General features: G+C 53.8%; 59 protein-coding genes and 2 tRNA genes (1 of these 61 cut by a window edge). 37 read left to right on the plus strand and 24 right to left on the minus strand.

All coding sequences use genetic code 11. The features are described from left to right. Positions 1-58 precede the first annotated feature (58 nt). The 3 genes from mnmL (at position 59) to mtgA (ending at position 4,465) form a co-directional block, all read left to right on the plus strand. Positions 59-985, plus strand: a complete 927-nt coding sequence (gene mnmL / locus KCR01S_RS07235) for a tRNA modification radical SAM protein MnmL/YtqA (RefSeq protein WP_112202601.1) — start codon at positions 59-61, stop codon at positions 983-985. Positions 986-1,179: 194 nt separating this feature from the next. Continuing rightward, positions 1,180-3,519, plus strand: coding sequence for an aerobic respiration two-component sensor histidine kinase ArcB (arcB, locus tag KCR01S_RS07240; RefSeq protein WP_061281618.1), 2,340 nt, complete (start codon positions 1,180-1,182; stop codon positions 3,517-3,519). 232 nt (positions 3,520-3,751) lie between these two features. Next, positions 3,752-4,465 (plus strand): monofunctional biosynthetic peptidoglycan transglycosylase, encoded by a 714-nt coding sequence (gene mtgA, locus KCR01S_RS07245; protein WP_373880251.1) that lies wholly within the window; start codon positions 3,752-3,754, stop codon positions 4,463-4,465. A 71-nt stretch (positions 4,466-4,536) separates the two neighbouring features. On the opposite strand, the gene npr is transcribed toward mtgA, so the two are convergent. Genes npr through KCR01S_RS07300 form a run of 11 tightly spaced genes read right to left on the minus strand, consistent with a single transcriptional unit; the run spans position 4,537 to position 12,412 of the window. Beyond that, entirely contained in the window at positions 4,537-4,809 is a 273-nt protein-coding gene (gene npr / locus KCR01S_RS07250) for a PTS phosphocarrier protein NPr (protein WP_052283608.1), read from the minus strand. Continuing rightward, entirely contained in the window at positions 4,806-5,660 is an 855-nt protein-coding gene (gene rapZ / locus KCR01S_RS07255) for an RNase adapter RapZ (protein WP_052283607.1), read from the minus strand. The genes npr and rapZ overlap by 4 nt, the downstream gene beginning before the upstream one ends. Before the next feature lie 33 nt (positions 5,661-5,693). Beyond that, positions 5,694-6,182, minus strand: a complete 489-nt coding sequence (gene ptsN, locus KCR01S_RS07260) for a PTS IIA-like nitrogen regulatory protein PtsN (RefSeq protein ID WP_061281622.1) — start codon at positions 6,180-6,182, stop codon at positions 5,694-5,696. Between the two features lie 57 nt (positions 6,183-6,239). Then, complete coding sequence (gene hpf, locus KCR01S_RS07265; protein WP_052283605.1) at positions 6,240-6,527, minus strand: ribosome hibernation promoting factor; 288 nt, start codon at positions 6,525-6,527, stop codon at positions 6,240-6,242. A 22-nt stretch (positions 6,528-6,549) separates the two neighbouring features. Continuing rightward, complete coding sequence (gene rpoN, locus KCR01S_RS07270; protein ID WP_061281624.1) at positions 6,550-7,983, minus strand: RNA polymerase factor sigma-54; 1,434 nt, start codon at positions 7,981-7,983, stop codon at positions 6,550-6,552. A 44-nt stretch (positions 7,984-8,027) separates the two neighbouring features. After that, positions 8,028-8,753, minus strand: coding sequence for an LPS export ABC transporter ATP-binding protein (lptB, locus tag KCR01S_RS07275; RefSeq protein WP_035891167.1), 726 nt, complete (start codon positions 8,751-8,753; stop codon positions 8,028-8,030). 6 nt (positions 8,754-8,759) lie between these two features. Then, entirely contained in the window at positions 8,760-9,314 is a 555-nt protein-coding gene (gene lptA / locus KCR01S_RS07280) for a lipopolysaccharide ABC transporter substrate-binding protein LptA (protein WP_061281627.1), read from the minus strand. Next, on the minus strand, positions 9,283-9,858 hold the full coding sequence (gene lptC, locus KCR01S_RS07285; RefSeq protein WP_061281629.1) for an LPS export ABC transporter periplasmic protein LptC: 576 nt from the start codon (positions 9,856-9,858) through the stop codon (positions 9,283-9,285). The genes lptA and lptC overlap by 32 nt, the downstream gene beginning before the upstream one ends. Continuing rightward, entirely contained in the window at positions 9,855-10,421 is a 567-nt protein-coding gene (kdsC, locus tag KCR01S_RS07290) for a 3-deoxy-manno-octulosonate-8-phosphatase KdsC (protein WP_061281630.1), read from the minus strand. The genes lptC and kdsC overlap by 4 nt, the downstream gene beginning before the upstream one ends. Before the next feature lie 15 nt (positions 10,422-10,436). Further along, the gene (gene kdsD, locus KCR01S_RS07295; RefSeq protein WP_061281632.1) at positions 10,437-11,423 is read right to left on the minus strand and encodes an arabinose-5-phosphate isomerase KdsD; all 987 of its coding nucleotides are present in this window, start codon (positions 11,421-11,423) and stop codon (positions 10,437-10,439) included. A gap of 14 nt (positions 11,424-11,437) precedes the next feature. After that, the gene (locus tag KCR01S_RS07300; protein WP_061281633.1) at positions 11,438-12,412 is read right to left on the minus strand and encodes a calcium/sodium antiporter; all 975 of its coding nucleotides are present in this window, start codon (positions 12,410-12,412) and stop codon (positions 11,438-11,440) included. A gap of 188 nt (positions 12,413-12,600) precedes the next feature. Between KCR01S_RS07300 and mlaF the strand changes: the two genes are divergently transcribed. From mlaF to murA, 7 genes are all read left to right on the plus strand, one after another. Beyond that, on the plus strand, positions 12,601-13,413 hold the full coding sequence (mlaF, locus tag KCR01S_RS07305; RefSeq protein WP_061281635.1) for a phospholipid ABC transporter ATP-binding protein MlaF: 813 nt from the start codon (positions 12,601-12,603) through the stop codon (positions 13,411-13,413). Between the two features lie 7 nt (positions 13,414-13,420). Beyond that, the gene (gene mlaE, locus KCR01S_RS07310; protein WP_052283629.1) at positions 13,421-14,203 is read left to right on the plus strand and encodes a lipid asymmetry maintenance ABC transporter permease subunit MlaE; all 783 of its coding nucleotides are present in this window, start codon (positions 13,421-13,423) and stop codon (positions 14,201-14,203) included. A gap of 4 nt (positions 14,204-14,207) precedes the next feature. Then, positions 14,208-14,762 carry an outer membrane lipid asymmetry maintenance protein MlaD gene (gene mlaD, locus KCR01S_RS07315; RefSeq protein WP_061281637.1) on the plus strand — a complete coding sequence of 185 codons (555 nt, stop codon included), beginning with the start codon at positions 14,208-14,210 and terminating at the stop codon, positions 14,760-14,762. Between the two features lie 18 nt (positions 14,763-14,780). Continuing rightward, positions 14,781-15,416 (plus strand): phospholipid-binding protein MlaC, encoded by a 636-nt coding sequence (mlaC, locus tag KCR01S_RS07320; protein ID WP_061281639.1) that lies wholly within the window; start codon positions 14,781-14,783, stop codon positions 15,414-15,416. Next, entirely contained in the window at positions 15,416-15,706 is a 291-nt protein-coding gene (gene mlaB / locus KCR01S_RS07325; protein ID WP_061281642.1) for a lipid asymmetry maintenance protein MlaB, read from the plus strand. The genes mlaC and mlaB overlap by 1 nt, the downstream gene beginning before the upstream one ends. A 137-nt stretch (positions 15,707-15,843) precedes the next feature. Next, positions 15,844-16,098, plus strand: a complete 255-nt coding sequence (gene ibaG, locus KCR01S_RS07330) for a BolA family iron metabolism protein IbaG (RefSeq protein ID WP_052283633.1) — start codon at positions 15,844-15,846, stop codon at positions 16,096-16,098. Positions 16,099-16,163: 65 nt separating this feature from the next. Next, positions 16,164-17,423 carry a UDP-N-acetylglucosamine 1-carboxyvinyltransferase gene (murA, locus tag KCR01S_RS07335; RefSeq protein ID WP_061281644.1) on the plus strand — a complete coding sequence of 420 codons (1,260 nt, stop codon included), beginning with the start codon at positions 16,164-16,166 and terminating at the stop codon, positions 17,421-17,423. A 42-nt stretch (positions 17,424-17,465) separates the two neighbouring features. Here the strand turns inward: murA and sfsB are convergent, their stop codons facing one another. After that, positions 17,466-17,738, minus strand: a complete 273-nt coding sequence (sfsB, locus tag KCR01S_RS07340) for a DNA-binding transcriptional regulator SfsB (RefSeq protein WP_061281645.1) — start codon at positions 17,736-17,738, stop codon at positions 17,466-17,468. A gap of 189 nt (positions 17,739-17,927) precedes the next feature. Further along, the gene (ispB, locus tag KCR01S_RS07345; RefSeq protein ID WP_061281648.1) at positions 17,928-18,899 is read right to left on the minus strand and encodes an octaprenyl diphosphate synthase; all 972 of its coding nucleotides are present in this window, start codon (positions 18,897-18,899) and stop codon (positions 17,928-17,930) included. A gap of 256 nt (positions 18,900-19,155) precedes the next feature. Between ispB and rplU the strand changes: the two genes are divergently transcribed. From rplU to cgtA, 4 genes are all read left to right on the plus strand, one after another. Then, entirely contained in the window at positions 19,156-19,467 is a 312-nt protein-coding gene (rplU, locus tag KCR01S_RS07350) for a 50S ribosomal protein L21 (RefSeq protein ID WP_003025032.1), read from the plus strand. Between the two features lie 19 nt (positions 19,468-19,486). Continuing rightward, positions 19,487-19,744, plus strand: a complete 258-nt coding sequence (gene rpmA, locus KCR01S_RS07355; protein ID WP_052283637.1) for a 50S ribosomal protein L27 — start codon at positions 19,487-19,489, stop codon at positions 19,742-19,744. A gap of 94 nt (positions 19,745-19,838) precedes the next feature. Then, the gene (locus KCR01S_RS07360; RefSeq protein ID WP_061281650.1) at positions 19,839-20,804 is read left to right on the plus strand and encodes a DMT family transporter; all 966 of its coding nucleotides are present in this window, start codon (positions 19,839-19,841) and stop codon (positions 20,802-20,804) included. Positions 20,805-20,819: 15 nt separating this feature from the next. Then, complete coding sequence (gene cgtA / locus KCR01S_RS07365) at positions 20,820-22,001, plus strand: Obg family GTPase CgtA (protein WP_061281652.1); 1,182 nt, start codon at positions 20,820-20,822, stop codon at positions 21,999-22,001. Between the two features lie 111 nt (positions 22,002-22,112). On the opposite strand, the gene dacB is transcribed toward cgtA, so the two are convergent. Then, entirely contained in the window at positions 22,113-23,546 is a 1,434-nt protein-coding gene (gene dacB, locus KCR01S_RS07370) for a serine-type D-Ala-D-Ala carboxypeptidase (RefSeq protein WP_061281655.1), read from the minus strand. A gap of 246 nt (positions 23,547-23,792) precedes the next feature. On the opposite strand from dacB, the gene greA reads away from it, so the two are divergent. Then, the gene (gene greA / locus KCR01S_RS07375; RefSeq protein ID WP_061281658.1) at positions 23,793-24,269 is read left to right on the plus strand and encodes a transcription elongation factor GreA; all 477 of its coding nucleotides are present in this window, start codon (positions 23,793-23,795) and stop codon (positions 24,267-24,269) included. Positions 24,270-24,423: 154 nt separating this feature from the next. Here the strand turns inward: greA and yhbY are convergent, their stop codons facing one another. Further along, positions 24,424-24,717: a ribosome assembly RNA-binding protein YhbY gene (yhbY, locus tag KCR01S_RS07380; protein ID WP_035891263.1), complete on the minus strand. Its 294-nt coding sequence runs from the start codon at positions 24,715-24,717 to the stop codon at positions 24,424-24,426. A gap of 125 nt (positions 24,718-24,842) precedes the next feature. Here yhbY and rlmE point away from each other — a divergent pair, with 125 nt between their 5' ends. The 6 genes from rlmE to KCR01S_RS07410 all read left to right on the plus strand — a co-directional run bounded on the left by rlmE (position 24,843) and on the right by KCR01S_RS07410 (position 30,473). Beyond that, on the plus strand, positions 24,843-25,472 hold the full coding sequence (gene rlmE, locus KCR01S_RS07385) for a 23S rRNA (uridine(2552)-2'-O)-methyltransferase RlmE (protein ID WP_061281660.1): 630 nt from the start codon (positions 24,843-24,845) through the stop codon (positions 25,470-25,472). A gap of 98 nt (positions 25,473-25,570) precedes the next feature. Beyond that, the gene (ftsH, locus tag KCR01S_RS07390) at positions 25,571-27,505 is read left to right on the plus strand and encodes an ATP-dependent zinc metalloprotease FtsH (RefSeq protein WP_061281661.1); all 1,935 of its coding nucleotides are present in this window, start codon (positions 25,571-25,573) and stop codon (positions 27,503-27,505) included. A 131-nt stretch (positions 27,506-27,636) separates the two neighbouring features. Next, complete coding sequence (folP, locus tag KCR01S_RS07395) at positions 27,637-28,485, plus strand: dihydropteroate synthase (protein WP_061281663.1); 849 nt, start codon at positions 27,637-27,639, stop codon at positions 28,483-28,485. Further along, complete coding sequence (gene glmM / locus KCR01S_RS07400) at positions 28,478-29,815, plus strand: phosphoglucosamine mutase (RefSeq protein WP_061281665.1); 1,338 nt, start codon at positions 28,478-28,480, stop codon at positions 29,813-29,815. Before folP ends, glmM begins: the two co-directional genes overlap by 8 nt. Positions 29,816-30,040: 225 nt before the next feature. Next, positions 30,041-30,373 (plus strand): preprotein translocase subunit SecG, encoded by a 333-nt coding sequence (gene secG, locus KCR01S_RS07405; RefSeq protein ID WP_061281668.1) that lies wholly within the window; start codon positions 30,041-30,043, stop codon positions 30,371-30,373. A 13-nt stretch (positions 30,374-30,386) separates the two neighbouring features. Then, positions 30,387-30,473: transfer RNA gene (locus KCR01S_RS07410), tRNA-Leu, on the plus strand. A gap of 100 nt (positions 30,474-30,573) precedes the next feature. On the opposite strand, the gene KCR01S_RS07415 is transcribed toward KCR01S_RS07410, so the two are convergent. Next, a complete protein-coding gene (locus KCR01S_RS07415; RefSeq protein WP_061281671.1) occupies positions 30,574-31,110 on the minus strand; it encodes a carboxymuconolactone decarboxylase family protein in 537 nt (178 codons plus the stop codon). 116 nt (positions 31,111-31,226) lie between these two features. On the opposite strand from KCR01S_RS07415, the gene KCR01S_RS07420 reads away from it, so the two are divergent. Next, a complete protein-coding gene (locus KCR01S_RS07420) occupies positions 31,227-32,132 on the plus strand; it encodes an AraC family transcriptional regulator (protein WP_061281674.1) in 906 nt (301 codons plus the stop codon). A gap of 77 nt (positions 32,133-32,209) precedes the next feature. Here the strand turns inward: KCR01S_RS07420 and argG are convergent, their stop codons facing one another. Continuing rightward, complete coding sequence (gene argG / locus KCR01S_RS07425) at positions 32,210-33,553, minus strand: argininosuccinate synthase (protein ID WP_061281675.1); 1,344 nt, start codon at positions 33,551-33,553, stop codon at positions 32,210-32,212. Positions 33,554-33,888: 335 nt separating this feature from the next. Here argG and KCR01S_RS07430 point away from each other — a divergent pair. The 12 genes from KCR01S_RS07430 to mtr all read left to right on the plus strand — a co-directional run bounded on the left by KCR01S_RS07430 (position 33,889) and on the right by mtr (position 47,758). Further along, positions 33,889-33,965, plus strand: a tRNA-Met gene (locus KCR01S_RS07430). A gap of 208 nt (positions 33,966-34,173) precedes the next feature. Beyond that, positions 34,174-34,626 carry a ribosome maturation factor RimP gene (gene rimP / locus KCR01S_RS07435; RefSeq protein ID WP_061281677.1) on the plus strand — a complete coding sequence of 151 codons (453 nt, stop codon included), beginning with the start codon at positions 34,174-34,176 and terminating at the stop codon, positions 34,624-34,626. Positions 34,627-34,654: 28 nt separating this feature from the next. Beyond that, entirely contained in the window at positions 34,655-36,142 is a 1,488-nt protein-coding gene (gene nusA / locus KCR01S_RS07440; protein ID WP_061281679.1) for a transcription termination factor NusA, read from the plus strand. A 24-nt stretch (positions 36,143-36,166) separates the two neighbouring features. After that, a complete protein-coding gene (gene infB, locus KCR01S_RS07445; RefSeq protein ID WP_061281681.1) occupies positions 36,167-38,857 on the plus strand; it encodes a translation initiation factor IF-2 in 2,691 nt (896 codons plus the stop codon). Between the two features lie 139 nt (positions 38,858-38,996). Next, positions 38,997-39,398 carry a 30S ribosome-binding factor RbfA gene (rbfA, locus tag KCR01S_RS07450; RefSeq protein WP_052283653.1) on the plus strand — a complete coding sequence of 134 codons (402 nt, stop codon included), beginning with the start codon at positions 38,997-38,999 and terminating at the stop codon, positions 39,396-39,398. Continuing rightward, the gene (gene truB / locus KCR01S_RS07455; protein WP_061281683.1) at positions 39,398-40,348 is read left to right on the plus strand and encodes a tRNA pseudouridine(55) synthase TruB; all 951 of its coding nucleotides are present in this window, start codon (positions 39,398-39,400) and stop codon (positions 40,346-40,348) included. The genes rbfA and truB overlap by 1 nt, the downstream gene beginning before the upstream one ends. A gap of 146 nt (positions 40,349-40,494) precedes the next feature. Further along, positions 40,495-40,764, plus strand: a complete 270-nt coding sequence (gene rpsO / locus KCR01S_RS07460) for a 30S ribosomal protein S15 (RefSeq protein WP_035891092.1) — start codon at positions 40,495-40,497, stop codon at positions 40,762-40,764. Between the two features lie 347 nt (positions 40,765-41,111). Next, on the plus strand, positions 41,112-43,241 hold the full coding sequence (gene pnp / locus KCR01S_RS07465) for a polyribonucleotide nucleotidyltransferase (RefSeq protein ID WP_052283655.1): 2,130 nt from the start codon (positions 41,112-41,114) through the stop codon (positions 43,239-43,241). Positions 43,242-43,352: 111 nt separating this feature from the next. Then, positions 43,353-44,237: a lipoprotein NlpI gene (nlpI, locus tag KCR01S_RS07470; RefSeq protein ID WP_052283656.1), complete on the plus strand. Its 885-nt coding sequence runs from the start codon at positions 43,353-43,355 to the stop codon at positions 44,235-44,237. Positions 44,238-44,342: 105 nt separating this feature from the next. Next, complete coding sequence (yrbN, locus tag KCR01S_RS25105; protein WP_085954934.1) at positions 44,343-44,423, plus strand: protein YrbN; 81 nt, start codon at positions 44,343-44,345, stop codon at positions 44,421-44,423. Continuing rightward, complete coding sequence (locus KCR01S_RS07475; protein ID WP_061281687.1) at positions 44,416-46,368, plus strand: DEAD/DEAH family ATP-dependent RNA helicase; 1,953 nt, start codon at positions 44,416-44,418, stop codon at positions 46,366-46,368. Before yrbN ends, KCR01S_RS07475 begins: the two co-directional genes overlap by 8 nt. A gap of 145 nt (positions 46,369-46,513) precedes the next feature. Then, positions 46,514-47,758 (plus strand): tryptophan permease, encoded by a 1,245-nt coding sequence (gene mtr / locus KCR01S_RS07480; RefSeq protein ID WP_061281689.1) that lies wholly within the window; start codon positions 46,514-46,516, stop codon positions 47,756-47,758. A 71-nt stretch (positions 47,759-47,829) separates the two neighbouring features. Here the strand turns inward: mtr and KCR01S_RS07485 are convergent, their stop codons facing one another. From KCR01S_RS07485 to ubiU, 3 genes are all read right to left on the minus strand, one after another. Then, the gene (locus KCR01S_RS07485) at positions 47,830-48,837 is read right to left on the minus strand and encodes a luciferase-like monooxygenase (RefSeq protein ID WP_052283659.1); all 1,008 of its coding nucleotides are present in this window, start codon (positions 48,835-48,837) and stop codon (positions 47,830-47,832) included. A 199-nt stretch (positions 48,838-49,036) separates the two neighbouring features. After that, positions 49,037-49,915 carry a U32 family peptidase gene (locus tag KCR01S_RS07490; protein ID WP_061281691.1) on the minus strand — a complete coding sequence of 293 codons (879 nt, stop codon included), beginning with the start codon at positions 49,913-49,915 and terminating at the stop codon, positions 49,037-49,039. 8 nt (positions 49,916-49,923) lie between these two features. Next, positions 49,924-50,919 carry a ubiquinone anaerobic biosynthesis protein UbiU gene (gene ubiU / locus KCR01S_RS07495; RefSeq protein WP_061281693.1) on the minus strand — a complete coding sequence of 332 codons (996 nt, stop codon included), beginning with the start codon at positions 50,917-50,919 and terminating at the stop codon, positions 49,924-49,926. Positions 50,920-51,139: 220 nt separating this feature from the next. Here ubiU and ubiT point away from each other — a divergent pair, with 220 nt between their 5' ends. Together ubiT and KCR01S_RS07505 are read left to right on the plus strand one after the other, a co-directional pair. Further along, positions 51,140-51,664 (plus strand): ubiquinone anaerobic biosynthesis accessory factor UbiT, encoded by a 525-nt coding sequence (gene ubiT, locus KCR01S_RS07500; RefSeq protein WP_061281695.1) that lies wholly within the window; start codon positions 51,140-51,142, stop codon positions 51,662-51,664. Further along, entirely contained in the window at positions 51,658-52,161 is a 504-nt protein-coding gene (locus KCR01S_RS07505) for a GNAT family N-acetyltransferase (RefSeq protein WP_061281697.1), read from the plus strand. Before ubiT ends, KCR01S_RS07505 begins: the two co-directional genes overlap by 7 nt. On the opposite strand, the gene KCR01S_RS07510 is transcribed toward KCR01S_RS07505, so the two are convergent. Further along, a complete protein-coding gene (locus KCR01S_RS07510) occupies positions 52,148-52,432 on the minus strand; it encodes a GIY-YIG nuclease family protein (RefSeq protein ID WP_061281699.1) in 285 nt (94 codons plus the stop codon). The genes KCR01S_RS07505 and KCR01S_RS07510 overlap by 14 nt on opposite strands. Positions 52,433-52,486: 54 nt before the next feature. Between KCR01S_RS07510 and KCR01S_RS07515 the strand changes: the two genes are divergently transcribed. Next, on the plus strand, positions 52,487-52,912 hold the full coding sequence (locus tag KCR01S_RS07515; RefSeq protein WP_061281701.1) for a YhbP family protein: 426 nt from the start codon (positions 52,487-52,489) through the stop codon (positions 52,910-52,912). Here the strand turns inward: KCR01S_RS07515 and KCR01S_RS07520 are convergent. The 3 genes from KCR01S_RS07520 to KCR01S_RS07530 all read right to left on the minus strand — a co-directional run. Next, complete coding sequence (locus tag KCR01S_RS07520; RefSeq protein WP_061281703.1) at positions 52,909-54,354, minus strand: Cu(+)/Ag(+) sensor histidine kinase; 1,446 nt, start codon at positions 54,352-54,354, stop codon at positions 52,909-52,911. The two genes, KCR01S_RS07515 and KCR01S_RS07520, sit on opposite strands and share 4 nt — an antisense overlap. Then, a complete protein-coding gene (locus KCR01S_RS07525; protein ID WP_061281705.1) occupies positions 54,344-55,027 on the minus strand; it encodes a copper/silver response regulator transcription factor in 684 nt (227 codons plus the stop codon). The genes KCR01S_RS07520 and KCR01S_RS07525 overlap by 11 nt, the downstream gene beginning before the upstream one ends. 103 nt (positions 55,028-55,130) lie before the next feature. After that, positions 55,131-55,779, minus strand: the 3' portion of a protein-coding gene (locus tag KCR01S_RS07530) for an ABC transporter substrate-binding protein (RefSeq protein WP_061281710.1). The gene runs 638 nt beyond the window's last position; 649 of the gene's 1,287 nt are visible here — the last part of the coding sequence; its start codon lies off the right edge, out of view; the stop codon is at positions 55,131-55,133.

The following is a 55,779-nucleotide window of genomic DNA, read 5'->3' on the forward strand; positions in this document are numbered from 1 at the left end:
CCGATCGAGACTAAAAATGGCAGGCTTGGCCCCTTTCTTCAGGCCGGTCTATCAGATTATGCAGTTACAAAAATTAGTCAATATGTTTGGTGGCGATCTTACGCGTCGATATGGCGAAAAGGTTCATAAACTGACGCTGCATGGTGGATTTAGCTGCCCAAACCGCGATGGCACCATCGGGCGCGGGGGCTGCACATTCTGTAACGTGGCCTCTTTCGCTGATGAAGCGCAGCAGCACAAATCGATCGCTGACCAACTGGCGCATCAGGCGCAGTTGGTGAACCGCGCCAAACGCTATCTGGCCTATTTCCAGGCTTATACCAGTACCTTTGCCGAAGTGCAGGTGCTGCGTTCGATGTATCAACAGGCGGTCAGCCAGGCCAATATCGTTGGCTTGTGCGTGGGGACGCGCCCGGACTGCGTGCCAGAAGCTGTGCTCGACCTGCTCAGCGAATACCATGAGCAGGGCTACGAGGTATGGCTGGAGCTGGGCCTGCAAACTGCGCATGATAAAACTCTGCATCGTATTAATCGCGGCCATGATTTCGCCTGTTACCAGCAAACCACACGTCTGGCGCGTGAGCGCGGTCTGAAGGTGTGCAGCCATCTTATTGTCGGTCTGCCGGGTGAAGGGCAGGGAGAGTGTCTGGAGACGCTTAAACAGGTGGTGGAGACAGGCGTCGACGGTATTAAACTGCATCCGCTGCATATCGTGACTGGCAGCATTATGGCGAAGGCCTGGCAAGCCGGGCGTTTGAATGGAATCGAACTGGACGATTATACGATCACCGCCGGTGAGATGATTCGCCATACGCCGCCGGAGGTGATATATCACCGTATCTCCGCCAGCGCTCGTCGCCCAACGCTGCTGGCACCGCTGTGGTGTGAAAATCGCTGGACTGGGATGGTCGAGCTGGATAAGTACCTCAATGAGCACGGCGTGCAGGGATCGGCATTGGGTACGCCGTGGGTACAGCCCACTTGAGGCTTTTTGGGGTGTTGATGTCGCCCCATCATTAGCACCGGGTTTTCCCGGTGCGGTAGGCCAGCACCAGACCGTCGCCCTCATTCCCTGCTTTTAACCCATTTCACAGATAATCCTCGCATTTTTCGTACAACCTACCGCGCCGCGCCCAGAATTGGGTATTATTGAGCGATGTCGTTGTTAAGGAACTCCTCATGAAGCAAATCCGTATGCTGGCGCAGTATTACGTCGACCTGATGATGAAGTTGGGTCTGGTACGTTTTTCCCTGCTGCTGGCGCTGGCGCTGGTGGTATTGGCCATCGTCGTACAAATGGCGGTGACCATGGTGCTGCATGGTCAGGTTGAAAGCATTGACGTTATTCGCTCCATCTTCTTTGGCCTGCTGATCACCCCGTGGGCGGTCTATTTCCTTTCGGTCGTTGTGGAGCAGCTTGAGGAGTCGCGACAGCGATTGTCCCGCCTGGTCGAGAAGCTGGAAGAGATGCGCGAGCGCGACCTGAAGCTGAACGTCCAGCTTAAGGACAATATTTCACAGCTCAATCAGGAAATTAGCGATCGTGAAAAAGCCGAGGCTGAACGTCAGGTCACGCTGGAACAGCTGAAGGTCGAGATGCAGGAGCGCGAAGAGACGCAGATCCGCCTCGAACAACAGTCCTCCTTCCTGCGCTCTTTCCTTGATGCTTCACCGGATTTGGTTTTCTATCGTAATGAAGATAAAGAGTTTTCCGGCTGTAACCGCGCCATGGAACTGTTGACCGGCAAAAGCGAGAAACAGCTGATTCACCTGCACCCTGAAGAGGTTTACACCCCGGAGGCGGCGGCTAAAGTGATTGAAACCGATGAGAAAGTTTTCCGTCACAATGTCTCGCTGACCTACGAACAGTGGCTTGATTATCCGGACGGGCGTAAAGCCTGTTTTGAGATCCGCAAAGTGCCGTACTACGACCGCGTGGGTAAACGCCACGGTCTCATGGGCTTTGGCCGTGATATCACCGAACGTAAGCGCTATCAGGATGCGCTGGAACGCGCCAGCCGCGACAAAACGACGTTCATTTCTACCATCAGCCATGAACTGCGTACGCCGTTGAACGGTATCGTTGGGCTGAGCCGTATTCTGCTCGACACGCATTTGACCGCCGAGCAGGAGAAATACCTGAAAACCATCCACGTTTCGGCGGTGACGCTGGGTAATATCTTCAACGATATTATCGATATGGACAAAATGGAACGGCGTAAAGTGCAGCTGGATAACCAGCCCGTTGACTTTACCGGCTTCCTGGCCGACCTGGAAAACCTCTCCGGCCTGCAGGCGCAGCAGAAAGGGCTACGCTTCGTGATGGAGCCGACGTTGCCGCTGCCGCATAAAGTGATCACCGATGGGACCCGTCTACGCCAGATCCTGTGGAATCTGATCAGCAATGCCGTGAAGTTCACCCAGCAGGGCAACGTGGTAGTTCGCGTGCGCTACGATGCGGGCGATATGCTGCACTTTGAGGTTGAGGATTCCGGTATCGGTATTCCGCAAGAAGAGCAGGATAAAATATTCGCCATGTATTACCAGGTGAAAGACAGCCAGGGGGGTAAACCGGCCACCGGTACCGGGATTGGCCTTGCCGTTTCGCGTCGTTTGGCGAAAAGCATGGGCGGCGATATTGAGGTTTCCAGCCAACCGGGGCACGGTTCGGTCTTTACCCTGACGGTGCATGCGCCGGCCGTGGCGGAAGAAGTGGAAGACGCTTTTGAAGAAGATGAGATGCCGTTGCCTGCGCTGCATGTGCTGCTGGTGGAAGATATCGAGCTGAACGTGATTGTTGCCCGTTCGGTACTCGAGAAGCTGGGCAATAGCGTGGATGTGGCGATGACTGGCAAAGAAGCGCTGGAGAAGTTCACGCCGGGCGAATATGACCTGGTACTGCTGGATATCCAGCTACCGGACATGACCGGCCTGGATATTTCCCGCGAGCTGACGCGTAAATACCACGCTGACGATTTGCCACCGCTGGTAGCGCTGACGGCTAACGTACTGAAAGATAAAAAAGAGTATATGGATGCCGGCATGGATGACGTGCTGAGCAAGCCACTTTCGGTACCGGCCCTGACGGCGATGATCAAGAAATTCTGGGATACCGTGGAAGACGAAGAGGAGAGTGCCGTGACCCCTGTTGAGAGTGGTAAATCGCAGCAGCTGCTGGATATTCCGATGCTGGAACAGTACATCGAACTGGTGGGACCGAAGCTGATTACCGACGGTCTGACCGTGTTCGAGAAGATGATGCCGGGCTATCTGGCGGTGCTGGAATCTAACCTCACCGCCCGGGATAAGAAAGGTATTGTTGAGGAAGGGCATAAAATCAAAGGCGCTGCGGGTTCTATTGGTTTACGCCATTTGCAGCAGCTCGGGCAGCAGATCCAATCGCCAGATTTACCAGCATGGTCAGATAATGTTGGTGAATGGGTTGAGGAGATGAAGTCTGAGTGGCAACACGATGTCGCGGTACTGAAGGCCTGGGTAGCGGCGGCTGGAAAAAAATGACCCCGGCTTGACCGGGGTGCGCGAATACTGCGCCAACACCAGGGAACTGGTGGTTGCGTCAGATACTTGACATGATTTTGATTTTTTTGACACAACCTGAATTACGATTGCACGCTCAATAAGATAGCAAATCTTAAAATGATTGTTACGTGAATCAGTAAAATGTGTGAACCATAGCGTCTTAATCAGAAATATTAATCAGTGTCAGAGGGTTAGCGTGAGGAAGATGGCTTTGAGAAGAGTAGCGTGGCTAAAACGTCTGTTAGGGCGTCTGTTGTTGCTGCTGGTGCTTTTCTGGGGCGGCGGCATTGCGTTGTTTAGTTTTATGCCGGTTCCATTTTCCGCAGTGATGGTTGAACGTCAGGTGGGGGCGTGGCTAACGGGAAACTTTAGCTACGTTGCTCATTCGGATTGGGTCAGCATGGATGAGATGTCGCCGTGGATGGGGCTGGCGGTGATTGCCGCGGAAGATCAGAAATTCCCGGATCACTGGGGTTTTGATGTCTCTGCTATCGAGAAAGCGCTGGCCCACAATGAACGTAACGAAAACCGAATTCGCGGAGCCTCAACGCTGTCGCAGCAAACGGCGAAAAACCTGTTTCTGTGGGATGGACGCAGCTGGGTTCGTAAGGGACTGGAAGCCGGTTTGACGCTGGGTATTGAAACCGTGTGGAGCAAGAAGCGTATTCTGACCGTCTATCTGAACATTGCCGAGTTTGGCGACGGTGTATTTGGCGTAGAGGCCGCATCTCAGCGTTACTTTCATAAGCCCGCCAGCAGAATGACGATGGCGGAAGCCGCACTTTTAGCCGCCGTTCTGCCGAACCCCATTCGTTTCAAAGCCAGTGCGCCGTCAGGCTACGTGCGCAGTCGTCAGGCGTGGATATTACGCCAGATGAGGCAGTTGGGAGGGGAGGGGTTTATGCGGGAGAATAAGCTGTATTAGCCTGAATGAGCCTGATGCGTGAGGCGCAATCAGGCTTGTCGTTGAATGGCGGCGCAAGCGCACCATGCAAACTAGTCTTCGTCGAACCCGGCGTTAAACAGCGCAATGACTGCCGCCAGCGCTTCCACTTCCTGGGGACCGGTGGCTTCGACTTCAATCTGGCGTCCTTTGGCGGAGTCCAGCATCAGCAGCGCAATCACGCTGTTGGCTTCAGCTTCAGTGCCCTCATCATTACGCAGCAGCACTTCTGCGTCGAAATCCTGCATCAGTTCAAACAGTTTCATGGCCGGGCGCGCATGCATGCCCAGCTTATTGGTGATTTCAACGGTCTGCTTTACGGTCATGATTTACGTTTTTCCAGCGTCCGATGACGAGACTGTACGTTCTTACCGCGCGAGCGGAAGTAGTCAGCCAGCTGTTCGGCAACATAAACCGAACGGTGCTTACCGCCGGTACAACCAATGGCCACCGTTAAATAGCTACGGTTGTTGGTTTCCAGCATAGGTAACCATAGCTCAAGATAGCTACGCGTCTGGTAAATAAAGTTGTGGACTTCGGTGTGGCGGTCGAGGAACGCGGCCACCGGTTTGTCGAGCCCGGTCATTGGACGCAGCTTCGGATCCCAGTGTGGGTTGGGCAGGAAGCGCACATCAAAGACGTAATCGGCATCGATCGGAATACCGTGCTTGAAGCCGAAGGACTCGAACACCATCGTCAGCTCGCGCTCGCGTTTGCCCAGTAGACGGGTACGCAGCATTTCTGCCAGCTCATGAACGGACATTTCGGAGGTGTCGACAATAAGATCGGCACGGGAACGCAGCGGTTCCAGCAGGTTGCTTTCTTCATCGATGGCGCTTTCCAGCGACAGATTCTTGCTCGAAAGCGGGTGTAAACGACGGGTGTCGCTATAGCGGCGAATCAGCGTGTTGCGGTCAGCATCAAGGAACAGCAGCTGCGGCGAGAAGTTCTCCGGCAGATTTTCCATCGCTCGTTCGAAAATTTCCGGTGATTCCGGCATGTTACGAACGTCGATGCTGACTGCCGCCGAAATCTCACGATCGGCAAGCGTTTTCGCCAGTTCAGGCAGCAGCACAACCGGGAGGTTATCGACGCAGTAAAACCCCATGTCTTCCAGCGCGCGCAGGGCAACAGACTTTCCCGAGCCAGAGCGGCCGCTGACGATCATCAGTACCATGTACCGTTTCTCCTCAGTACGATGTGATGTCCATTATTCATCATCGTGGGTTTCCGTATCGGTGATGATTTGATAAAGCTCTTCGTCGCTCTGTGCAGAGCGCAGGCGGCGACAAATGGTTTTATCCGCCAGACGTTTTGCCACCAAAGAGAGCGTGTGCAGGTGGGTTTTCGTCTGATCGGCTGGCACCAGCAGGGCAAACAGCAAATCAACGGGCTGATTGTCGATAGCGTCAAAGGCAATCGGCGTTTCCAGTTGCACAAAGACACCTACCGCGCGCAGCGTATCCTCTTCCAGTTTACCGTGAGGAATCGCGATGCCATTGCCGATGCCGGTACTGCCCATCTTCTCACGGGTCAGGATGGCTTCGAACACCACCTGCGGAGGCAGGCTAAGCTGTTTCGCCGCCAGCTCGCTGATGATTTCCAGCGCACGTTTTTTACTCTGACAGTGCACGGCACTGCGGGTACATTCCTGGTTAAGGACATTGCTCAGTTGAAGAGCTGAATCATTATTTGTCATAATTTCACCTAAGCACCGCCCGATATGCGGGGGCATACCGGGCGATCGCTCGGACAATCAGTGTTGTTTTAGTTTATCTTTGTGTTTGTTCAACTGTCTCGACAGTTTGTCGATCAAGCCGTCGATGGCGGCGTACATATCTTTCCCTTCCGCGCTGGCGTGAAGCTCGCCGCCGTTAACATGCAATGTTGCATCCGAGATGTGCGTCAATTTCTCCACTTTTAACACAATATAGACCTGATTGATCCTTTCGAAATACTGTTCAAGCTTGACGAATTTGGTATTCACAAATTCGCGCATCGCTTCGGTAATTTCGACGTTGTGTCCAGTGATGTTGAGCTGCATAGTGTCTTCCTTATCAGTAGAGTCAGACCAGTTGTTTACGCTGGTTTGACGGCGGGATGGATAAAGACTCTCGGTACTTTGCAACGGTACGCCGTGCCACCATGATACCCTGTTCAGAGAGCATGGTGGTCAGTTTACTGTCGCTCAGTGGTTTCGCGGGATTTTCCGCGGCAATTAATTTCTTCACCAACGCGCGAATCGCCGTGGAAGAGGCTTCGCCACCGCCTTCGGTACTCACGTGACTGGAGAAGAAATACTTAAGCTCAAAAATGCCCCGTGGGCTATGCAAATACTTTTGCGTGGTGACACGCGAAATCGTGGACTCGTGCATCTCGACGGTCTGGGCGATATCGGCCAGCACCATCGGTTTCATATGTTCTTCGCCGAGATCGAAAAAGGCCTGCTGCTGTTCAACGATGCAGCGGCTGACGCGCAGAAGCGTGTCGTTACGGCTCTCAAGGCTTTTAATCAACCATTTTGCATCCTGCAGATTGCTGCGGATAAACTGGCTGTCGGCATCGTTGCGGGCGTTATTGCACATGCCCGCGTAATGCTGGTTGATCTGCAAACGTGGAATGCTGTCAGCATTAAGCTCAACCATCCAGCGACCGCTGACTTTACGCACCAGAACGTCCGGGATGACGTACTCCGGCTCGCCGGTTTGGATCGACTGCCCTGGGCGCGGATCTAGCGATTGAATCAGATCAACGGCTTCTTTTAGCACGTCTTCTTTCAGCCGCGTGACGCGCATGAGCGAGCGGAAGTCGTGGTTGGCGAGGAGATCGAGGTGTTCGGCGATGATCAGCCGCGCTTCAGTGATTCGCGGGGTGTCAGGAGCAAACTGGGAAAGCTGGATCAGCAGGCAGTCGCGCAGATCTTTCGCAGCGACGCCGACGGGATCGAAACGTTGAATACGCTTAAGCACCGCTTCGACTTCATCAAGGCCGATGTCGTCGTTACCCATGCCCTCGCGAATATCTTCCAGCGTCACGGTGAGATAGCCGGTGTCATCGACAGCATCCACGATCGACGTGGCAATGGCGCGGTCGGTATCAGTAAACGGCGTCAGTTCGACCTGCCACATCAGATAGTCCTGTAAGGACTGGGTGGTTTCACCCTGATAGACCGGTAACTCATCATCCTGATAATCAACGCCGGTGCCTGATGGCGTGCCGGCGGTGTAAATTTCATCCCAGCTGGCGTCAAGCGGCAGCTCTTCGGGCATTTCCGCTTTTTCCAGCGCGTCCACGCTGTCCAGCGTTTCGGTATCAGCGGCTTCCTGGGTTTCTACTTCCTCGTGAAGATCGGTTTGCTCAAGCAGGGGGTTACTTTCCAGCGCCTGCTGGAGTTCCTGCTGAAGTTCCAGCGTCGACAGTTGCAACAGACGGATCGCCTGCTGTAGCTGCGGCGTCATGGCAAGCTGTTGGCTGAGCCTTAATTGCAAACCTTGCTTCATGTTCAGATCGAATCTCTCCCGCTAACGTCGTTATCCATACCCTATCAGAGTCTGAAGTCTTCCCCAAGATACACGCGTTTAACATGTTCGTCTTGTAGGATCTCCTGAGGTGTACCGTGGGCAATCAGATGCCCCTGGCTGACGATATAGGCGCGTTCACACACCGCAAGGGTTTCACGTACGTTGTGGTCGGTGATAAGGACACCAAGACCGCTGTCGCGCAGGTGTTCAATAATGCGTTTGATATCGATAACGGAGATGGGGTCTACGCCGGCAAACGGTTCATCCAGAAGGATAAATTTAGGGTTGGCCGCCAGCGCACGGGCAATTTCTACACGACGGCGTTCGCCGCCGGAGAGTGCCTGGCCCAGGCTGTCACGCAGGTGCTCGATGTGGAATTCTTCCATCAGCTCTTTCGCGCGATCTTCACGCTGTTCGTTGCTCAGATCGTCACGGATCTGCAGCACCGCCATCAGGTTGTCGTACACGCTCAGGCGACGGAAAATAGAGGCTTCCTGCGGCAGATAGCCGATCCCGCGACGTGCGCGGGCGTGCAGCGGCAGCAGGCTGATATCTTCATCGTCGATGATAATATTGCCGGCATCGCGCGGAACGATCCCGACCACCATGTAGAAGGTGGTGGTTTTACCCGCGCCGTTTGGCCCGAGCAGACCCACAATCTCACCGGAATTCACGGTCAGACTGACATCTTCCACGACGCGACGGCCTTTGTAGGCCTTCGCCAGGTTTTTTGCAGTTAATGTCGCCATAACGAATTAGTTACTCTTCTTCTCGGCCGGGGCCTGGCTTTTGGATTTATCCTGAATCTGTGACGGAACCAGAACGGTGGTCACGCGTTTGCCTTTATCGCTAAACGCCTGCATTTTCTGCTCTTTCACCAGATAGGTAATCTTGTCGCCTTTAATATTACTATCCAACTGCTCAAGATAGGCGTTGCCGGTCAGCACCACGAAATCATTCTGCAGTTCATAATGCATTTTTGACGCACGGCCTTTCACCGGTTTGCCGTTGTCCTGCATCTGATAGAAGGTTGCAGGATTACCGTAGCCGTCGATCACTTCTTTGCCTTTTTGATCCGCCGGGCGGGTGACCACGACTTTGTCGGCATTAATTTTGATCGTGCCCTGGGTTACGACGACGTTACCGGTGAAGGTCACGATGTTGCCCTGCATGTCCAGCGACTGCTGATCGGATTCGATATGAATCGGCTGATCGGTATCCCCGGTGAGCGCCATTGCCGGCAGGCTAGCAGCCAGCAAGGAACCGGCGAGCGCCAGCTTAAGGCTGAGTTTGTTTGTTCTGAATTTCATAAGAGGTTCTAACCTTTTCAATCAGCTCGGCGGTTTTGCTGCGTAAATTGCCGCGCATTTTCAGGCCGCTGGAATTAAATGATGTTCCGTATAACGTCACGAGGTCGTCAGAGGCAACGTCCTGAGTAATCAGGTTCACCTGGGCATTATCCGTCGTAATCTTACGCAGTTGTGCATCTTCTGTCAGCGCGTTGATTTCAACGTGCCCGTAGAGGTACAGCATGCGATCGTTGGTCAGTTTGGCTTTATCGGCTTTTATCGACCAGGTTGGCACTTTATTGGTGTCAAAAGTGGTGAGCACCGGACGGGTAAACCACGACAGCCCCTGATCGGAAAAATACTCCACGTGCTCGGCGATTAACCGATAGCTGAGTGAACCTTCCGGACTGTATACCACGGTATCGGTATGTTCACTTTGATAGGTCGGGTCATTGGCGTTCACCGCAAACTGGCTCGGGTCGTCTTTATCAGCAAGATTCAGGCCGATAAGGACCAGCGCCGCCAGGGCGAGTAGAATGATAACCCAACGTCTGGTTTTACTCATATCGATTGCCCTTTGGCTTCGTCCAGCTTACCTTGCGCCAGCAGCAACAGGTCGCACACTTCACGGACTGCACCGCGGCCGCCAGCAATACGCGTCACATAATTTGCGCGCGGCAGCAGCAGCGGGTGCGCATCGGCAACGGCAACGCTTAAGCCAATTTCGGCCATCACCGGCCAGTCAATCAAGTCGTCGCCAACGTAGGCGACTTCATGCGGCTGTAGGTTCAGCTTCGCCAACAGTTCACGGTAGGCGATGAGCTTATCCGACTGCCCCTGGTAAAGATGGGTGATGCCAAGCGTTGCACAGCGGTCTTCTAACAGTTTAGCTTTTCGCCCAGTAATAATCGCCACGTCGATACCTGAGGTGAGGGCGCAGCGAATTCCATAGCCATCGCGCACGTTGAAGGCTTTCAGCTCTTCGCCGTTGTTACCCATGTAGATAAGGCCGTCCGAGAGCACCCCATCAACGTCGAGGATCAGCAGGCGAATCTTTTCCGCCTGGGCAATAAATTGTGGGCTCACCGGGCCGTAACAGGTGGCTACCGGGGCAACAGCTTGACTCATTCTTTATATCCTTGATTACACTACGCCTGCGCGCAGTAGGTCGTGCATATGTATCACACCTAGCAGATGGTCGCCATCGGCAACCAGTACGCAGGTGATATGACGTGACTGCATCAGGTTCAGGGCGTCTACCGCCAGCATCTCCGGACGAATGCGAATACCGCCCGGCGTCATCACGTCGGCAATCCCCAACGTGCGGACGTCAACGCCATTATCGAAAATACGTCGCAGGTCACCGTCGGTGAAAATGCCTTTAATCTGCATATTGTCATCGCAGATGGCGGTCATACCCAGATTTTTGCGGGTAATTTCCAGGAGGGCATCGCGCAGCGAAGCGTCAATGCTGACGTGCGGAATTTCATCACCCGTATGCATGATATCGTTAACGCGCAGCAGCAGCTTGCGACCAAGTGCGCCGCCGGGGTGCGACAGCGCAAAATCTTCTGCCGTAAAACCACGGGCTTTCAATAGCGCAACGGCCAGTGCATCGCCCATCACCAGCGCAGCGGTCGTGCTGGAGGTTGGCGCCAGCCCTAGCGGACAAGCTTCGCGCGGAACCTTCACGCACAGGTGAATATCAGCCGCACGCCCCATGCTGCTGTCGGGTTTACTGGTCATGCAGATAAGCGGCACGCGCAGGCGTTTTAACACCGGGATCAGCGCCAGAATCTCATTGGACTCGCCGGAGTTGGACAGTGCAATGACGACGTCTTGCGGCGTCACCATGCCTAAATCCCCATGCGCGGCTTCGCCGGGATGAACGAAGAAGGCTGAGGTCCCGGTACTGGCAAAGGTCGCCGCCATTTTGCGGCCGATATGCCCGGACTTGCCCATCCCCATCACCACGACTTTCCCGCTGCAGTAGAAAATCTTCTCGCAGGCGTCGGTAAAATCCTGATTAATGTATTGATCGAGCTGTTCCAGCCCTTCCCGTTCAATCTCCAGAACTTCTTTTCCCGCCTGCAGGAAATCGAAATTTGGCTGCAAATCTATTTGCGACATAGTGTTATCCCGATTCATTCGATGAAAAGCGGCGTGCCCCAGTAGAGCAATGCCAGCCATACAACAAACCCGCTGATGAGCAGTAAGCCTGCACGACGACCTATCTGACGGCGGCGCCAGCACAGTAGGGCAAAAACAACGCTGACCAATACCATCACGCCATAGTCCCGGCTAAACGCGAGCGGGTTAAACGCTCCTGGTGCGATTAGGGCAGGGATCCCCAACACGATGGCGATATTAAAGAAATTTGAACCGATGATATTGCCGACCGCAATATCATTTTCGCCTTTTCGTACCCCGGCAATCGCGGTGGCCAGCTCCGGCAGGCTGGTGCCCAGTGCGACGATTGTCAGGCCGATAGTCAATTCACTCATGGCGAAATAGTTCGCCATCACGGTGGCATTATCGATAACCATCCGGGTTGCCATTGGCATGATGATTAAAGCCACGCCAAGCCATAAGCAGGCGACCGGAAGCGAACCGTCGCGCGGCAGCTCGGCCAGCTGCTCCTGCGTAAATTTGTCATTACCCTGACGTTCGGCCAGGCGGGCTATTTTAATGATAAACAACAGCCACAGAACGGTCAGTATGATTAAAAAAATGCCGTCGAGGAGGGACAGCTCGCCATCATACAACACATACCCCGCCAGCAGGCTCACTACCAACATTAGCGGTATTTCGCGGCGCAGGATATCAGAATGCACGGTAAACGGGTGGAACAGCGCGGTGAGTCCGAGGATCAGCAGAATATTGACGATATTGGATCCGATGCCGGTACCGATGGCAACATCGACTTGCCCGTGCAGCGCGGCGGCGGCGGAGACGATTATTTCCGGCAGCGATGTGCCTATACTGACAATAGTCATGCCAATAATCAGCGGTGGGATCCCTAGAGCACGGCAAAGAATTGACGCGGAATACACCAGGCGGTCAGCGCTGTATACCACCAGAAGTAAACCAATAATTAACAGAGCCGTAGCTAAGAGCATCTAAAGTCCTTTATTCGGGTATAATCGTCGGTCCGCACATCTGGACGTAACGAATTCCTAATTTTGACTTTATGCGCAGGAAAAGTAAAACAAATGCCAGATTTCGTTAACCAGAGCGGTTAGGATTCTGTAAGAATGCGGGGGCAAGCAGGAGTTTGCCCTACTTAAGGACCTGGAAAGGTAAGCCTATGAGCCAAAATCTAGCGAATCTGGTCGATATGCGTGACGTCACGTTTTCGCGTGGCAATCGCGTTATTTTCGACAACATATCGCTTTCGGTACCCCGCGGAAAAATCACCGCGATAATGGGGCCGTCGGGGATTGGCAAGACCACGCTGCTGCGCCTGATAGGCGGGCAGATTCCCCCGGACAGCGGAGAGATCCTCTTTGACGGTGAAAACGTGCCGCAAATGTCGCGCTCCCGTCTTTATACCGTGCGTAAGCGCATGAGTATGCTGTTTCAGTCGGGGGCATTGTTCACCGATCTGAATGTGTTTGATAACGTTGCCTACCCGATACGTGAGCACACTCATTTACCGGCTCCGCTGCTGAAAAGCACGGTGATGATGAAGCTCGAAGCCGTGGGGCTGCGCGGCGCGGCGAAGCTGATGCCGTCAGAGCTATCCGGTGGGATGGCGCGGCGCGCGGCGTTGGCGCGTGCGATTGCGCTGGAGCCGGATCTCATCATGTTCGATGAACCGTTTGTTGGTCAGGACCCTATCACCATGGGCGTGCTGGTTAAGCTGATTTCCGAACTCAACAGCGCGCTGGGTGTCACCTGTATTGTGGTATCGCACGATGTACCGGAAGTGCTGAGCATTGCGGATTTCGCGTACATCATGGCAGACCAGAAAATCATTGCTCACGGTAGCGCAGCGTCGCTGCAGGAAAATGCCGATCCTCGGGTACGACAGTTCCTCGATGGTATCGCCGATGGCCCGGTGCCATTCCGTTTTCCTGCGGGCGACTATCGCCGCGACCTCATCGGCACAGGGAGCTAAACGACTCATGTTGTTAAATGCACTGGCAGCGCTTGGACATCGCGGAATTAAGACTATCGCGACGTTTGGGCGGGCTGGGTTAATGTTATTCAATGCCGTTGTTGGTAAGCCAGAGTTTCGCAAGCATGCGCCGCTGCTGGTTCGCCAACTGTACAACGTCGGCGTACTCTCATTGGTCATCATTATCGTGTCGGGCGTGTTTATCGGCATGGTATTGGGGCTGCAAGGTTATCTGGTGCTGACCACCTATAGCGCTGAGACCAGTCTCGGTATGCTGGTCGCACTGTCGCTGCTACGTGAACTGGGGCCAGTAGTGGCCGCGCTGCTCTTCGCCGGACGCGCTGGCTCGGCGCTGACGGCCGAAATCGGTCTGATGCGGGCCACCGAGCAGCTCTCCAGCATGGAGATGATGGCGGTGGATCCGCTGCGTCGGGTGATCTCTCCTCGCTTCTGGGCTGGCGTTATCTCCCTGCCGCTGCTGACGATTATCTTCGTTGCGGTGGGCATCTGGGGCGGCTCGCTGGTGGGCGTAAGCTGGAAAGGTATCGACGCCGGGTTCTTCTGGTCGGCGATGCAAAATGCGGTGGACTGGCGTCTTGATCTGGTGAACTGCCTGATTAAGAGCGTTGTTTTCGCCATCACGGTGACATGGATTGCGTTATTTAACGGTTACGATGCGATCCCCACTTCTGCCGGAATCAGCCGGGCGACCACCCGTACCGTGGTGCATGCGTCGCTGGCGGTTCTTGGGCTGGACTTTGTGCTGACGGCACTGATGTTTGGGAATTGAGTGAATGCAAACGAAAAAGAGTGAAATCTGGGTCGGTATTTTTCTGTTGGTTGCCCTGCTGGCGGCGCTGTTTGTGTGCCTGAAAGCAGCGGATGTGTCGTCAATTAAGTCAGAGCCAACCTACCGCGTTTACGCCACCTTCGATAATATCGGTGGTCTGAAAAGCCGTTCTCCGGTGCGTATCGGCGGCGTGGTGATTGGGCGTGTGGCTGACATCAGCCTCGACCCGAAGACCTACTTGCCGCGCGTCGCTATCGATATTGAAGACACCTATAACCATATTCCGGATACCAGCTCGCTGGCCATCAGGACCTCCGGTTTACTGGGTGAACAGTATCTGGCGCTGAACGTCGGCTTTGAAGACCCTGAGCTGGGAACGTCTATCCTTAAAGATGGCAGCACTATTCAGGACACCAAGTCGGCGATGGTGCTCGAAGACTTGATCGGTCAATTCCTTTACAACAGTAAAGGCAGCGACAATCAGAATTCAGGCGATGCGAAGGATTCAACCGACGGACATACTGATACGGCGGCGCCTGCTACTGGCACGACGAATTAATCTCAGGAGATACTCGACATGTTTAAACGTTTTTTGATGGTCGCTATGCTGGTGATTGCCCCATTAACGGCAGCCACGGCGGCAGACCAAACTAACCCTTATAAACTGATGAACGAAGCGGCACAGAAAACCTTCGACCGTCTGAAGACCGAGCAACCTAAGATTCGTTCCAACCCGAATTATCTGCGCGATATCGTCGATCAGGAACTGCTGCCGTATGTTCAGGTGAAATATGCCGGTGCGCTGGTTCTGGGCCGTTACTATAAAGATGCTACCCCGGCGCAGCGTGAAGCTTACTTCACTGCCTTCCGTGAATACCTGAAACAGGCTTACGGCCAGGCGCTGGCGATGTATCACGGCCAGACTTATCAGGTGGCGCCAGAGCAGGCTCTGGGCGACGCGACCATCGTACCTATCCGCGTGACCATCAATGATCCAAATGGTCGTCCGCCGGTACGCCTGGACTTCCAGTGGCGTAAAAATACCCAGACGGGTAACTGGCAGGCTTATGACATGATTGCTGAAGGCGTGAGCATGATCACCACCAAGCAAAACGAATGGAGCGATCTGCTGCGCACCAAGGGGATTGATGGCCTGACCGCACAGCTGAAATCTATCTCAGCGCAGCCAATTACTCTGGAACAGAAAAAATAATGGCCGAACAGTTAAGCTGGACGCGCGAGGGTGAACGCCTGTCGCTGCACGGTGAACTGGATCAGGATTTTCTGGTGCCCCTATGGGACGCCAGGAACGATGCCACGCAGGGTGTATCGGTTATTGACCTCAGTGGTCTGAGCCGCGTAGATACCGCTGGTTTGGCGCTGCTGGTGCATCTGGTTGAGCTGATTCGTTCTCAGGGGCGTACGGCGAATCTGGAGGGCGTGAGCGAAAAAGTGGCCACGCTGAAAGGGTTGTATAATCTGCCGGAAGATATGATCCCTTAAAAATTTCAGTGCGTTATTGCTTCTAATATTCTTAAAGCCCCATCGATCTCAACGATGGGGCTTTTTGCTTGTTTAAGACTGCGCCACTTTCCTCTAAGATGTGGGGCTGTTTTCACTCTCTAATGAAATGCGAACCTATGGAAAATAATGAAATTCAGACCGTGCTGATGAATGCACTCTCCCTTCAGGAAGTTCTCGTTTCTGGTGATGGCAGTCACTTCCAGGTGATTGTTGTGGGTGAGATGTTTGATGGCATGAGCCGGGTTAAGAAGCAGCAGACTGTCTACGCCCCGCTGATGGAGTACATTGCGGACAACCGCATTCATGCCCTGTCGATCAAAGCGTATACCCCGCAGGAGTGGGCGCGCGATCGCAAACTCAACGGTTTTTGAGCCAGGGGGAAAGTGGAATCACTTTCCCGGTGGCGAACGTGAATACTTAACAGAGATTAGATTTGATGGATAAATTTCGTGTGCAGGGGCCGACCCGCCTGGAAGGTGAGGTCACCATTAGCGGTGCTAAGAATGCTGCCCTGCCGATTCTTTTTGCCGCTTTGCTGGCAGAAGAGCCGGTTGAGATTCAAAACGTACCAAAGCTGAAAGACGTCGATACTTCCATGAAGCTGCTGACTCAGCTGGGTGCGAAGGTTGAGCGTAATGGTTCGGTATGGATTGACGCAGGCCCGGTAGACGTATTCTGTGCGCCATACGACCTGGTGAAAACCATGCGTGCCTCTATCTGGGCCCTGGGGCCTCTGGTTGCACGTTTTGGCCAGGGTCAGGTTTCTCTTCCGGGTGGTTGTACCATCGGCGCGCGTCCCGTTGATCTGCACATTTCCGGCCTTGAGCAGCTCGGTGCAGAAATAAAGCTGGAAGAAGGCTACGTCAAAGCATCCGTCAACGGCCGCCTGAAAGGCGCGCACATCGTGATGGATATGGTCAGCGTTGGCGCGACCGTGACCATCATGACTGCCGCGACCCTGGCTGAAGGCACCACCATCATTGAAAACGCCGCGCGTGAGCCGGAAATCGTCGATACGGCGAACTTCCTTAACGCGATGGGGGCGAAAGTCACGGGGCAGGGTACCGACCGTATTACCATCGAAGGCGTAAAACGTCTGGGTGGCGGTGTGTATCGCGTGCTGCCAGACCGTATCGAAACCGGCACCTTCCTGGTGGCGGCAGCGATTTCGGGTGGCAAAATCGTCTGCCGTAATGCGCAGCCGGATACGCTGGATGCCGTACTGGCGAAGCTGCGTGAAGCCGGTGCTGACGTTGAAGTGGGCGAAGACTGGATTAGCCTCGATATGCACGGTAAACGCCCGAAAGCGGTGAACGTGCGTACCGCGCCACATCCTGCATTCCCGACGGATATGCAGGCTCAGTTCACGTTGCTGAACATGGTAGCGGAAGGGACGGGGGTGATCACTGAAACGGTCTTTGAAAACCGCTTCATGCACATTCCTGAGCTTATTCGTATGGGCGCTCGCGCTGAAATCGAAAGCAACACCGCGATTTGTCACGGCGTCGAACAGCTCTCCGGTGCTCAGGTGATGGCAACTGACCTGCGCGCTTCTGCAAGCCTCGTTCTGGCCGGCTGTATCGCTCAGGGCACCACGATCGTTGACCGCATCTATCACATCGACCGTGGCTATGAGCGCATTGAAGACAAGCTGAGCGCGTTAGGCGCAAATATCGAGCGTATCAAAGGCGAGTAATCGCATACGCCAGCAAACGCTCTCAGGCTCGTCCTGAGGGCGTTATTTTCCCTGCTTAGGCTGACGCATCATCTGCGTTCTGTCGATAAACTCATGAGTGACCGGGTCGTGATAGCGCGATGGCCAGATCACCCACGGTTCAGTCTCCAGTACTTTCGCAATAATCACTTCACCTTTCGGCCATGGGCGCGAGAGCACATTAGCTAACGTCGATGAACTCAGGCCATTCTTACGCGATTCTGCGGCCATTGATGTGCCTTTTTTACGCAATCCCGCGATGATATCTGCTGGATGCCAGTCGGTAAACGTATCCATACTTCCTCCGTGAAAGCGGTGTTTAAATCGCCATATTGAGCGAAGTCTGTACTGTATCGCGCTTTTCGACAGGATTCTAAAAAGTTCTTGTAAGTGGTGTTAAATTCAGAAAAAGATAATATTTGGGGCGGAATTAAGACGGTTTAAGACTTTTTGAGAATTTTCCCGCGCAAAGCGCGGGAAATGGGATTAACGATCGCGCTGAACGGCGATGTGGGCGAGAGCAATGAGCGCGTCACGCCATTGGCTATCAGGCAGCGGTGCCAGGGCGGCAATCGCTTTATCGGCTTCTTCTTCAGCACGCTGACGCGTCCATTCCAAAGAACCGCAGGCGGCCATGGCAGCCAGAACAGGTTCAAGCAGATGACGGCCATTACCCTGTTCAATTGCTCCACGAATCAACAGCGCCTGTTCCGGCGTGCCGTTTCGCATGGCGTGCAGCAGGGGCAGAGTGGGCTTGCCTTCGTTGAGATCGTCGCCGACGTTTTTACCCAGCGTTTCGCCATCGGCGCTGTAGTCGAGTAAATCGTCAATCAGCTGGAAAGCGGTACCGAGGTAGCGACCATAGTCCTGTAACCCTTTTTCCTGTTCTGGGGTACAGTCAGCAAGCAGGCCAGAGCATTGGGCTGCGGCTTCAAACAGGCGCGCCGTTTTGCTGTAAATCACGCGCATGTAGTTTTCTTCGGTAATATCTGGGTCGTTGACGTTCATTAACTGGAGCACTTCGCCTTCGGCGATGACGTTCACCGCTTCAGACATCACTTCCAGGACCTTCAGCGAGCCGAGGCTGGTCATCATCTGGAAGGCGCGCGTGTAGATAAAGTCGCCAACCAGTACGCTTGCCGCATTACCAAAGGCAGCATTGGCTGTGGCTTTGCCGCGACGCATGTCGGATTCGTCGACGACATCGTCGTGCAGCAGCGTTGCCGTGTGAATAAATTCGATCAGCGCGGCGATGTTGACGTGGGCATTTCCCTGATAGCCAACGGCGCGAGCGGCTAGCACCGCGATCATCGGACGAATTCGTTTTCCACCGCCGCTGACGATGTAATAACCTAGCTGATTGATTAACTGGACGTCCGAGTTGAGCTGCTCAAGAATCGTCGCATTAACACCCGCCATATCCTGCGCGGTTAACTCATTGATTTGTTGTAAATTCATCGCAAAAGCCGGGCTTGATGTCCTGTTTACCACTTATCCATACGGGATAACGAAGGTTTTACGTTAGCGTTGTGCCTACGATTGTACTGAAAAAACGCCTCAGATAAACGTTGTCGTGCCTGTTGTCTTTTTTTTCTGCATCTATTGATGGTAGCACTTGTCAAAGGCTCACGTTTTGCGTAATATTCGCGCCCTATTGTGAATATTTATAGCGCACTCTGAATCACACAAAGTTGTGCGCGGAAGCGGAGTTTATATGTACGCGGTTTTCCAAAGTGGTGGTAAACAACACCGAGTTAGCGAAGGTCAGACCGTTCGCCTGGAAAAGCTGGACATCGCAACTGGCGAATCTGTTGAATTCGCTGAAGTTCTGATGATCGCAAACGGTGAAGAAGTCAAAATCGGCGTTCCTTTCGTTGATGGCGGCGTAATCAAAGCTGAAGTTGTTGCTCACGGTCGTGGCGAGAAAGTTAAAATCGTTAAGTTTCGTCGTCGTAAACACTATCGTAAGCAGCAAGGCCATCGTCAGTGGTTCACTGATGTGAAAATCACTGGCATCAGCGCTTAAGTTAAGGGGAGCAGATTAAATGGCACATAAAAAGGCTGGTGGCTCGACTCGTAACGGTCGCGACTCAGAAGCTAAACGTCTGGGCGTAAAACGCTTCGGCGGCGAATCCGTTCTGGCTGGTAGCATCATCGTTCGTCAACGTGGTACTCAGTTCCACGCTGGTTCTAACGTAGGCTGCGGCAAAGACCACACTCTGTTTGCTAAAGCAGACGGTAAAGTGAAATTCGAAGTGAAAGGCCCGAAAAACCGTCGTTTTATCAGCATTGTTGCTGAATAAGTTTTTCGCGTCCCGGTAACGGATGAAAGCCCCGCAACGTGTTGCGGGGCTTTTTACATTCGACGCCAGGAAAACTCGGGACAGGGAATCCGGTATGAAGCAGCAGGCGGGTATTGGCATTCTTTTGGCGCTCACAACGGCAATTTGCTGGGGAGCCTTACCGATTGCCATGAAGCAGGTTCTGGAAGTGATGGAACCGCCTACCATTGTGTTCTACCGCTTTTTGATGGCGAGCTGCGGCCTGGGCCTCATCTTGTCATGGAAGCGCAAACTTCCTCCACTACGGATTTTCCGCGACCCACGCTGGCTGGTGCTGTTGCTGATCGCCACCGGGGGCCTGTTTGGCAACTTCATTCTGTTTAGCTCATCGCTACAGTATGTCAGCCCAACGGCGTCGCAGGTGATTGGCCAACTCTCGCCTGTCGGCATGATGGTTGCTAGCGTCTTGATCCTCAAAGAGAAGATGCGCGGCACGCAGATAATCGGCGCGATCATGCTGATCTGTGGCCTGCTGATGTTTTTCAACACCAGCTTGATAGAAATTTTTACCCGTCTGACTGACTATACCTGGGGCGTTATCTTCGGGGTCGGGGCGGCGATGGTCTGGGTGAGCTATGGCGTCGCGCAAAAGGTGTTATTGCGGCGGATGGCCTCACAGCAGATCCTCTTTTTATTGTACACTTTATGTACGATTGCACTGCTGCCGTTAGCAAAGCCTGAGGTTATCGGGCAACTGAGCGACTGGCAGCTAGCCTGCCTGATCTTTTGTGGTCTGAACACATTGGTTGGTTATGGGGCGTTGGCGGAAGCCATGGCACGCTGGCAGGCGGCACAGGTAAGCGCATTAGTGACGCTTACTCCCTTGTTTACACTGTTATTTTCAGATCTTTTATCAATGGCCTGGCCCGATTTCTTCGCCCGACCGATGTTGAACCTTTTAGGTTACCTCGGTGCGTTTATCGTGGTTGCGGGCGCGATGTATTCCGCCATTGGTCATCGCCTTTGGGGGCGATGGCGTAAGCGTGAAGCGGTTGTGCCGTTGCCCCGCGCAGGCGAATGATTTACGGAGAGTAAAATGAAGTTTGTTGATGAAGCAACGATCCTGGTCGTAGCAGGTGATGGCGGTAATGGTTGCGTTAGCTTCCGCCGTGAAAAATATATTCCACGCGGTGGCCCGGATGGTGGCGACGGTGGCGATGGCGGCGACGTCTGGATGGAAGCCGACGAGAACCTGAACACGCTGATCGACTACCGTTTTGAAAAATCTTTCCGCGCAGAGCGCGGTCAGAACGGTGCGAGCCGCGACTGTACCGGTAAGCGCGGTAAAGACGTCACCATCAAGGTGCCGGTCGGTACCCGCGTTATCGATCAGGGCACTGGCGAAACCATGGGTGATATGACCAAACACGGTCAGCGTCTGATGGTGGCCAAGGGTGGCTGGCACGGCCTGGGTAACACTCGTTTTAAATCTTCCGTTAACCGTACTCCGCGTCAGAAGACGATGGGTACGCCGGGTGATAAACGCGATCTGCAACTGGAGCTGATGCTGTTGGCTGACGTAGGGATGCTGGGGATGCCGAATGCCGGTAAATCCACCTTCATTCGTTCCGTCTCTGCCGCGAAGCCAAAAGTTGCGGACTATCCGTTTACGACGCTGGTGCCAAGCCTTGGCGTGGTCCGTGTCGATAACGAGAAGAGCTTCGTGGTTGCTGATATTCCGGGTCTGATTGAAGGCGCATCTGAAGGCGCAGGCCTCGGTATCCGCTTCCTGAAGCACCTTGAGCGTTGCCGCGTACTGCTGCACATCATCGATATCGACCCTATTGACGGTTCCGATCCGGCCGAAAACGCGCGCATCATCATTGGTGAGCTGGAAAAATACAGCGAGAAGCTGGCCAGTAAGCCACGTTGGTTGGTGTTCAACAAAATCGACCTGATGGACAAAGCTGAAGCCGAAGCGAAAGCACAGGCGATTGCCGAGGCCATGGGTTGGGAAGGTAAACACTACCTGATCTCTGCGGCGAGCCAGATTGGCGTTAAAGACCTGTGCTGGGACGTGATGAACTTCATCATTGAAAACCCACTCGTGCAGGCTGAAGAAGCCAAGCAGCCAGAAAAAGTTGAATTCATGTGGGATGATTACCACCGTCAGCAGCTTGACGAAGTGGCTGCTGAAGCTGAAGAAGACGACGAAGACTGGGATGACGATTGGGACGAAGACGACGAAGAAGGCGTTGAGTTCATCTACAAACGTTAATCTCATCGCCGGATGGTGCTTGCGCTTATCCGGCCTACAAAATTCAACGGGCCGCATTTGCGGCCCGTTTTTTTATCTCTCTTCCCAGCGCCGCTACGCGGCAAAACGGCATCAGTTATTCTGATAAATATCTTTATACAACCGGCTTTCAAAGCGGACTAACGGAATGCGTCGGTTACGCTGATCGGCCGGCGAAACCGCATAGCCTGATAAGTACTGCACAAACGCCATTCTTTGCCCGCTGGCGGTAGTGATAAAACCAGCGAGGTTGTAGACGCCCTGCAGCGAGCCTGTTTTTGCGGATACTTTCCCGTCAACGCCCGCTTGATGAAGGCCCGCACGATACTGTAAAGACCCATCGTGTCCGGCAAGCGGTAACATGGAGATGAAATCCAGCTCATTATCATGCTGAGCGATGTATTGCAGCGCCTGCATCATAGTAGCGGGGGCAATCAGGTTATGTCGTGACAGCCCGGAACCGTCGGCAATAATGGTATTGCCTAAGTCTACGCCAGCCTGCTGACGCAGAATCTGACGTACTGCATCAGAACCCGCCCGCCAGGTACCCGGCACGCCGAAACGCGCATGGCCAATCATGCGGAACACGGTATCGGCAATCATGTTGTCCGATTTTTTTAGCATGATCTTCAGCAAATCGTGAAGCTGTGCGGACTGTTTGCTGGCAATGACCGTGCCCGGTTCGTTCACCTGCGTTTGGCGCAGCAGAGTGCCGGAATAGGTGATGCCCGCCTGCCTGAGTTCGTCTTTAATAATGGCGCCAGCGTAGCTGGCGCCATCCTGAATAGCGAACGCCAGCGGCAGTGGTTCAGCACGCTGCGGTAGGCAACCGGTCAGCGTAAAACGATTGAGATCGCCCGGCACCACGTCCAGTTCGCAGTACTGTGCGTCCGGGGAGCCTTTTGCCAGCGTACGTACCTGGCTGAACATGGTCACTGGATAGTACGAAGCAATGCGGATAAAGGCCATATCATTGGCTTTTTGCGCACTGTAGAGCGAAATGGAGAAGCAGTTACGGTCGATAATTGCCGCCGCCGGTGGGGCGCTGAAGCACTGCGTCATATCGTTCCACGGCCAGCCCGGCGCTTTATCATGGCTGGCAAATATGGAGGTATCGATGAGTATATTACCCTCGATTTTTTGCACGCCGGATTTTTTCAGCGTCGCCACCATATTGCGAATATCCTGACGTTTTAGCGTCGGATCGCCGCCAAATCGTGCAATAAGGTCGCCTTTCAGCGTACCGTCATCCACACTGCCTTTGGTCTCAAGCGTGGTGGTAAAGCGGAAGTCAGGGCCAAGCTGTAACAGCGCCGCTAGCGCGGTCAGCACCTTTTGGGTACTGGCCGGGAGCGCCATCTGCTGCCCGTGATAATCAATGAGCGGCGCCGGTGCGCCCACTTTCTGCACCAAAAGCGCGAGGTTGGCCCCGGCAGGAAGTTGATTGATGTATTCATCAACATTCGCGGCCTGAACGCTAAACGCTATACTGGTAGTCAATCCGATGATAAATCTGGAAAATCGCATAATCTCGCGCTAACAACCTGGAAACAAGCCGTCATACTACGGCGCAAAGCCCTGTAAAGTAAACGATGACCCGTAGTGAACTTCAGGGTAAAATACGTATCAAATTAAAAATTACTGCTGACCTGGGGCTTTGCACCCGGGTCGGTTTTCTTTTGCTTCTGGCCTGGCGTTAATAGCGATACAGGCGGGCTTAACAGCCGGGGCGGTGTCAACCGCTCCCTACAGGAATGTTTAAGAGGTATAACGATGCAAGCTATTCCGATGACCCTTCGTGGTGCAGAAAAACTGCGTGAAGAACTGGATTTTCTCAAGTCCGTACGTCGCCCGGAAATCATCGCGTCCATCGCTGAAGCACGCGAGCACGGGGACCTGAAAGAAAATGCTGAGTACCATGCTGCCCGTGAGCAGCAGGGCTTCTGCGAAGGTCGTATCAAGGATATCGAAGCGAAGCTGTCGAATGCGCAGGTTATCGATATCACCAAAATGCCAAATAACGGCCGCGTGATCTTTGGTGCTACCGTGAAGGTGTTGAACCTGGATAACGACGAAGAACAGACCTACCGTATCGTGGGTGATGACGAAGCTGACTTCAAACAGAATCTGATTTCTGTGAACTCCCCGATTGCTCGCGGTCTTATCGGTAAAGAGCAGGATGACGTTGTCGTTATCCGCACGCCGGGCGGCGAAGTAGAGTTTGAAATCGTCAAAGTGGATTATCTGTAAGATTTGTTCGACACTCAAAATGTTGATTGAGTGTAAAGATAAGAAAAAGGCCGCATAGCGGCCTTTTATCAAGCTTGAGAGCGTGGCATGTTGCTAGCCCTCGTGAAGAAAATCCCTCATTTAACACAATGTTGTGTCAGAAATTAGGATATTCTTAACGTGGCAACGAGATTTTGCGTTCTTTACCAGGGCGATAAAGCACCAGCATTTTACCGATGACCTGTACGTTACAGGCGCCGGTTTCGCGCACGATAGCGTCCACGATCAAGGTTTTGGTTTCGCGATCTTCCGAGGCGACTTTCACCTTGATAAGTTCATGGTGCTCTAACGCTTGTTCAATCTCGGCCAGTACCCCTTCGGTCAAACCATTATTGCCAAGCATAACTACTGGCTTGAGCGGATGTGCAAGACCTTTCAGGTGCTGTTTTTGTTTAGTACTCAGATTCATCGTATATTTTTGCTTACGTTGGGATTGAAAACGGGTCATTCTACCGCCATCTCCCTTATATCGCCAAATGATGCGTAGAAATTTACGCCATAGGCTACGATGAACTGTCCCGATGGGAAGGTTAAATGACAGGTAAAAAGCGTTCTGCCAGTTCCAGCCGCTGGCTTCAGGAACACTTTAGCGATAAATATGTTCAAGAGGCACAGAAAAAGGGGTTACGTTCCCGTGCCTGGTTTAAACTTGATGAAATACAGCAAAGTGACAAACTTTTTAAACCGGGGATGACGGTAGTTGACCTCGGTGCTGCCCCAGGAGGCTGGTCACAGTATGTGGTCACGCAGATTGGTGGCAAAGGCCGCATCATTGCTTGCGATCTTTTACCTATGGATCCAATCGTTGGTGTGGACTTCCTTCAGGGCGATTTTCGTGATGAACTCGTGATGAAGGCATTACTGGAACGAGTTGGTGACAGTAAAGTACAAGTTGTCATGTCAGATATGGCACCAAACATGAGCGGAACGCCGGCGGTTGACATCCCCCGGGCCATGTATCTGGTGGAACTGGCGCTTGAAATGGCTCGTGATGTGTTAGCGCCGGGCGGAAATTTTGTAGTGAAAGTGTTCCAGGGCGAAGGTTTCGATGAGTATCTAAGGGAAATTCGCTCCCTGTTTACGAAGGTCAAAGTTCGTAAGCCGGACTCTTCGCGTGCGCGTTCACGCGAAGTGTACATTGTAGCGACCGGGCGAAAACCATAACCGACGATTTCAGATGAAAGTTTGAAAGAAACCGGATATAGCGTATCCTGACGCTGTTTTTAACACAGTTGTAATAAGAGGTTAATCCCTTGAGTGACATGGCGAAAAACCTAATACTCTGGCTGGTCATTGCCGTCGTGCTGATGTCAGTATTCCAGAGCTTTGGGCCCAGCGAATCGAACAGCCACAAGGTGGATTATTCTACCTTCCTGCAAGAGGTCAATAACGATCAGGTTCGCGAAGCGCGTATCAACGGACGTGAGATCAACGTTACCAAGAAAGATAGTAACCGTTACACGACCTATATTCCGGTTAACGATCCGAAGCTGCTTGATAACCTGCTGACGAAAAACGTCAAAGTGGTTGGCGAACCGCCTGAAGAGCCGAGCCTGCTGGCTTCTATCTTCATCTCCTGGTTCCCAATGCTGCTGCTGATCGGTGTCTGGATCTTCTTCATGCGTCAGATGCAGGGCGGCGGTGGCAAAGGTGCCATGTCGTTCGGTAAGAGCAAGGCGCGTATGCTGACGGAAGATCAGATCAAAACCACCTTTGCTGACGTCGCGGGTTGTGACGAAGCGAAAGAAGAGGTGGCTGAACTGGTTGAATACCTGCGCGAACCGAGCCGCTTCCAGAAGCTGGGCGGTAAAATTCCGAAAGGCGTCCTGATGGTCGGCCCTCCGGGTACAGGTAAAACCCTGCTGGCGAAGGCCATTGCAGGTGAAGCGAAGGTTCCGTTCTTCACCATTTCCGGTTCTGACTTCGTGGAAATGTTCGTCGGTGTTGGTGCATCCCGTGTGCGTGACATGTTCGAACAGGCCAAGAAAGCGGCACCGTGCATCATCTTCATCGATGAAATCGACGCCGTAGGCCGCCAACGTGGCGCGGGTCTCGGCGGTGGTCACGATGAACGTGAGCAGACGCTGAACCAGATGCTGGTTGAGATGGATGGCTTTGAAGGTAACGAAGGTATTATCGTTATCGCGGCAACTAACCGCCCAGACGTACTTGACCCAGCGCTGCTGCGTCCAGGTCGTTTCGACCGTCAGGTCGTGGTTGGTCTGCCAGACGTTCGCGGCCGTGAACAGATTCTGAAAGTGCATATGCGTCGCGTACCGCTGTCCCCGGACATTGACGCGGCGATTATTGCCCGCGGTACGCCTGGTTTCTCCGGTGCCGATCTGGCGAACCTGGTAAACGAAGCCGCACTGTTTGCCGCTCGCGGTAACAAACGCGTCGTCTCGATGGTTGAATTCGAGAAAGCGAAAGACAAAATCATGATGGGTGCGGAACGTCGCTCCATGGTGATGACGGAAGCGCAGAAAGAATCGACCGCGTACCACGAAGCTGGCCACGCGATTATCGGTCGTCTGGTACCGGAACACGATCCGGTGCATAAAGTGACTATTATTCCGCGCGGCCGTGCGCTGGGTGTGACCTTCTTCCTGCCTGAAGGCGACGCGATTAGCGCCAGCCGTCAGAAACTGGAAAGCCAGATTTCAACCCTGTACGGCGGTCGTCTGGCGGAAGAGATTATTTATGGTGTAGAACATGTTTCTACCGGTGCGTCGAACGATATTAAAGTGGCGACTAACCTGGCACGTAACATGGTGACCCAATGGGGCTTCTCCGACAAACTCGGTCCGCTGCTGTATGCAGAGGAAGAGGGCGAAGTATTCCTGGGCCGTTCTGTCGCCAAAGCGAAGCATATGTCCGATGAAACGGCACGTATTATCGACCAGGAAGTGAAAGCGCTGATTGAACGTAACTACAATCGCGCACGTCAGCTTCTGAACGACAATATGGACATCCTGCACTCGATGAAAGATGCGCTCATGAAATATGAGACCATCGATGCGCCGCAGATTGATGATCTGATGGCTCGTCGCGATGTGCGTCCACCGGCCGGTTGGGAAGAACCAGGTTCTTCATCCAACAACTCTGGCAGCAACGGTACGCCGAGTGCACCACGTCCGGTTGATGAACCTCGTGCGCCGGACTCTGGCACCATGTCAGAGCAGTTGGGCGACAAGTAAGTTCTCCCTCGTGGATAACTGTGCTTCACCTAAAACCCTGGGGCTTGCCCCGGGGTTTTTTATACGCGTCATACGGCAACCTGAATGACTGTGCGTATTCATTCTGAAATCAATAACTCAAAGGACTCGCTATGAAACTCACCGCCCAGGGCTCCATCCTGGATCTCTCCCATCCACACGTTATGGGGATCCTCAACGTCACGCCGGACTCTTTCTCCGACGGCGGAACGCATAACACGCTGGTTGAGGCGGTGAAGCATGCCAATTTGATGATTAATGCTGGGGCTACGATCATTGATGTTGGCGGTGAGTCCACCCGGCCCGGAGCGCTGGATGTCAGCGTTGAGGAAGAGTTGGAGCGGGTTATTCCGGTGGTTGAAGCGATTGCTCAGCGCTTTGAGGTGTGGATTTCTGTTGATACCTCAAAACCTGAGGTGATCCGCGAATCCGCGCGCGTTGGGGCGCATATCATCAACGATATCCGTTCTCTGAGCGAGCCGGGTGCGCTGGAAGCGGCGGCCGAAACCGGCCTGCCGGTCTCGTTGATGCACATGCAGGGCGACCCGAAAACGATGCAGGACGCCCCGAAATATCAGGATGTCTTTGCCGAAGTGAACCAGTATTTTGTTGACCAAATCGCCCGCTGCGAACGGGCGGGAATCTCAAAAGATAAATTGTTGCTCGACCCGGGGTTCGGTTTCGGTAAAAATCTCTCTCATAACTATGCATTACTGGCACGCTTATCAGAATTCCATCATTTTGGACTACCGCTGTTTGTCGGTATGTCGCGCAAGTCGATGATTGGTCAACTGCTTAATGTAGGTCCGTCGGAACGTTTGAGCGGCAGCCTGGCGTGTGCGGTGATTGCAGCCATGCAGGGCGCGCATATTGTTCGCGTCCACGATGTAAAAGAAACTGTAGAAGCGATGCGTGTGGTTGAGGCCACCCTGTCTGCGAAGGGAAATAAACGTTATGAGTAATCGCAAATATTTTGGTACCGATGGGATCCGTGGCCGTGTAGGCGATGCGCCAATTACCCCTGATTTTGTTTTAAAGCTGGGTTGGGCGGCAGGCAAGGTGTTAGCAAGTCATGGCTCACGTAAGATCATCATCGGTAAAGATACCCGCATCTCCGGTTATATGCTGGAATCAGCGCTGGAAGCCGGCCTCGCGGCGGCAGGGTTGTCCGCTTCGTTTACCGGCCCAATGCCGACGCCAGCGGTTGCCTATCTGACGCGTACCTTCCGTGCGGAAGCCGGTATTGTCATCTCCGCATCGCATAACCCGTTCTATGATAACGGGATTAAATTCTTCTCCATCGACGGGACCAAGCTGCCGGATGAAGTCGAAGAAGCGATTGAAGCCGAAATGGAAAAAGAGATCACCTGCGTCGATTCTGCGGAGCTTGGGAAAGCCAGCCGTATCGTTGATGCCGCGGGTCGCTATATCGAGTTCTGTAAAGGCACCTTCCCGAACGAACTGAATCTGAACGAACTGAAAATTGTCGTCGACTGTGCGAACGGCGCCACTTACCACATTGCGCCGAACGTTTTGCGCGAACTGGGCGCGAACGTTATCGCGATTGGCTGCGAGCCTAACGGCGTCAATATTAACGAAGAGGTCGGCGCCACCGACGTACGCGCGCTGCAGGCCCGTGTACTGGCTGAAAAAGCGGATCTGGGGATCGCGCTGGACGGCGACGGCGACCGCGTGATCATGGTTGACCACGAAGGTAACAAAGTCGATGGCGACCAGATCATGTATATCATTGCGCGCGAGGCGCTGCGCCAGGGGCAGCTACGCGGCGGTGCCGTCGGTACGCTGATGAGTAACATGGGCCTGGAAGTTGCGCTGAAGCAGCTAGGCATTCCCTTCACCCGCGCGAAAGTGGGTGACCGCTATGTGCTGGAAAAAATGCAGGAGAAGGGCTGGCGTATCGGTGCGGAAAACTCAGGCCATGTGATCCTGCTGGATAAAACCACCACCGGTGACGGTATTGTCGCCGGCCTTCAGGTTGTAGCGGCGATGGTGCGTAACCATATGAGTCTGCACGATCTGTGCAGCGGGATGAAAATGTTCCCGCAGGTGTTGGTCAACATTCGTTACACCGACGGAAAATCTAATCCGCTGGAAGCTGATACCGTGAAAGCAGCAACGGCGGAAGTCGAAGCGGCTCTCGGTAATCGCGGTCGCGTGCTGCTGCGTAAGTCCGGCACAGAACCGCTGATCCGCGTGATGGTGGAAGGGGAAGATGAAGCTCAGGTTAACGCCTTCGCCCATCGCATTGCTGATGCGGTTAAAGCCGTTTAAAAGAACGCTAAGTGATTAAAAAGGCGGCGCTTGCCGCCTGTTAATGAATAATTCTATGCACTTTTGCTGTTTTTTTCCGCAGTTGATACAATGTGTGGAAATTGCCCTTGCGAAGGTCATTCGCTTTGGTTAGTATTCACACCCGCTTCAGTGGGAAACATAAGCATCCCACTTTATTGGTAGAAGCACTTGGTACGCGGTGACCCCGCAAGGAACAGGTTGATTATGTACGAAGCTCTTTTAGTTGTTTTCCTTATTGTAGCGATTGGCCTTGTGGTCCTCGTTATGCTGCAGCAAGGTAAAGGCGCTGATATGGGAGCCTCCTTTGGAGCAGGCGCTTCCGGCACGCTGTTTGGTTCTAGTGGTTCTGGTAACTTCATGACCCGCATGACCGCCGTGTTTGCGACGCTGTTCTTCATTATCAGTCTGGTTCTGGGCAACATCAACAGTAACAAGACCAATAAAGGAAGCGAGTGGGATAACCTGACTGCACCGGCTAAATCCGAGCAGACTCAGCCAGCTGCACCGGCACAGCCGACCAGCGATATCCCGCACTAATAGTAGTATCTGTGCTGAGGTGGTGGAATTGGTAGACACGCTACCTTGAGGTGGTAGTGCCCTAACGGGCTTGTGGGTTCGAGTCCCATCCTCAGTACCAATATTCCGAAAAAAAGACGCTGAAAAGCGTCTTTTTTTTCGTCTGTACATTTTATGTTTCTACCATCAGGCGCTGCCTTTCCTGACCGGGCTATAGGGCATTAATCAGCCTTCGGGAAATCAACCACCGTGTCATTCACCCGGTTTACCATGTTAGTGAACAGGATGGCGCTGATCGCACTGATGATCTCAATCACCTGCCGATCGTCGAACCCCGCGTTTTGCAGAGCGGTGACGTCGGCCTGTGGCAGCGTTCCGGTCGTGGTGACCACGGTTTTAGCGAATTTCGCCAGCGCATCAAGATGAGCATCTTCCGCATACTCGGCATGGCGCAATTCACGAATTTGCTCGCGACTAAAACCCACCTTTTTCGCCATCATGCTGTGCGCGGCGAGGCAGTAGTCGCAACCGGTGGCCTCACTGACCGACAAGTTGATGGTTTCCAGCTCTTTGGCGCTGAGGCTGCCTTTTTGCAGCATCGCATTGTGCGCCAGCGCCTGCTGCAGTGCGGCAGGTGAGTGTCCTCCGATGGTCAGGTAGGCGTTGGGTACTTTCCCTACCGCTTTTTTAATGCCTGCAAAAATTTCAGCGGCTTTACCTGTCGCATCTTGTTCACGAATGTCAGCTAAACGGCTCATGGTGTACTCCTGTCATCTAAGGGGATGTTGTGTCAACGCAGACATCTTAGTTCCCTGCCTCATGATAGACTGCCGGTCTGCGTCTCATCTTTTTGTCTTATCGTCTCAGGAGACATATGGATAGTCTGAGTCATCTATTAACTCTGCTAGCACCTCGCTGTGAGGTGAATCTGCACTGCCGTTTTGGTGGGCGCTGGCAGGTGGGCCATGATCAAATGCGCGCAGGAATCGTGCCGTGGCATTTTGTATTGCGCGGTGAAGGTCGGCTCACCGTTGGCAATCAGACCCGAGATATGCGTGCAGGGGATGTGATCTTATTGCCACACGGTTCGCCGCATCTGATGGAAAGTCTGGTCGAATGGGGGCAGGTGCTGCCCGTTGCCCACCGCTTTAACGGGACGTTGACCGAAATGCGCACCGCAGCGCAGGACGATGCGCTGGAGATGCTGTGCGGTGAGTTCTATTTTGGCCCACATGTGAGCTGGCTGTTTGCCGACGAGGCGGAGTTGGTTCATCTGCACACCGATGAGCGTGCCGAGTGTCCGGAGCTGGAAATCTTGCTTAACGTGCTGGTGCGCGAAAGTATTACCGAGCGTCCTGGCGGCGCGGCGATTGTGCGCAGCCTCGGGGACACGCTGCTGGTACTGCTGTTGCGTACGTTACTGGGGATGAAGGCGCCGCCTGCTGGCCTATTGCGTTTGATGAGCGATGATCGGCTGATGCCCGCCGTTCTGGCGGTGATGTCGACGCCGGAACAGCCCTGGACGATGGAGAGTATGGCGGCACGCGCCTTTTTATCACGCGCTACGTTTGCCCGACACTTTGCGCGCGTTTATCACCTGACGCCGCAGGCCTGGCTTTCTCAATTGCGTATGGCGATGGGGGCCAGACTGTTACAGCAAGACCGACAGGCCCGGTTGGATACCATTGCTGAGCGCTGTGGATTCCAGTCTCAAGCTTCATTTTCAAAGGCCTTTAAAAAACATTATGGTCAAACGCCTGGTGAATGGCGGCGAAAATAACCTTTCGCGCGGCGTGTGGGAGACTCCAAACGTCAAAAAGGCCGCATATGCGGCCTTTTTCTATAGCGCGGGAAGCGCTATTTGGATTTGTTTTCCAGGTTTTCTACCTGCGGTACGCCGGTTGTGGAAGACGCCGACAGCAGCCCCGTTTTTGCATAGCCGAACAATTTCTCACGGGTATCGGTGATATCCAGGTTACGCATGGTCAACTGGCCGATACGATCTTCCGCGGTGAACATAGAGTCGCCTTTTTCCATGGTCAGGCGTTCAGCCTGATAAGTCAGGTTCTCAGAAACGGTATTCATAATCGAATAGTCGTTGCCGCGACGCAGTTCCAGCGTCACTTCACCGGTAATCTGGCTGGCAACCCAACGCTGCAGGCTATCACGCAGCATCAGCGCCTGGGAATCGAACCAACGGCCTTGATACAGCAGACGACCCAACTGACGGCCATGCGCATGATACTGCTCGATGGTATCTTCGTTGTGGATACCGGTCAGCAGACGCTCGTAAGCGATATGCAGCAGCGCCATCCCCGGGGCTTCGTAGATGCCACGGCTTTTTGCTTCGATAATACGGTTTTCGATCTGATCGCTCATGCCCAGACCGTGACGGCCACCAATACGGTTGGCTTCCAGCATCATCTCAACATCGTCAGTGAAGGTTTTGCCGTTCAGCGCTACCGGATGACCCTGTTCAAAACGAACGGTGACTTCTTCCGCCGGAATTTTGACGCTCTCATCCCAGAATTTTACGCCCATAATGGGGTTAACGATTTTCAGGCTGGAGTTCAGGAACTCGAGGTCCTTCGCTTCGTGTGTCGCGCCCAGCATGTTGGAGTCGGTTGAGTAGGCTTTCTCAACGGACATTTTGTAGTCAAAACCGCAGGCGATCATGAATTCGGACATTTCATGGCGTCCACCCAACTCTTCGATGAAGTCAGTATCCAGCCACGGTTTGTAAATCTGCAGTTCGGCGTTCGTCAGCAGGCCATAACGGTAGAAACGTTCGATATCGTTTCCTTTATAGGTGCTACCGTCACCCCAAATGTTGACGCCATCTTCTTTCATGGCGGCAACCAGCATGGTACCGGTCACGGCACGGCCCAGTGGGGTGGTATTAAAGTAGGTCAGCCCACCGGTGGTATTATGGAATGCGCCACACTGAATGGCGGCGATACCTTCAGCAACCAGCTGCTTACGGCAGTCGATCAGGCGAGCGTTCTCTGCGCCATATTCCATAGCGCGACGAGGGATAGCATCATAATCATCTTCGTCTGGCTGGCCCAGGTTTGCAGTATATGCATAAGGGACAGCGCCTTTTTTTCGCATCCACAGCAGCGCTGCGCTGGTGTCAAGACCGCCGGAGAAGGCGATACCAATACGTTGACCTGCTGGAAGATGCTTGAGAATCGTCGTCATAAAGTAAAACCCTGCTTAAGTGACTGAAGGTGGAATCGCCTTCCGCTGTCAGTGAATTTTTATGCAAAATAAATGAGTTTTAATTTAATCATCTTTTGCTGGAGACTGGAAGTGGTTCATGCATTTTTATTCAAAAAAACCGTACTGCCAGCGAGAGTCGCAAGGGGTACAATATCGCGACTGCATGCGCATTTCTTCTGCATAGAATGTGAGGTTGACAAGCTGTGATCGACATCACTATACTGTAGGTCGATTTTACGTCCCGTCCTCGGTACCAAATCCCAGCATTATTTGCATTTTTTACTCAAAACGCGTAAAATTTGCCACGTTTCAGGCGCGGGGTGGAGCAGCCTGGTAGCTCGTCGGGCTCATAACCCGAAGGTCGTCGGTTCAAATCCGGCCCCCGCAACCACTTTCCCTTAGTGTTCTTTTTCAAATATACTGTGAAGACTTAGGCCTTCGTAGCTGGATTTGAAAAAAATTCTATTCGGAAGGTTCTCCAGGCCGCAGTTGCGGCTATAGGGTTCAGTTATCTAAAGCCCCGATTTATCGGGGTTTTTTGTTATCTGACTACAGAATAACTGGGCTTTAGGCCCTTTTTTTATGTCTTGGGGGTGGGTTTGTCCACATTAGAGCAAAAATTAACAGAGATGATTACAGCGCCGGTTGAAGCCCTGGGCTACGAACTGGTCGGCATCGAATTTATTCGTGGTCGCACATCGACACTGCGCATCTATATTGATAGTGAAGATGGCATCAATGTTGATGATTGTGCTGATGTCAGCCACCAGGTCAGTGCGGTGATGGACGTTGAAGATCCGATCACCGTAGCCTACAACCTGGAAGTTTCTTCTCCGGGCCTCGATCGTCCTATGTTCACCGCGGAACATTACACGCGTTTCATGGGTGAAGAGGTAACGCTGGTCCTGCGTATGGCGGTACAGAACCGTCGTAAATGGCAGGGCGTTATCAAAGCGGTGGATGGTGAAATGATCACTGTCACAGTCGAAGGTAAAGATGAAGTGTTCGCGCTGAGTAATATCCAGAAGGCGAACCTGGTTCCCCACTTTTAACAGTCTGGATTGAGGTGAAAAGCCCGCGATGAACAAAGAAATTTTGGCTGTTGTTGAAGCCGTCTCCAACGAAAAATCACTGCCACGCGAGAAAATTTTTGAAGCGCTGGAAAGTGCGCTGGCTACAGCAACCAAGAAAAAATACGAACAAGAAATTGACGTTCGTGTAGAGATCGACCGTCGTAGCGGTGATTTCGACACGTTCCGCCGCTGGGTTATTGTCGAAGAAGTTACCCAGCCAACCAAAGAGATCACCCTGGAAGCAGCGCGTTATGAAGACGAAAGTCTGAACGTGGGTGAGTACGTTGAAGACCAGATCGAATCTGTGACGTTTGACCGTATCACCACTCAGACGGCTAAACAGGTTATCGTACAGAAAGTACGTGAAGCTGAACGCGCGATGGTTGTCGATCAGTTCCGCGAACACGAAGGTGAGATCGTCACCGGCGTGGTGAAGAAAGTAAACCGCGACAACATCTCTTTGGATCTCGGCAACAACGCTGAAGCCGTTATCCAACGTGAAGATATGCTGCCACGTGAAAACTTCCGCCCAGGTGACCGTATTCGTGGCGTTCTCTATTCCGTACGTCCGGAAGCGCGCGGCGCTCAGCTGTTCGTCACCCGTTCTAAACCAGAAATGCTGGTTGAACTGTTCCGTATCGAAGTGCCGGAAATTGGCGAAGAAGTTATCGAAATCAAAGCTGCCGCTCGCGATCCAGGTTCTCGTGCGAAAATTGCCGTTAAAACTAACGACAAACGTATCGACCCGGTTGGTGCTTGCGTTGGTATGCGTGGCGCACGCGTTCAGGCGGTTTCTACCGAACTGGGCGGCGAGCGTATTGATATCGTCCTGTGGGATGATAACCCGGCGCAGTTCGTCATCAATGCGATGGCACCGGCTGATGTTGCATCCATCGTGGTTGATGAAGACAAGCACACCATGGATATCGCCGTTGAAGCCGGTAACCTGGCACAGGCGATTGGTCGTAACGGCCAGAACGTCCGTCTGGCCTCACAGCTGAGCGGCTGGGAACTCAACGTGATGACCGTTGATGACCTGCAGGCTAAGCATCAGGCTGAAGCGCATGCAGCCATTGATACCTTCACCAAATATCTCGATATTGATGAAGATTTCGCAACGGTACTGGTTGAAGAAGGCTTTGCAACGCTCGAAGAGTTGGCTTACGTGCCGATGAAAGAGCTGCTGGCTATCGACGGCCTGGATGAAGCCACCGTTGAAGCACTGCGCGAGCGTGCTAAAAACGCACTGACCACTCTGGCACTGGCCCAGGAAGAGAGCCTCGGTGATAATAAACCGGCTGACGATCTGCTGAATCTGGAAGGATTGGATCGTGAGATGGCCTTCAAACTGGCTGCCCGTGGTGTTTGTACGCTGGAAGATCTCGCCGAACAGGGCATTGATGATCTGGCTGATATCGAAGGGTTATCCGACGAAAAAGCCGGTGAGCTGATTATGGCTGCCCGTAATATTTGCTGGTTCGGTGACGAAGCGTAATAAACTGTAGCAGGAAGGAACAGTATGACAGATGTAACCGTAAAATCGCTGGCTGCAGAGATACAGACCTCCGTGGATCGCCTGGTACAGCAATTTGCTGATGCTGGTATCCCGAAGTCTGCTGACGACTCTGTGTCCGCGCAAGAGAAGCAAACCTTACTGGCGCATTTGAACCGTGAAAACGGTTCTGCCCCGGATAAGTTGACTTTGCAGCGCAAAACGCGCAGTACTCTCAACATTCCTGGTACCGGTGGAAAAAGTAAATCGGTACAAATCGAAGTCCGCAAGACACGCACCTTTGTGAAACGCGATCCGCAAGAGGCTGAACGCCTTGCCGCGGAAGAGCAGGCGCAGCGTGAAGCGGAAGAGCAAGCCCGTCGTGAGGCAGAAGAAACGGCCAAACGCGAGGCGCAACATAAAGCTGAACGCGAGGCCGCAGAACAAGCTAAACGTGAAGCCGCTGATAAAGCGAAACGTGAAGCTGCGGAAAAAGACAAAGTGAGCAATCAACAGACCGACGATATGACAAAAACCGCCCAGGCCGATAAAGCCCGCCGTGAAAATGAAGCAGCTGAGCTGAAGCGTAAAGCGGAAGAAGAAGCACGTCGCAAGCTTGAAGAAGAAGCGCGCCGCGTAGCGGAAGAAGCTCGCCGTATGGCAGAAGAAAACGAGAAAAATGGTGTGAATAACGCTGAACCGACCGAAGACACCAGCGATTATCACGTGACCACTTCTCAGCATGCTCGCCAGGCTGAAGACGAAAACGATCGTGAAGTTGAAGGCGGCCGTGGCCGTACTCGCAGCGCGAAAGCGGCTCGTCCAGCGAAAAAAGGCAACAAGCACGCTGAGTCTAAAGCCGATCGTGAAGAAGCGCGTGCAGCGGTTCGTGGCGGTAAAGGCGGCAAACAGCGTAAAGGTTCCTCCCTGCAGCAGGGCTTCCAGAAGCCAGCTCAGGCAGTTAACCGTGACGTTGTGATTGGCGAAACCATCACCGTTGGCGATTTAGCGAACAAGATGGCGGTCAAAGGTTCTCAGGTCATCAAAGCGATGATGAAACTGGGCGCAATGGCGACCATCAACCAGGTCATCGACCAGGAAACCGCACAGCTGGTTGCCGAAGAGATGGGCCACAAAGTTATCCTGCGTCGTGAAAACGAGCTGGAAGAAGCGGTAATGAGCGACCGTGACACTGGCGCACAGGCTGAGCCACGTGCACCGGTTGTGACCATCATGGGTCACGTTGACCACGGTAAAACCTCTCTGCTGGACTACATTCGTTCAACGAAAGTGGCCTCTGGTGAAGCGGGCGGCATTACCCAGCACATCGGTGCATATCACGTTGAAACTGAAAACGGGATGATCACCTTCCTGGATACCCCGGGGCACGCCGCGTTTACCTCTATGCGTGCTCGTGGTGCGCAGGCAACGGATATCGTTGTACTGGTTGTTGCAGCAGATGACGGCGTGATGCCGCAGACCATCGAAGCTATCCAGCACGCGAAAGCGGCGCAGGTGCCTTTGGTTGTTGCTGTGAACAAAATCGATAAGCCAGAAGCCGATATGGACCGCGTGAAGAACGAACTGTCCCAGTACGGCGTTATGCCGGAAGAGTGGGGCGGCGAATCTCAGTTCATCCCAGTTTCTGCGAAAGCAGGTACCGGTATTGATGATCTGCTGAACGCTATCCTGCTGCAGGCTGAAGTTCTGGAACTGAAAGCTATCCGTAACGGTATGGCGAGCGGTGCAGTTATCGAATCCTTCCTGGACAAAGGTCGTGGCCCAGTGGCTACCGTCCTGGTTCGCGAAGGTACCCTGCATAAGGGCGATATCGTTCTGTGTGGCTTCGAATATGGCCGCGTTCGTGCAATGCGTAACGAACTGGGTCAGGAAGTTCTGGAAGCGGGTCCATCCATCCCGGTTGAAATCCTGGGCCTGTCCGGTGTGCCGGCTGCCGGTGACGAAGTGACCGTGGTGCGTGACGAGAAGAAAGCGCGTGAAGTTGCACTGTATCGTCAGGGCAAATTCCGTGAAGTTAAACTGGCTCGTCAGCAGAAATCTAAACTCGAGAACATGTTTGCTAACATGACCGAAGGCGAAGTTCACGAAGTGAATATCGTTCTGAAGGCCGACGTTCAGGGTTCTGTGGAAGCGATCTCCGATTCCTTGCTGAAACTGTCTACTGAAGAAGTTAAAGTGAAGATCATCGGTTCTGGCGTAGGTGGTATCACCGAAACCGACGCGACCCTGGCCGCAGCATCCAACGCTATCCTGGTTGGCTTCAACGTTCGTGCGGATGCTTCTGCGCGTAAAGTGATTGAATCCGAAAGCCTGGATCTGCGCTACTACTCCGTCATCTATAACCTGATTGACGAAGTGAAAGCAGCAATGAGCGGTATGCTGTCTCCTGAGCTGAAACAGCAGATCATTGGTCTGGCTGAAGTACGTGACGTGTTCAAATCACCGAAATTCGGTGCGATCGCGGGCTGTATGGTTACCGAAGGTACCATCAAGCGTCACAACCCAATCCGCGTTCTGCGCGACAACGTGGTTATCTATGAAGGCGAGCTGGAATCCCTGCGCCGCTTCAAAGATGACGTTAACGAAGTCCGTAACGGTATGGAATGTGGTATCGGCGTTAAGAACTACAACGACGTTCGCGTTGGCGATATGATCGAAGTGTTCGAAATCATCGAGATCCAACGTACCATCGCATAATCTTCGCTGTCTTTAGGGCTGCTGAATTGTCGCCCAAAGTCCTGAGAAGATGATGTTGCGTAGGCCGGGTAAGCGAAGCGCCACCCGGCAATTATTTCAAAAGGGGCTGATAGCCCCTTTTTTGTCTGGAGAATTTATTATGGCGAAAGAATTTGGTCGCCCACAGCGCGTGGCTCAGGAGATGCAAAAAGAGATTGCTCTCATCCTGCAGCGTGAAATTAAAGACCCACGTCTGGGCATGATGACGACCGTATCCGGTGTTGAAATGTCCCGCGATCTGGCCTATGCCAAAGTGTTTGTGACTTTCCTGAACGACAAAGACGAAGCTGCGGTGAAAGCTGGCATCAAAGCGTTGCAGGAAGCTTCCGGCTTCATCCGCTCGCTGCTGGGTAAAGCCATGCGCTTGCGCATCGTGCCAGAACTGACCTTCTTCTACGACAACTCGTTGGTTGAAGGGATGCGCATGTCGAACCTGGTCAGCAACGTGGTGAAACATGACGACGAACGTCGTGTGAACCCGGACGACAGCAAGGAGGACTGATGAGTCGTCCTCGTCGTCGCGGCCGTGATATTCACGGCGTATTATTGCTGGACAAGCCGCAGGGCGCCTCCAGCAATGATGTCCTGCAGAAGGTTAAGCGTATTTATAATGCCAATCGCGCCGGCCATACCGGCGCGTTGGATCCGCTGGCAACCGGTATGCTGCCGATTTGCCTCGGCGAAGCCACCAAGTTTTCCCAATATCTTTTGGACTCCGACAAACGCTATCGGGTGATTGCGCGCCTAGGGCAGCGCACCGATACCTCGGATGCCGACGGGCAGATTGTGGAAGAACGTCCGGTGAACTTCAGTGATGCCCAGTTGGCTGACGCGCTTGAGAGTTTCCGTGGTGACACCCAACAGGTGCCATCCATGTACTCCGCGCTGAAGTATCAGGGTAAAAAGCTGTATGAGTATGCCCGCCAGGGGATTGATGTTCCGCGCGAAGCACGCCCGATTACCGTTTACGAACTGCTGTTTATTCGTCACGAAGGTAACGAGCTGGAGCTGGAAATTCACTGTTCGAAAGGCACCTATATTCGTACCATCATTGACGATCTGGGTGAAAAGCTTGGCTGCGGCGCGCACGTGATTTTCCTGCGCCGTCTGGCAGTCAGCAAATATCCGGTCGACCGCATGGTCACGCTGGAGCAACTGCACGAACTGGTTGAACAGGCCCATCGGCAGGGGATCCCCGCAGCAGATCTACTCGATCCGCTTTTAATGCCGATGGACAGTCCAGCTTCGGATTACCCGATCGTTAATCTTCCCCTGACTTCGTCGGTTTACTTTAAAAATGGTAATCCGGTACGGACGAGCGGCGCGCCGCTAGACGGGCTGGTTCGCGTCACCGAAGGCGATGAAGGGAAATTCCTTGGCATGGGGGAAATTGATGATGAAGGTCGCGTGGCCCCACGCCGTCTGGTCGTCGAATACCCCGAGTCAGCTTGACTCTGTGGCTTGCGATAACAGAGCGCTGCGGGTAGAATATCGCGGCTTAACGTCCGTGTAATTGTTTAACAATTGACGAGCGTTATATCAGGGGCTGCTGAATTAGAGATCGGCACCCTTTCTTTCTTTTAAATTTGGAGTTCAAAATGTCTCTAAGCGTTGAAGCTAAAGCACAAATCGTTTCTGAGTTCGGTCGTGGCGCAAACGACAGCGGTTCTACCGAAGTACAGGTTGCACTGCTGACTGCACAGATCAACCACCTGCAGGGTCACTTTGCAGAGCACAAAAAAGATCACCACAGCCGTCGTGGTCTGCTGCGCATGGTTTCTCAGCGTCGTAAACTGCTCGACTACCTGAAACGTAAAGATGTTGCACGCTACACCGCGCTGATCGAGCGTCTGGGTCTGCGTCGCTAACTCTAGCGAGTTTCAGAAAGAGGGGCCTTTATGGCCCCTTTTTTCCACCAGATGACAGCAATTTTGAGAACACGTACCTGTAAAAAATCGGCCTGATGTTCAGGTAAAACCATCTCATTGAGACAAAATTGAGCTGGAATTACCAACACAGCAGTATTTTGAAAGATAACAGGTATAATGTATTGTTGTTGTGCATATTCTTCATTGCAGAGGTTCGCGCGGCTAATGAGAGGCTTTACCCAGACCGGGTTAGGGTTGTCATTAGTCGCGAGGATGCAAAGAAGATCGGTTTCATTGGCAGGCGCACCACAGGGTGTTCCGCCGCATAATTAAGAAAGGATAGAATTTTGCTTAATCCGATCGTTCGTAAGTTCCAGTACGGCCAACACACCGTGACGCTGGAAACCGGCATGATGGCGCGTCAGGCGACCGCTGCCGTTATGGTTAGCATGGATGACACCGCGGTATTCGTGACCGTTGTCGGCCAGAAAAAAGCGAAACCAGGCCAGGACTTCTTCCCGCTGACCGTTAACTATCAGGAGCGTACTTACGCTGCTGGCCGTATCCCAGGCAGCTTCTTCCGTCGTGAAGGCCGTCCAAGCGAAGGCGAAACCCTGATCGCGCGTCTGATTGACCGCCCGGTTCGTCCGCTGTTCCCGGAAGGCTTCGTGAACGAAGTTCAGGTTATCGCGACCGTTGTTTCCGTTAACCCACAGATCAACCCAGATATCGTTGCCATGATCGGTGCATCCGCTGCGCTGTCTCTGTCCGGTATTCCTTTCAACGGCCCAATCGGTGCTGCACGCGTAGGTTATATCAATGACCAGTACGTGCTGAACCCGACTCAGGACGAACTGAAAGAAAGCAAACTGAACCTGGTGGTTGCCGGTACCGAAGGTGCCGTGCTGATGGTTGAATCCGAAGCAGAACTGCTGAGCGAAGACCAGATGCTGGGTGCTGTCGTGTTTGGTCACGACCAGCAGCAGGTTGTTATCAAAGAAATCAACGAACTGGTGAAAGAAGCCGGTAAACCACGTTGGGACTGGCAGCCAGAAGCCGTCAACGAAGCGCTGAACGCGCGCGTTGCTGCGCTGGCAGAAGCGCGCCTGAGCGACGCTTACCGCATCACTGACAAACAAGAGCGCTATGCTCAGGTTGACGTGATTAAGTCTGAAACCATCGCCACGCTGGTTGCAGAAGATGAATCCCTGGACGCGAACGAACTGGGTGAAATCCTGCACGCTATCGAGAAAAACGTTGTTCGTAGCCGCGTACTGGCAGGCGAGCCGCGTATCGATGGCCGCGAAAAAGACATGATCCGTGGTCTGGACGTGCGTACTGGCGTACTGCCGCGTACCCATGGTTCCGCACTGTTCACCCGTGGCGAAACTCAGGCGCTGGTTACCGCGACCCTGGGCACCACCCGTGATGCACAGAACCTCGACGAACTGATGGGCGAGCGTACTGACAACTTCCTGTTCCACTACAACTTCCCTCCATACTGCGTCGGCGAAACCGGCATGGTAGGTTCTCCGAAGCGTCGTGAAATCGGTCACGGTCGTCTGGCAAAACGCGGCGTGCTGGCAGTGATGCCAGATCTGGAAAAATTCCCGTACACCGTTCGTGTGGTTTCTGAAATCACCGAATCTAACGGTTCTTCTTCCATGGCTTCCGTGTGTGGTGCTTCCCTGGCGCTGATGGACGCAGGCGTGCCGATCAAAGCGGCCGTTGCGGGTATCGCGATGGGTCTGGTGAAAGAAGGCGACAACTACGTTGTTCTGTCTGACATCCTGGGCGACGAAGACCACCTGGGCGATATGGACTTCAAAGTGGCGGGTTCCCGCGACGGTATCTCTGCGCTGCAGATGGATATCAAAATTGAAGGTATCACCAAAGAGATCATGCAGGTTGCTCTGAACCAGGCTAAAGGTGCACGTCTGCACATCCTGGGCGTGATGGAACAGGCGATTAACGCGCCGCGCGGCGACATTTCTCAGTTCGCACCGCGTATCCACACCATTAAGATCAGCCCAGACAAGATCAAAGACGTTATCGGTAAAGGCGGTTCTGTTATCCGTGCGCTGACCGAAGAGACCGGCACCACCATCGAAATCGAAGATGACGGTACCGTGAAAATCGCAGCAACCGACGGTGAAAAAGCGAAATACGCGATTCGCCGTATCGAAGAGATCACTGCAGAAATCGAAGTTGGCCGTATCTATAACGGTAAAGTGACCCGTATCGTTGACTTTGGCGCGTTCGTTGCCATCGGTGGCGGTAAGGAAGGTCTGGTTCACATCTCTCAGATCGCTGACAAACGCGTTGAGAAAGTGACCGACTATCTGCAGATGAATCAGGAAGTACCGGTTAAAGTCCTGGAAGTTGACCGTCAGGGCCGCGTACGTCTGAGCATCAAAGAAGCAACCGAGCAGTCCTCTGCCGCGCCGGAAGCTCCGGTAGCAGAACAAGGCGAGTAAGGTTTGCCTTTTGCCCTCCGCGCTTGCGGAGGGCACATTTAGCTGGCAGGATGCCTTGTTTGCAGGCGGGGGACAGGACGTTCATCCAATTGTTGTCTTCGGGAGTGGGAAATGAAGCCTTTTTTGCGCTGGTGTTTCGTTGCGACAGCACTCACGCTGGCAGGATGCAGCAACTCTGCCTGGCGTAAGAGTGAAGTCCTCGCGGTGCCATTGCAACCGACTTTACAGCAGGAAGTAATCCTGGCACGCATGGAACAAATACTTGCCAGTCGGGCTTTAACCGATGACGAACGCGCACAGCTTTTATATGAGCGCGGAGTGTTGTATGATAGTCTTGGTTTGAGAGCACTAGCGCGTAACGATTTTTCGCAAGCGCTGGCTATCCGACCTGATATGCCTGAAGTATTCAATTACTTAGGCATTTATTTAACGCAGGCAGGCAATTTTGATGCTGCCTATGAAGCGTTTGATTCTGTACTTGAGCTTGATCCAACTTACAATTATGCGCACTTGAACCGCGGCATCGCGCTTTATTACGGTGGCCGTGCGAAGTTAGCGCAAGATGATCTGCTGGCGTTTTATCAAGACGATCCCAATGATCCTTTCCGCAGCCTGTGGCTATATCTCGCTGAGCAGAAGCTCGATGAGAAGCAGGCCAAAGTCGCGTTGAAGCAACGCTTCGACAAATCGGATAAAGAGCAATGGGGATGGAACATTGTCGAGTTCTACCTGGGCAACATTGACGAAAAAACGTTAATGGAACGCCTGAAGGCGGACGCAACGGATAACACCTCGCTCGCTGAGCATCTCAGTGAAACCAACTTCTATTTAGGTAAGTACTACCTAAGTCTGGGGGACAAGGACAGCGCTGCGGCACTGTTCAAACTGGCGGTTGCCAACAACGTACACAACTACGTTGAGCACCGATACGCATTGTTGGAATTAGCGCTCTTGGGCCAGGAGCAAGACGACCTGGCAGAATCGGACCAGCAATAGCTGACGTACACATCAGCCCGTAATCACATTTGATTGCCATCACCTTCACGGGTGAGGGCGTTGTTGTTCGTTAATACATCTACTTTGAGCCGGTTCACACTTTTAATGAAAATTACCGAAAATTTTCACGATGAGTTATGTAGACTGGCCGCCATTAATTTTGAGGCACACGTACTACATGGCTGAATTCGAAACCACTTTTGCAGATCTGGGGCTGAAGGCTCCTATCCTTGAAGCCCTTAACGATCTGGGTTACGAAAAACCATCTCCGATCCAGGCTGAGTGTATCCCACACCTGCTGGGCGGCCGCGATGTTCTGGGTATGGCCCAGACCGGTAGCGGTAAAACCGCAGCGTTCTCTTTACCGCTGCTGAACAACCTTGATCCTGAGCTGAAAGCACCACAGATTCTGGTGCTGGCCCCGACCCGCGAACTGGCGGTTCAGGTGGCTGAAGCAATGACTGATTTCTCTAAACACATGCGCGGCGTGAACGTGGTAGCCCTTTACGGCGGCCAGCGTTATGACGTGCAGTTACGCGCCCTGCGTCAAGGGCCACAGATTGTTGTCGGTACCCCAGGTCGTCTGCTTGACCACCTGAAGCGCGGCACTCTGGATCTCTCTAAACTGAGCGGTCTGGTGCTGGACGAAGCTGACGAAATGCTGCGTATGGGCTTTATCGAAGACGTTGAAACCATCATGGCCCAGATCCCAGAAGGTCATCAGACCGCTCTGTTCTCTGCAACCATGCCGGAAGCTATCCGTCGTATTACCCGTCGCTTTATGAAAGAGCCACAGGAAGTACGCATTCAGTCTAGCGTGACAACCCGTCCGGACATCAGCCAGAGCTTCTGGTCTGTCTACGGCATGCGTAAAAACGAAGCGCTGGTACGTTTCCTGGAAGCGGAAGATTTTGATGCGGCGATTATCTTCGTCCGTACCAAAAACGCGACTCTGGAAGTGGCTGAAGCACTGGAACGTAGCGGCTATAACAGCGCCGCGCTGAACGGTGACATGAACCAGTCCCTGCGTGAGCAGACTTTGGAACGTCTGAAAGACGGTCGTCTGGACATCCTGATTGCAACCGACGTTGCGGCACGTGGCCTGGACGTTGAACGTATTAGCCTGGTGGTTAACTACGACATCCCGATGGACTCCGAGTCTTACGTTCACCGTATTGGTCGTACCGGCCGTGCGGGTCGTGCTGGCCGTGCGCTGCTGTTCGTTGAGAACCGTGAGCGTCGTCTGCTGCGCAACATTGAACGCACCATGAAGCTGTCCATTCCAGAAGTTGAGCTGCCAAACGCAGATCTGCTGGGCAAACGCCGTCTGGAAAAATTCGCCGCGAAAGTACAGCAGCAGCTGGAAAGCAGCGATCTGGATCTGTACCGTGGTCTGCTGGCTAAAATCCAGCCAACGACTGAAGGCGAAGAGCTGGACGTTGAAACGCTGGCCGCGGCTCTGCTGAAAATGGCACAGGGCGAACGTTCTCTGATCGTTCCACCAGATGCGCCAATGCGTCCTAAGCGTGAGTTCCGCGAGCGTGACGACCGTTTCGAACGTCGTGACCGTAACGACCGTGGTCCACGCGATCGTAACGACCGTGGCGGCGAAGATCGTCCTAAACGTGAGCGTCGTGACGTTGGCGATATGGAACTGTACCGTATTGAAGTTGGCCGTGATGACGGTGTTGAAGTTCGTCATATCGTTGGCGCTATCGCGAACGAAGGTGATATCAGCAGCCGTTACATCGGTAACATCAAACTGTTCGGTACGCACTCGACTATCGAACTGCCAAAAGGCATGCCGGGAGAAGTACTGCAGCACTTTACTCGCACTCGCATCCTGAACAAGCCGATGAACATGCAGCTGATGGGCGATGCTCAGCCTCGTCCTGACCGTGGTGGTCGCGGTGGCGAACGTCGCGAAGGCGGTCGTGCATTCGGTGGCGAACGTCGTGAAGGCGGCCGCGGTTTCGGTGGTGAGCGTCGTGAAGGCGGCCGTGGCGATGGTCGTCGCTTCAGCGGCGAGCGCCGTGACGGTGGTAACCGTGCGCCGCGCCGTGATGATGCTGGTGCAGCACCACGTCGTGATGACTCTACCGGTCGTCGTCGCTTCGGCGGTGACGCATAAGCCTCACGGTTTATTAGCGTAAAGTAAACGATACAGCCCCGATCATTATGATTGGGGCTTTTTTTATTTCTTTTGTACTCATGTACTGGTACAGTGCGACACATTAAAATGCAGTAGCAAAATAATACACTGGAGAAAAGGCTGTATGGCGACACTAACCACCACCCAAACGTCACCTTCGCTGCTTGGCGGCGTGGTGATCATCGGCGGCACAATCATTGGTGCGGGGATGTTTTCCCTGCCGGTGGTAATGTCCGGTGCGTGGTTCTTCTGGTCGATGGCTGCGCTGGTGTTTACCTGGTTCTGTATGTTGCATTCGGGGCTGATGATCCTTGAAGCCAACCTCAACTACCGTATTGGTTCGAGCTTCGACACCATCACCAAAGATCTGCTGGGCAAGGGCTGGAACGTGATTAACGGTATATCCATCGCCTTTGTGCTCTACATCCTGACCTATGCCTATATTTCGGCCAGCGGCTCGATTCTGCACCATACTTTTGCCGAAATGTCGCTGAACGTTCCGGCACGTGCCGCGGGCTTTAGCTTTGCGCTGCTGGTGGCGTTTGTGGTGTGGTTAAGTACTAAAGCGGTAAGCCGCATGACGGCTATCGTTCTCGGCGCGAAGGTCATTACGTTCTTCCTGACCTTCGGCAGCCTGATGGGGCACGTTACGCCGACAACGCTGTTTAACGTTGCTGAGAGCAATGCCTCGTATACGCCTTACCTGCTGATGACCCTGCCGTTCTGTCTGGCGTCTTTTGGCTATCACGGTAACGTGCCGAGCCTGATGAAATACTACGGCAAAGATCCGCGAACCATCGTGAAATGCTTGGTTTACGGCACGCTGCTGGCGCTGGTGCTCTACACCGTATGGTTACTGGGAACGATGGGCAATATTCCGCGGCCTGAGTTTATTGGCATTGCGCAGAAGGGTGGCAATATTGATGTGCTGGTACAGGCGCTGAGCGGCGTGCTCAATAGCCGTAGCCTGGACTTGCTGCTGGTGGTGTTCTCTAACTTTGCGGTCGCGAGTTCGTTCCTCGGCGTGACGTTGGGCCTGTTTGATTACCTGGCTGACCTGTTTGGCTTTGATGACTCCGCGCTGGGGCGTTTTAAAACCGCACTTCTGACCTTCCTGCCGCCGATTATTGGTGGCCTGCTGTGGCCGAACGGTTTCCTGTACGCCATTGGCTATGCAGGCCTTGCGGCGACTATCTGGGCGGCGATTGTTCCGGCGCTGCTGGCGCGTAAATCCCGTAAGCGCTTTGGTAGCCCAAAATTCCGCGTCTGGGGAGGGAAGCCGATGATTGCGTTAGTGCTGGTGTTTGGTGTGGGCAACGCGCTGGTACATATTCTGTCGAGCTTTAATCTGCTGCCGGTTTATCAATAAGCGGCCGTACCCGGACAGACACAACAGACAGGCCGGATAAGATGTCACCCTTATCCGGCCTGAAAAAAGCGCTATCCCAACAGCGCTTTTTTTACATCCATCGCCAAGTCAAACGAATGCAAACGTGCCTGATGGTCAAAGATCTGGCCGTTGACCATAATCTCATCCGCCTGGGTTTCACGCAGCACCGATTCCAGACCATGACGAACTTTCTCTTTATCGCCAACCAGCGACATGCCTAACGCCTGATCGACGCCATATTTCTCCGACGGCGACCAGAACTTGCTCATATCTTCAATCGGTGGCGGCAGCTGCCCGGTTTCACCACGGCGCAGTTTAGTGAACGCCTGCTGCATGGAGGTGAAGAGGAATTCCGCATCGCGGTTACTGTCGGCGGCGATAATATTGATGCACACCATGGCGTACGGTTTTTCCAGGCGCGCCGACGGCTTGAAGTGGGTCCGATAGAGATGCAGCGCCTGGAACAGCATGTCCGGGGCGAAATGTGAAGCGAAGGCAAACGGTAGCCCAAGCTGCGCCGCCAGCTGCGCACCGTAAAGGCTTGAACCCAGCAGCCATACCGGGATTTTTTCGCCGTAGCCCGGTACCGGACGCACCTGTGGGTTTGGATCGCGGGCGTCGAACCAATCGACCAGTTCCGCCACGTCGCGTGGGAAGTTATCAATATCGCCCCCCATATGACGGCGCAGCGCGCGCATCGTTGGCTGATCGCTGCCCGGCGCGCGCCCAAGGCCGAGATCGATGCGTCCTGGGTAGAGCGTATTCAACGTACCGAACTGTTCGGCAATCACCAGCGGTGAGTGGTTTGGCAGCATTACGCCGCCCGATCCCAGGTGCAGTGTGGTGGTATTGGCTGCCAGATAGCCAATCAATACCGACGTAGCCGCGCTGGCGATGCCGGTCATGTTGTGGTGTTCAGCCAGCCAGTAGCGATGGTAGCCGCGCTTTTCAGCGAGCCTGGCAAGGTCGAGTGAATGGGAGAAGGCTTCCCGTGCGGAGGAACCTTGAGGGATCGGTGCGAGGTCGAGCACCGAATATGAAACGTTTTTGTCAGTCATAAAGGCTCACTTTGCTACAGCATATACACGTTATCTTTCAGGCTAGCCCACTATTCGCGGTGAAAAACCTGAATGATTCCGTGCATAGTCATCAGATTGAAGGTCTTCATCCAGCCGGGGGATGCCCGGCCAGAAAAGCTGCATCTTTAATAATGCATTAAAATTTGATGACTGTTGTTAACAAAGTGAGCGGTTTTTATCAGGCCTGCAGTTCCAGCCCGGCCAGTCGTTTCCAGTAACCGTTACAATCACTGTTGGCGGTCAACGGCAGCGGTGCGGCGCCATTTTCGTTGGCGCGGAAGGCGTCGAGCATGGCGAAGGTTTCATGACCCATCGGTGACAGACGGACCATATCAACCAGGCCGTGCATTGACGTCAGCTCATTGCCCAGGTTATAGACGTAACCGCTCATGGTCTGGATACCGTTAAGCACGAACACCTGTTGGTTTTCCTGTGACAGCATGCTGCGCCCGGTAGGGTACTTGATGCAGCAGGTCTCGCATTCATCTTTGGGTTTGTCTTCGGAACGGGCGGTAAAACAGCGGGCAGAATAGGCGAGCGGTAGATGGCCATAGCTCAGCACTTCCACTTCAAACTTATCGCGAATACCCAGTTCTGCACATTGATTGAGCAGGTTGACCAGCCAGTCGCGCGACAGCTCAACCGGCATGCACCAGCGCATCATGCCCTGTTTTTGCAGCAGGCGCAGGGTGACGGCGTTGTAGCAGTTCAACGCATGACCGGCAACAAACGGCAGCTTGCGGTCGGCGCACAGATTCACCACGCCGAGATCGCTGGCTTCTACCAGGAAATCACCGTTTTCGACATAGCGCTTGAGCTCACCCAGCTCGGATGACGCCTGAACCAGAGCGAGGGTCGAGAGCACCACCTGCTTGCCGCTGCCGGCGAGAGTTTTCGCCATATCCAGCCAGTCGCCGACTTTAGTGGCGCGACGCTTGCTGCATACCGCTTCGCCCAGATAAATGGTATCGGCGCTGCTGGCGGCGGCCTGCTGGTAAAAATCTTCCAGCGTCTCTTTTGGCCAGTAGTAAAGCACTGGCCCTAATGAATATTTCATTGCTGTTCCTACTGCCATTTACGGTGATACGCACCGAGGGTGGTCTGAGTACCTTCGGACATGGAGCCAAGCGTCTCCATCCAGGAAGCCTGTGGGACGAAGTTCTGTGGATCGGCCATGCAGCGGTCAATGGCCTGGCGCCAGACTTTGGCGACCTGGCTGACGTACGCAGGGCTGCGCTGACGGCCTTCGATTTTCACCGAGGCGATATTGGCGGCCAACAGCTCCGGCAGCAGTTCCAGGGTATTGAGGCTGGTCGGTTCTTCCAGCGCGTGATAGCGCTCGCCGTCGACCAGATAACGGCCTTTACACAGCGTCGGGTAGCCGGCGTTTTCACCGTCCTGATAACGGTCGATCAGCACCTCATTAAGACGGGATTCCAGGCCCTGCGGCGTTTGCTGCCAGCGCACGTAGCGCGCAGGCGAACAGGCACCCACGGTATTTGGCGACTCACCGGTGAGGTAAGAGGAAAGATAGCAGCGGCCTTCGGCCATAATGCATAGGCTACCGAACGCAAAGACTTCCAGCGGCACTGGCGTCACGCGGGCGAGCTGTTTTACCTGGTGAATAGACAGCACGCGCGGCAGGACTACGCGGGCCACCTCAAAGTTGCGATGATAAAAATTAATCGCCTCTTCGTTGGTGGCGGATGCCTGAACGGAGACATGGCGCTCAATATGCGGGTAGCGCTCTGCGGCATACTCAAGCATCGCGAGGTCGGCGAGGATCAGCGCATCGGCACCCAGCTGTGCCGCCATATCCACCGCGCGCTGCCAACGCACGTAGCCATCGGGATGCGCAAAGGTATTGATAGCGATGTGCAGTTTGCGGTTATGCTGGTGCACGAAGTTTACCGCTTCCTGCAGCTTCTTCTCGGTGAAGTTAAGACCGGCGAAATGGCGGGCGTTGGTATCATCCTTCAGACCGATATACACCGCATCGGCACCGTTTTCGATAGCCGCCTTTAGCGCCGGAAGGTTTCCGGCAGGGCAGAGCAACTCCATAATTCTTCCTGAGTTCGCGGCCCAGCAGGGGCGCATTATTGTTAATGATTAGGGATTTTAGTTAACCTATCGCTAATCATTTTTGATTTGAGGCAGACAAAAGCGTATTGATGACGGCAATAATCCCTCTGTCTCACGACATAATTGTTGATTTACGCCGCTATGTCGTTTATCTGATATGGCAAAATAACGGAACTATTGCATTCAGGGAGTAAAGCTTGTGTTGGATAAACTGCGTTCACGTCTGGTCCATGTAGCGCCAACTTTGATGAGCGTCCCGGTGAAATTTACGCCGTTCGCCCTTAAACGCCAGGTTCTGCAGCAGGTGTTAAGCTGGCAGTTCCGCCAGGCGCTCAATGACGGCGAACTGGATTTTCTCGACGGCCGCTGGTTAAGCATCGAGGTTCGCGATATTGGCCTCAAATGGTTCACCTCGGTACAGAACGAGCGCTTAATTGTAAGTGACAACGCCCAGGCGGATGTTAGCTTCAGCGCGGATGCCAGCGACTTGCTGATGATCGCGGCGCGTAAACAGGACCCGGATACGCTCTTCTTCCAGCGTCGGCTGGTCATCGAAGGCGATACGGAGCTGGGTCTCTATGTCAAAAACCTGATGGATGCCATTGAGCTTGAGCAGATGCCAAAAGCGCTGCGCGTGATGCTGATGCAGCTGGCTGATTTTGTTGAAGCTGGCCTAAAATCACCATCAGAAACTAAACATACATCGGTAGGTGAGCCATGCTGATTCGAGTAGAAATTGGAATTGATGCCCCGGGAATCGACGCGCTGCTGCGTCGCGCATTCAACGGTGATGGCGAAGCCAGTCTGGTACGCGATCTGCGTGAAGACGGCCTGATTACACTGGGGCTGGTGGCTACGGATGATGAAGGTCATGTTGTTGGCTACGTCGCCTTTAGCCCGGTTAGCGTTGAAGGTGAAGAACGACAATGGGTGGGTCTCGCACCGGTTGCGGTGGATGAAGAGTACCGCGGTCAGGGGCTGGCGCGCCAAATGATCTACGAAGGGCTCGACTCGCTGAACGAGTTTGGCTACGCGGCGGTCGTTACTCTGGGCGACCCGGCGCTGTACGGTCGTTTCGGCTTTGAACGTGCCGCGCAGTATGATTTACGCTGCCGTTGGCCGGGCACCGAAGAGGCGTTTATGGTCCATCCGCTGGCAGATGACGCGCTGAAAGGCGTACACGGTCTGGTGGAGTATTCTGACCACTTCAACCGATTTTAAGACTGTCCAGTAACGTTTCAAATGAACCGTCACCTGCGACGAGGCGCTCTTTCTGGCGCTTCGTCAGCTGCTTGATACGGTATTCGAGGCGCAGCGCCAGCGAGTGCTCACCGACCTCACCGTAAAATGCCAGCTTCAGCTCGCCTTTGCCGCGCAGCGCCTTCGCCCCTTTACCGCTTTGATGCTGGTGGAATCGCCGTTCAACATCGGTGGTGATACCGGTGTACAATTTGTTGTCCTCGGTCCGGACGAGATAAAGAAACCAACGCACGTGTGCCAACCTGTCTGTAAGGATGGTCGCACCATAGCATAACGGAGAGAACAGATGGAAACGCTCGCTGCCATTAGCCGCTGGCTGGCAAAACAACACGTGGTTAGCTGGTGCGTGGCCAACGAGGGTGAGCTGTGGTGCGCCAACGCGTTCTACGTTTACGACCCGCAGCGCGTCGCTTTCTATTTGCTCAGTGAAGAGACCACGCGCCATGGACAAATGACCGGCAAACAGGCGCCGGTTGCCGGTACCGTTAATGGTCAACCCAAAACGGTAGCGCTCATTCGCGGCGTGCAGTTTAAAGGCGAAATTCGCCTGCTGGATGGGGATGAGGCCGCGGAAAAACGGGCGCTGTACGTGCGCCGTTTTCAGGTTGCCCGCGTCCTGTCTGCCCCGGTCTGGGAGCTGCGCCTGGATGAACTGAAGTTCACCGACAACACGTTAGGCTTTGGCAAAAAACTCCACTGGCTGCGCGACTAACCGCCCATCTTCGGCAGCACGATCGTAAAGCACGTGGCGACGGTGTCCGACGTCACGCTAATCTTTCCGCCGTGCGCCCGCACGATCGACTTAACGATCGCCAGCCCAATGCCGCTGTTTTCCCCTTTGCGCTGCCGCGAGGGATCGACCCGGTAGAAACGATCGAACAGGCGCGGTAGATGTTCGGCCGGGATTGGCGTTCCCGGATTCTCCACGCGATAAAGAATATGGTTTTCCTGTTCGCTGACCTGCACGGTCACCGACATACCGCGCGGGGTATAACGGATCGCATTCGACAGCAGATTGTTAATGACCCGACGGATCATCAGCGGATCGCCTTCAATCAGCGATGGCTGCCCGACAAAGCGCAGTTTGACTTCACGCTCCTCGGCCCAGGCCTCAAAGAATTCAAAGACCTTGATCGTTTCGGTTTGCAGATCTAACGGCAGGCGTTCCGGGATCAGAAGGTTTTCATCGGCCTGCGCCAGAAACAGCATATCGCTCACCATCTTCGCCATCCGGTTGTACTCTTCGAGGCTTGAGTAGAGCACATCCTCCAGCTCTTTGATCGTGCGGGGTTGGCTTAAGGCGATTTCAGTTTGCGTCACCAGATTGGTGATCGGCGTGCGGATCTCGTGAGCAATATCGGCAGAGAAATTGGCCTGACGGCGAAAAACATCTTCGATCCGGCCGATCATCTGGTTGAACGAAATCACCAACTGTTCCAGTTCAATCGGCACGCGCTCGGGTTCCAGCCGCACATCGAGATTATCCGAGGTGATGTTTTTGATCTTCATACTCACGTTACGCAGCGGCTGGTGGCCTTTACGGACGGCGATCAGCACGATCCCGATAATCAACAGGCTAATGACGGCGGCGATCATCATCAAGTTGCGTTTGAGCTCATCGAGATAATGCAGGTGAAAATCGATCGACAGCGCAATCAGCAGCGTGTAGGTGCGCTCGTTGTCATGGAAGGTTGAGGCGATGACCCGGTAAGTGGTCGTTGGCCTGGCGCTGGCTTCATGCCCCGGCATTGGTGGCATGCTGCTGCCTTCCCAGCGGAACATGCGCTGGGTTTTTAGCTCCTGAGCAAACTGGGGAGAGGCAAAGATTGGCGATAAGTCAGGCCCATTGGGGGAGCGAAATAGCTGTGGGTTGTCCGGCGTGCGCAGCAGCACGGCAATATTGCGATAGCTGGCCAGCGCGCTGCCGATGTTGCTGATCTTCTCCGCCTCGGAAGTCTCCGGTGCGGTTAGCAATGAACTGAGCGTGGCGTTCACCTGTTTAAGGTCGCTTACGTCTTGTTCAGCGAAGTGTTTCTCCACCGAGTGCAGCATCATGCCGGTAAAGGCGGCAAAGGCGATGATGGTGGCGAGGCTAATAAAAAAGGTCAGGCGGGTCGCCAGCGAAAACGGGCGACGGCGCAGGTTAACCTTCATCGCGCACCTCGAGCACATAGCCTACGCCGCGGACCGTCTGAATCAACTTGGGCGAAAAGTCGTTATCAATTTTGGCGCGCAGGCGTTTAATGGCAACGTCGATGGCATTGGTATCGCTATCGAAATTCATATCCCACACCTGGGAGGCGATGAGCGATCGCGGCAGCACTTCGCCCTGATGGCGCAGGAAAAATTCCAGCAGGGTAAATTCTTTACTGGTCAAGGTGATACGGATATCGCCGCGCGTGACTTTGCGGGAAACCAGATCGAGGGTGAGATCGGCGACCTGAAATTGGCTTTCGACAATCACGGCAGCACCCCGGCGTAGCAGCGTTCTGACGCGTGCCAGCAGTTCCGCAAAGGCGAACGGCTTCACCAGATAGTCATCGGCGCCGAGTTCCAGCCCTTTCACCCGGTGTTCGATGGTGCCTAACGCGGTCAGCAGTAGGATCGGCATACCTTTATTGGCGGCGCGCAGCATGCGAACGATATCCCACCCGTTCACGTCCGGCAGCATAATATCGAGCACGATCAGATCGTAATCGGCAGTCATCGCCAGGTGATAGCCGTTAAGGCCATTGTCGGTGTGATCCACCACGAAACCCGCTTCCGTTAGCCCCTTGCTCAGGTACTCACCCGTTTTGATCTCATCTTCGACAACCAGTATTTTCACGCGCCCTCCATCGCTGCTGTGTGATGGGGCCATTCTAATGGAGCGCAGGGCGATAGCAAGACAGGGGAAGAGCCTGCGGCTGGCGCAGGCTCATATTGGAACCTTACTCCGCCCAGGCGTCCTGCCGTTTCAGCTCCTCATTGACCTTGTCGTTAATCTCTTTGAGCACAGTCGGAATATCCCCGTCGCAGTTGGCGTAAATTTTGTTGAAACCGTCGGCGGTAATCTGCCGCACCGGGATCCAATTTGGGATCTGCGGCATGTAGCGACCCTCTTTGGCGTAGGTTTCGGCAAACACCTCCCAACGCGGATCGTCGTGGTAATCCTTGATATTCAGCGTTTTGTTTACCGGCAGACGGACGATTGGCATCGAGGTGCTATCCACCGCCATGCCGATTTTTTGCCCTTCTGGCGAGATCAGAAATTCAAGGAATTTTTTCGCTGCCGCTTTGCGTGAGCTGGTTTTCATCAGGAATGCGGTGGTGCCTTCCGCCATGGAGGCTGCGCCGCCGGGGCCCGCCGGGGGTGGCACGACGGTGTAGGTTTGTTTGCCCGGAACTTTATCGAATAGCGCGATATGGTACGGGCCGGATGAGTACATACCGGTCTGGCCGGAGCGGAACGAGGTGTTGGCATCGGCGGTGGTGTGGTTAATGGCGCCCGGCTGCGCCAGCCCTTCGCACACCATGCCGCGCATAAAGGCCATCGCGCTGGCGATCTCTTTACTGTCCAGCGCAGCCTTAAATTTCCCC

The organism is Kluyvera cryocrescens NBRC 102467 (assembly GCF_001571285.1).
Lineage (GTDB): Bacteria > Pseudomonadota > Gammaproteobacteria > Enterobacterales > Enterobacteriaceae > Kluyvera > Kluyvera cryocrescens.

Excerpts from the sequence above, each read along its gene's own strand:
- cgtA (WP_061281652.1), top strand. The coding sequence starts at position 20,820 with ATGAAGTTTGTTGATGAAGCAACGATCCTGGTCGTAGCAGGTGATGGC.
- rplU (WP_003025032.1), top strand. The coding sequence starts at position 19,156 with ATGTACGCGGTTTTCCAAAGTGGTGGTAAACAACACCGAGTTAGCGAA.
- KCR01S_RS07485 (WP_052283659.1), bottom strand. The coding sequence starts at position 48,837 with ATGACTGACAAAAACGTTTCATATTCGGTGCTCGACCTCGCACCGATC.
- KCR01S_RS07515 (WP_061281701.1), top strand. The coding sequence starts at position 52,487 with ATGGAAACGCTCGCTGCCATTAGCCGCTGGCTGGCAAAACAACACGTG.
- greA (WP_061281658.1), top strand. The coding sequence starts at position 23,793 with ATGCAAGCTATTCCGATGACCCTTCGTGGTGCAGAAAAACTGCGTGAA.
- kdsD (WP_061281632.1), bottom strand. The coding sequence starts at position 11,423 with ATGTCGCAAATAGATTTGCAGCCAAATTTCGATTTCCTGCAGGCGGGA.
- rpmA (WP_052283637.1), top strand. The coding sequence starts at position 19,487 with ATGGCACATAAAAAGGCTGGTGGCTCGACTCGTAACGGTCGCGACTCA.
- KCR01S_RS07505 (WP_061281697.1), top strand. The coding sequence starts at position 51,658 with ATGCTGATTCGAGTAGAAATTGGAATTGATGCCCCGGGAATCGACGCG.
- rapZ (WP_052283607.1), bottom strand. The coding sequence starts at position 5,660 with ATGGTACTGATGATCGTCAGCGGCCGCTCTGGCTCGGGAAAGTCTGTT.
- mlaE (WP_052283629.1), top strand. The coding sequence starts at position 13,421 with ATGTTGTTAAATGCACTGGCAGCGCTTGGACATCGCGGAATTAAGACT.
- mnmL (WP_112202601.1), top strand. The coding sequence starts at position 59 with ATGCAGTTACAAAAATTAGTCAATATGTTTGGTGGCGATCTTACGCGT.
- truB (WP_061281683.1), top strand. The coding sequence starts at position 39,398 with ATGAGTCGTCCTCGTCGTCGCGGCCGTGATATTCACGGCGTATTATTG.
- lptC (WP_061281629.1), bottom strand. The coding sequence starts at position 9,858 with ATGAGTAAAACCAGACGTTGGGTTATCATTCTACTCGCCCTGGCGGCG.
- murA (WP_061281644.1), top strand. The coding sequence starts at position 16,164 with ATGGATAAATTTCGTGTGCAGGGGCCGACCCGCCTGGAAGGTGAGGTC.
- infB (WP_061281681.1), top strand. The coding sequence starts at position 36,167 with ATGACAGATGTAACCGTAAAATCGCTGGCTGCAGAGATACAGACCTCC.
- KCR01S_RS07490 (WP_061281691.1), bottom strand. The coding sequence starts at position 49,915 with ATGAAATATTCATTAGGGCCAGTGCTTTACTACTGGCCAAAAGAGACG.
- KCR01S_RS07420 (WP_061281674.1), top strand. The coding sequence starts at position 31,227 with ATGGATAGTCTGAGTCATCTATTAACTCTGCTAGCACCTCGCTGTGAG.
- argG (WP_061281675.1), bottom strand. The coding sequence starts at position 33,553 with ATGACGACGATTCTCAAGCATCTTCCAGCAGGTCAACGTATTGGTATC.
- mlaB (WP_061281642.1), top strand. The coding sequence starts at position 15,416 with ATGGCCGAACAGTTAAGCTGGACGCGCGAGGGTGAACGCCTGTCGCTG.
- KCR01S_RS07360 (WP_061281650.1), top strand. The coding sequence starts at position 19,839 with ATGAAGCAGCAGGCGGGTATTGGCATTCTTTTGGCGCTCACAACGGCA.
- rpoN (WP_061281624.1), bottom strand. The coding sequence starts at position 7,983 with ATGAAGCAAGGTTTGCAATTAAGGCTCAGCCAACAGCTTGCCATGACG.
- mtr (WP_061281689.1), top strand. The coding sequence starts at position 46,514 with ATGGCGACACTAACCACCACCCAAACGTCACCTTCGCTGCTTGGCGGC.
- mlaD (WP_061281637.1), top strand. The coding sequence starts at position 14,208 with ATGCAAACGAAAAAGAGTGAAATCTGGGTCGGTATTTTTCTGTTGGTT.
- rbfA (WP_052283653.1), top strand. The coding sequence starts at position 38,997 with ATGGCGAAAGAATTTGGTCGCCCACAGCGCGTGGCTCAGGAGATGCAA.
- dacB (WP_061281655.1), bottom strand. The coding sequence starts at position 23,546 with ATGCGATTTTCCAGATTTATCATCGGATTGACTACCAGTATAGCGTTT.
- KCR01S_RS07520 (WP_061281703.1), bottom strand. The coding sequence starts at position 54,354 with ATGAAGGTTAACCTGCGCCGTCGCCCGTTTTCGCTGGCGACCCGCCTG.
- lptA (WP_061281627.1), bottom strand. The coding sequence starts at position 9,314 with ATGAAATTCAGAACAAACAAACTCAGCCTTAAGCTGGCGCTCGCCGGT.
- KCR01S_RS07415 (WP_061281671.1), bottom strand. The coding sequence starts at position 31,110 with ATGAGCCGTTTAGCTGACATTCGTGAACAAGATGCGACAGGTAAAGCC.
- lptB (WP_035891167.1), bottom strand. The coding sequence starts at position 8,753 with ATGGCGACATTAACTGCAAAAAACCTGGCGAAGGCCTACAAAGGCCGT.
- ptsN (WP_061281622.1), bottom strand. The coding sequence starts at position 6,182 with ATGACAAATAATGATTCAGCTCTTCAACTGAGCAATGTCCTTAACCAG.
- mlaC (WP_061281639.1), top strand. The coding sequence starts at position 14,781 with ATGTTTAAACGTTTTTTGATGGTCGCTATGCTGGTGATTGCCCCATTA.
- kdsC (WP_061281630.1), bottom strand. The coding sequence starts at position 10,421 with ATGAGTCAAGCTGTTGCCCCGGTAGCCACCTGTTACGGCCCGGTGAGC.
- yhbY (WP_035891263.1), bottom strand. The coding sequence starts at position 24,717 with ATGAATCTGAGTACTAAACAAAAACAGCACCTGAAAGGTCTTGCACAT.
- ftsH (WP_061281661.1), top strand. The coding sequence starts at position 25,571 with ATGGCGAAAAACCTAATACTCTGGCTGGTCATTGCCGTCGTGCTGATG.
- glmM (WP_061281665.1), top strand. The coding sequence starts at position 28,478 with ATGAGTAATCGCAAATATTTTGGTACCGATGGGATCCGTGGCCGTGTA.
- npr (WP_052283608.1), bottom strand. The coding sequence starts at position 4,809 with ATGACCGTAAAGCAGACCGTTGAAATCACCAATAAGCTGGGCATGCAT.
- rlmE (WP_061281660.1), top strand. The coding sequence starts at position 24,843 with ATGACAGGTAAAAAGCGTTCTGCCAGTTCCAGCCGCTGGCTTCAGGAA.
- nlpI (WP_052283656.1), top strand. The coding sequence starts at position 43,353 with ATGAAGCCTTTTTTGCGCTGGTGTTTCGTTGCGACAGCACTCACGCTG.
- ispB (WP_061281648.1), bottom strand. The coding sequence starts at position 18,899 with ATGAATTTACAACAAATCAATGAGTTAACCGCGCAGGATATGGCGGGT.
- ibaG (WP_052283633.1), top strand. The coding sequence starts at position 15,844 with ATGGAAAATAATGAAATTCAGACCGTGCTGATGAATGCACTCTCCCTT.
- sfsB (WP_061281645.1), bottom strand. The coding sequence starts at position 17,738 with ATGGATACGTTTACCGACTGGCATCCAGCAGATATCATCGCGGGATTG.
- yrbN (WP_085954934.1), top strand. The coding sequence starts at position 44,343 with ATGAAAATTACCGAAAATTTTCACGATGAGTTATGTAGACTGGCCGCC.
- hpf (WP_052283605.1), bottom strand. The coding sequence starts at position 6,527 with ATGCAGCTCAACATCACTGGACACAACGTCGAAATTACCGAAGCGATG.
- KCR01S_RS07475 (WP_061281687.1), top strand. The coding sequence starts at position 44,416 with ATGGCTGAATTCGAAACCACTTTTGCAGATCTGGGGCTGAAGGCTCCT.
- nusA (WP_061281679.1), top strand. The coding sequence starts at position 34,655 with ATGAACAAAGAAATTTTGGCTGTTGTTGAAGCCGTCTCCAACGAAAAA.
- rpsO (WP_035891092.1), top strand. The coding sequence starts at position 40,495 with ATGTCTCTAAGCGTTGAAGCTAAAGCACAAATCGTTTCTGAGTTCGGT.
- KCR01S_RS07300 (WP_061281633.1), bottom strand. The coding sequence starts at position 12,412 with ATGCTCTTAGCTACGGCTCTGTTAATTATTGGTTTACTTCTGGTGGTA.
- secG (WP_061281668.1), top strand. The coding sequence starts at position 30,041 with ATGTACGAAGCTCTTTTAGTTGTTTTCCTTATTGTAGCGATTGGCCTT.
- arcB (WP_061281618.1), top strand. The coding sequence starts at position 1,180 with ATGAAGCAAATCCGTATGCTGGCGCAGTATTACGTCGACCTGATGATG.
- folP (WP_061281663.1), top strand. The coding sequence starts at position 27,637 with ATGAAACTCACCGCCCAGGGCTCCATCCTGGATCTCTCCCATCCACAC.
- mlaF (WP_061281635.1), top strand. The coding sequence starts at position 12,601 with ATGAGCCAAAATCTAGCGAATCTGGTCGATATGCGTGACGTCACGTTT.
- ubiU (WP_061281693.1), bottom strand. The coding sequence starts at position 50,919 with ATGGAGTTGCTCTGCCCTGCCGGAAACCTTCCGGCGCTAAAGGCGGCT.